The sequence below is a fragment of the Bradyrhizobium guangdongense genome (assembly GCF_004114975.1).
Taxonomy (GTDB): domain Bacteria; phylum Pseudomonadota; class Alphaproteobacteria; order Rhizobiales; family Xanthobacteraceae; genus Bradyrhizobium; species Bradyrhizobium guangdongense.
Map to the genome: position 1 here is coordinate 4,252,630 of NZ_CP030051.1, position 56,944 is coordinate 4,309,573.

Genomic DNA, 56,944 nt, shown 5'->3' on the forward strand with positions numbered 1-56,944 from the left:
GAGCGATTTGTGCACCTCCAGCAGCTCGCGGCGCGGTGACGTGCCGGGCGGCTGAAGTCCGCAGTAGAAACCGATCAGCATCGCTACGATGAAGAGCACCGCCGTTGCCCAGTGAATCCTGCGCAGCAGCGGCGCATAGGCCGTCGTGACTTCCGAGGACATCAGGCTTCGTCGGCAATCCCGTTGCGCAGCAGGCCGACCTTGTCGATCTCGACCTCGACGACATCGCCGGCCTTCATCCAGATCGGCGGCGTACGCCTGGAGCCGACGCCGCCAGGCGTGCCCGTGGCGATGACATCGCCGGGCTCGAGCCGGGTGAACTGCGAGCAATATTCGATCTGGCGCGGGATGTCGAAGATCATCTCGTCGATGGTGGTGTCCTGCACCACCTCGCCGTTGAGCCTTGTCTGCAAGCGCAAGCGTCCGAGATCGCCGACCTCGTCGGGCGTCACGAGATACGGACCGAAGCCGCCGGTCGCGGAAAAATTCTTGCCCGGCGTGAACTGGTGGGTGTGGCGCTGATAGTCGCGCACGCTGCCCTCGTTGTAGCAGGCATAGCCGGCGATATGGCCCCACGCTTCGCTGCGCGAGATATAGCGGCCAGGCTTGCCGATGATCACCGCGAGCTCGCCCTCGAAGTCGAGCTGGGTCGAGACCTTGGGGCGGATGATGTCGGTGAGATGTCCGGTCTGGCTGTTGGCGAAGCGACCGAAGACGGTGGGGTTCTCGACCTCCGAGCGGCCGGTCTCCTTGCGATGGTTCTCGTAGTTCAGGCCGATGCAGAGGATCTTGTCGGGGTTCGGGATCACCGGCAGGAAGGTGATCTTCGACAGCGGGTGATGCTTTGCCTTGCCGGCTGCGGCGGCCGCTTCGGCCAGCGCGCCGGCTGCGATCGCCGATTTGAGGTCGGGATAGCGATCCTTCAGGACGGTGCCGAGATCGGCCACGCTGTCGCCCTCCACCAGGCCCCAGGAGGCGGCGTTGTCGATTTCAAAGCTTGCGAATTTCATGTGGTGTCCTTGAGATAGGCCGATCAGGTCGACGTGGCGGGAACAATGGTAGCTGAAGATGACGGCGAGGAGGTCTTCGCAAAGCGCGCGATGGTCCGCTCCGGGAAGATGAGTGCGAAGGCGGCAACCGCGCCGACGATGAGAATGCCGGCGGTGAACGTCATGGCATGGGCATAGCCGAGCGCGCTATTGCTGCCCGCCTCGCCGACGATCCATCCGGTCAGTGCGTTCGAGAACAGCGCGGACGCTGCATTGCCTGAATAGATCACGACGATCAGCCGGCCGCGCTGGGCCGCGGGCGCCACGGCGCCAAGCGCGACCGGTCCGAAGATCGTGGTGAGGCTTGGTGCCGCGAAGGCGATCGCCACGCAGGCGAGCTGGAACGCGCCTGTCGTCACGATGCTGAGCAGCAGTGCGCAGCCCGCAATCAGCAGCGCCAATCCCGCGGCATTGCCGAGGCAGGCGCGCAGGCTCCAGCCCCGACGCTGAAGCACTTGCGTGATCCAGGAGCCGCTGAGCAGCAACGGCGACTGGAACATGTAGATCGCGGAAATGATCCAGCCGACGTCGGTCGGCTTGTAGCCGAGCCCGAGCTGGAGGAACGGCGGCAGCCACGTCGCGGAGATGCCGACGATCCAGTACGACATGGTCGACATGATGATGACGCCGATCACCGTCGGATCGCACCACAACAGTCGCGCCGGCAGTTTCGGCGAGGCCGCCGTCGCATCGTTTCCAATGTCCGCCGCGGCGTAGGGTCCCTCCCCGCCGATGACGCTCCAGGCGAACATCCAGGCAATGCCGAGCAGTCCGCAAACCAGAAAGCCGGTGCGCCAGCCGTGATTGATGATCACGTAGGTCAGCAGCGGGCCGCCGGCCAGAAGCCCGACGCTGATGCCCTGCAGAACGACTGCGCTCGGGACGCTGCGTTTATCGGCAGGAAACCAGTTGTAGCAGGCGTGCAAAGCCGTCGGCAGGCCAGGGCCCTCACCCGCGCCGAGCAGAATGCGACACACGACCAGCACCATGACGGAGCTCGAGAAGAACACCGGGAGCTGTGTCGCCGACCAGATGGCGGCGAGCAGCAGCAAGATCCACTTCGCGGGGAAGCGGCCGACGACGAACAGTCCGACCGCCATGCCCGAGAGCGAGAACAGCAGAAAGAAGCTGCTACCGATCAGGCCGAACTCCTTCGGACTGAGCGACAGCTCCTTCATCATCGGCACCGCCGAGAGGCCGAAGACCAGCTTGTCGAAGAAGTTGATGGTCTGGAACAGAAACAACATGATGAGAACCGCATAGGCGCGCGCAGGCACCGCGGGCCCCGTCGTCAAGCTCGACGATGACGGCATGATTTCCCCCTCTTGAGCGTTATCGTTGTTTTGTTCATCGCAGCCTCGCCTCGAGACCTGACAGCATCTCAGCTAGTCCGGCTTCGTCTGCCGCGACGCCGTAGACGTAGTGATCGGGGCGGACGATCGCGGCCGCGCAGGCGTGCCGCGCGAACCAATCCGTCACTACGTCGCTTTCCTCCCGCAGGATGTACGGCAGCTGATCGTGATCCGCCGTTGCGATCGCGATCAGGCGCAAGCCGATCTCCACAGCGTGTGACGCGATCGCACGCGATCGTGCCACCGCACTGTCGGCCCGCAGCACGAGCCGCCATCCGGCGCCGCACATGGTGTCGAGCAATTGCCGGCCGCCGGATGTCATGATCCATGGCTGGGGAAACAGCGTGCCGTTGGCAGTATGCGGCACGTCGGCGCGAAGGCCGCAGCTGAGCGGCGGCACGATCTCCTGGCGGGTAATGGTCCGCGGCACGCCGCCGCCTTCGGCGAGGATGCGCTCATCGCGCGCGGCAGCCGCTTCCGGATCGCGCTCGCAGATGACGTGGCCGATCGCCTTGATGCGGCTCGTCAGCTCACGGACGTGAGCGCTGCGTTCGTCCTGATAGGTATCGAGCAGCGCCTCGCCGGAGGCGCCGCGCAGAACGCGCGCGAGCTTCCAGACCAGATTGGCGACATCGCGAACGCCTTGACACATCCCCTGCCCAATGAACGGCGGCTGCTGATGGGCGGCATCTCCGGCAAGGAAGACGCGCCCTTCGCGCCATTTGCTGGCGACGAGGGCATGAAAGCGATAGCTCGCCGCCCGCCACAGCGCCGCATCATCAGGCGTGAGCCAGCGCGCCAACAGCCGCCAGACCTGCTCGGGCTGCTCCATTGCGCGTGGATCCTCGCCGGGCAGCAGCATGATCTCGAACCGCCGGTGCGAGCCCGGGCCGACGATATAGGTGGTCGGCCGTGACGGATCGCAGAACTGCGCCGCGGTGCGCGGCAGCTTGGCAAGCCCAGATGCGTTGACCCTGAGGTCGATCACGAGCCAGGGCTCGTCGAAGACCAGATCGTCGAAGCCAATCCCGAGCTGACGGCGAACCGCGCTCGATGCGCCGTCGCAGGCGATGACATAGTCCGCCGTGACGTTGCGCGTGCCCTGGTCGCCGCACAGCTCGAGCGTCACACCATCAGGCGCCTGCTCGAGCTTGCGGAGCTCGGTACCGAGCTCCACGACCACCGACCGATAGGACCGCGCATGGGCGCGCAGGATCTCCTCGACCGGCGGCTGGGTGAACACCATGGTCGGGGTGTAGCCGAGCGGATAAGGCTCACTCACCATATCGATGCGGCGGATCAATTGGCCGCGCGCGCCGAAATGCTCCGACGCCGGAAACGGCGCAATGTGCGGACTGAGCGGCTCGGCAACACCGAGATTGTCGAACAGCCGCAGGATCTCGTGATCGAGCGCGATTGCACGCGGCTTGTCGTAGACCGCTCGGTCGCGGTCGACCGCCAGGGTCTGGATCCCCTCTGCGCCGAGCAGGCTGGCGGCGACGGCGCCTGACGGGCCGAAGCCGACGACAGCAACCTGGACATCGTTCGCGGGCTTCGAAACGGACACTGACCGAGACCTCGTTTGCGTGTTGATTGATCGTCGTGCTCAGCGCGCGGCGTAGCGGACGGAGAGTTGCGCGGCCTTCACGTGGTCGGCCTTGGGCGGCGCGATGCCCCATTGATCGGTGCGACCGGGCGGCCAGACCCAATGATCCGGGCCCCGCACGACGTAGCTGTCGTCGACCTGGAGCACCTCGGCGGTGTATTCGATCACGGTCCCCACGGGGTCGATGAAGTAGGAAAACACGTTGTCGCCGGGACCATGGCGACCAACCCCCCAGGCAATCGGGTAACCGGCGTCGATCATGCGGCCCGAACCGCGCATCACCGCTTCCAGGTTCGGCATCAGGAAAGCCACGTGATTGAGTCCGCTGACCTTGGCGTCGGCGATCACGACCGCATGGTGATCGCTGTTGCAGCGAACGAACGCCATCGCCTTTGAGCGGTCCGTCAGCCGAAAGCCAAGCGCCCTCTCGTAGAAGGCGGCGGAGCGATCGACATCCGTGCTGTTGAGATTGACGTGGGCTAGCCTTCGGGCCGATCGCCTTGCGAAGGCTCCGGCAGATGACTGAGGTCGTCGTGAACGAAGCGCAGGACGCCGCCGTCCGGCGCACGAATGGCCAGCATCATGCCGCCATCGGGCGCTTGGTTCGGAGCTGGACTGCGGATCAGCCGCGCGCCTTCGGCAAGTGCGTTCGCGGCAATGGAATCGAGATCGTCCGCGCGCGCTGCGCGAAACGTCACCGCGCCAAGCTCGGGCTGCTCACTTCGGTAGAGCGCGACGACGTGGTGGTCGCTGCCGGTCGCGCGCAGATAAACAACGCCGGCTTCCCGGGTGACGGGCGCAAGACCCCAAACGTCGCGATAGAACGCCACGGAGCGATCCAGATCCGGCGTGCCGAGATCGACGCTGCGCAGCGCAGTCACCGGAAACCGGGCCATGAACGCACTCCTCCGTCAGGCCACTGTCCGGGCAGACCGCGTGGCTTTCTTGATCGCGGTCGCACTTTCATGACCGACCACCCCCTTTTATTACACAAAACGATCACCGCAACAGAAATTTATACATTTTATGGACTCGTGATCAGATGTATATGATGGCGCACCGTGAGCTGAGCGAACAATGGAGGCTGGAACGGTGGAATTGACTGCGGCGTCCACACTGCCGGCCCCCTCGACGCAGGCGAGCCACGTCTATGACCGGCTGCGCGAGGACCTGTTGTCCGGACGCCTCGCCCCGTCACGCAAGCTGCAGATGCGGTTCCTGATGGAGACCTACCAGACCGGCCAAACGCCGCTGCGCGAGGCGCTCAACCGGTTGACCGCCGACGGACTGGTCGAGGTCCGCGAGCAGCGCGGCTTTTATGTCAAGGACGTCAGCCGCGCGGAGCTTGCCGAGCTGACCAAGACACGTTGCTGGATCGAGGCGCTGGCGCTCCGCGAGTCCATGGCGGCGTCCACGCCTGAATGGGAAGAGCAGCTCGTCCTCGCGCACCACAGGCTGAGCCGTGTGCCCCGGTCGTTGAGTGCCACCGAATTCGCCGACAATCCCGAATGGGAAAAGCTGCATCGCATCTACCATCGCACCCTGATCGGCCAATGTGGCTCGCAATCCCTGATCGGGTTCTGCGGCCAGCTTGCCGACCAGCTCTATCGCTACCGGCGCCTGTCGATCAGCAAGGCCTTTCCGTCGCGTCACGTCGGCGACGAGCATGCTGCCATCATGGAGGCGGTACTGAGCGGCGATGCCGATCTGGCGGTGAAGCTGCTCACGGCCCATTATCAGCGAACGGCCGACGTCATCCTTCAGGACGAGGCCATTTTCCCCGAGTTGCGACGTGAGGTGGCGCGAGGCTGACCTTCGCCCTCACCGCGCGCCGTGGAGCGTGCAGGCTGTCGAGCACGTGACGGTGTTGCCGTGGTCGCATGCCTTGCAGGCGGCAACGCACTGGTTCATGTCGCGCGGATTGAACGACGAGTAGCTGCGCATCGGGCAAACCGGGGTCGAGCCGGTGACGTCCTGCTCCTGGTTGCAGGCTGCTGTCAAAAGCGCAAACAAGACGACCGCAAACAGGCGCATGGGATGTCAACTGCCGGACGAGTTCGGTTCGCGGGCAACATTGCAGCGCAACCTTGCCCCAGGCATTCCCATCGCAGCGAATCGCGACGGGCGACTCCCTGCTTCTCGTCAAGGATGCGACCCAATTGTTAAGAACCGATTGCGACCGGGCGACGGCTCGCCGGCGAGACAGATGCCCGGCATGCGGCTCGCTGCAGCGAAAACCGTCAGCTCGCGTCAGGCGGCAGCCTTGATCGCGATCGCCTGGCGCATATCGACCGCGAGCTGGCGATACTGCTCCCCGAGCTTCAGGTAGAATTCGCGCTTGGTGCTGTCGGTGGCGAGCTTTGCAATCAGCTCGCATTCGGCGGTGAGTGTCTCGAACCGCTCCAGCCTGTCCTCAAGTTCTGTCATCGGCGTATCCCCATCAAACGCCCTAGGGACAGCAAACCTAAGCCCGGAAATTAGGTCACGGCGAACATCGTTATGGGGTAGAAACAATTATTCGCGGACCGGACGGCTATTTGCTGTCCATCCGCCAAGCGCCGTCCCAATCGGCCGCGGGCGGGCGGGCCTCGAACTCCGCGATGCGAGCAAGCAGCGTGCGCGCAGGACCATCGCCGGGGCTGCTCTCCAGCGCGGCGTTGAAGGCCACGCGTGCGTCATCGAAGCGGCACGCCCGATAGGCGGCAAGGCCTTCGGCATAGTGCTTGCGAAGATCCTGTTGCGCCGCGGTCAGCGCGCCGGCCCTGCTCATCACCTCGAAGATCGCTTGCGGCGCGCTCTGGCCGACCACTGCCAGACGATCGATCTCGCGCAATTCGAGCTTGGCGCCGATCGCCTCCGCCGTCGCCTGCGCAATCAGGATGCGGGTGCCGTAGACCTTGTTCGCGGCCTCGAGACGCGAGGCAAGGTTCACGGCATCGCCCATCACGGTGAAGCTCATCATCAGCTCGGAGCCGATGCTGCCGGTCAGGACCTCGCCGGTGGCGATGCCGATGCGCAGGTCACATGGCGCCGGCATGGCGCGGATGCCGAGCAGGTCAGGCAACTGCTTCTGCAGCGCGGGCACCTGCTCGGCCATGTCGATGGCGGAGAGTCCTGCGAGCAGCGCCTGCTCGTTCTCCTCGATGAAGGGCGGGCCCCAATAGGCCATGATGGCGTCGCCGATATATTTGTCGATGATGCCGCGATTGCTGCGGATCGGGCCGGACATGACGGTGAAATAATGGTTCATCACCTTGACGAGGCCTCGGGGCGTCATGCCCTCGCTCATCGAGGTGAAGCCGCTCATGTCGCAGAACATGATGGTCATCACCCGGCGCTCGCCGTCGATCGCGACCTCCGGCCGGTCGATCAGACCCTGCACCACCTTGGGATCGATGTAGCGGCCGAAGGTCTCGCGGATGCGTTCGTTGTGGCGCAGCTGCTCGATCATGCGGTTGAAGGCGGCCGCAAGCTCGCCGATCTCGTCCTGGGTCGAGACGGCAATGGTCTTGTCGAAGCGCCCCGCTTCGACCTCGCGGGTGCCGGCGAGCAGCAGCCGCACCGGGCGGGTGATGCCGCTGGAGACCAGCAGCGCAAAGACGAACCCGACGATCGCCGCGAGCAAGGTGACGATGCCCGACACGATGATCGCCTGGCGCTGGTGGCCGATCACTTGCGACGTGCTGAAAAACACCTGCGCCAGCATGTCGGTGCGGATCGCATCGATCTTCTGGTTGAACTGGTCGCGCACGCCGTCGATGTGTTCCAGCGTCGCGCGGGCCTCCGCCATCTGCTTGGCGTCGACCTGCTTGAGGAGCGTTGCGCGATCCTGATCCAGGTCGCGGCGCAGGTCCGTGACGGCGGTTTCGATGCGGATCTCGATCCGCGCCAGCGCGGCATTGTCCGAAGGGGTCCTGGGATCGTCGATGATGGCGTTGATGAGCTTGCGCGCGCCCTCGGCCTCCTCCTCGATCCTCCGGTCCGTCACCTCGAACTCGTGCAGGCGGGCCGCATAGGCCTCCTCGTCCGTCGGCGACTGCATCCTGGTCATGACCATGCGCCGCAGCGCCAGCGCCCGCTCCAGCGAGCGGACATTGGCGCGGGCCAGATGGCCGTAGGCCGGGATGTAGCGGTTCGTCAGTTCGTCCAGGAGAATGCCGACCTTGCTCGACATCACCATCGACAGGATCGAGGTGACCAGCATCAGGACGATCAATCCGAGGGCGATGCCGACGATTTTGCGCCGGATCGACTGGTTGAAAAGCGGCATGAAGGTAAAGGCTGAATAGAAGGATCGGTGGAACTCAATACACCGGATTTTGGGTGAGGAACACGCGCAATCGCGTCCATGCCCTGCGAGCAGTTGCAACCACCACGCGAGGGCCAATTCGTTAACAAAGGTTAAAGCCACTGTCGCTCCGAGTTCCCCAGTTCCAATCCGTATTTTGCCGCATTGTTGAACGAGCGTGAGGAATGCGAGACGATACCGTGGCATCGTTGCCGGTGTCGTGATTCTCAAGCCGCATGTCGTCGCGGACCTTGGTTTGTAGTGGTTTCGCAGGGGGACCATGGAATGAACCAGTGCCTACGCTCGCTCGCGTGTGTCGTGGCCGTCGCCGCGTTGGCCTTCGTGCCTGCCGCCTCGGTGGCGAAGAGCAGCCACAAATCGTCCGCTTCCAAGAAGACGCACGAGACGAAAGCCGGCAAGCATCGCCATGTCGCGGCGAAATCGCGCCATGGCAAACATGCCGAGGCCAAGCACAAGTCCAAGCAACGTGACGACGAGCCTGCGGACAAGCCGGCACCGCCGCCGCTGACCGGCGACCTTGCCGCGCTGAAGGACGCCATCGACCTCGCACGCAAGGGCAAGGCCGACGACGCGACTGCGGCGCGAGATCGCATTGCCGATCCCGCCGGACAGAAGCTCGCCGACTGGTTCATGCTGCGCCATTCCGAGAGCACCGCCAATTTCAAGCGCTATGCCGCCTTCCTCGCCGCCAATCCGGATTGGCCGAGCGCCGCGCTGCTGCGCCGCCGCGCCGAGGCGCGGCTGTGGCAGGAGAAGAGCGATGCGGCGACCGTGCACGCCTTCACGATGGACCGGCCGGCCAGCGCCAAGGGCAAGTTCGCCCTCGCCCGCGTATTGCTCTCCGAGGGCGACAGCGACAGGGCCGCGCGTTTTGTTCGCGAGGCCTGGCGGTCCGACGAATTGTCCGAGCGCAGCGAGGAGGATTCCTACGAAGCGTTCCACGATCTGTTGCGGCCTGAGGATCATCGCGCCCGCATGGACAAGCGTCTTGGCGCCAAGGACTATGCCGGCGCGAAACGCGCCGCAAAGCGTCTCGGCGAGGATGCGCTCGCCATCGTCAAGGCCTGCGCCGCAGTCAACGGCAAGGCCGACAAGGCCAAGGATTATCTCGACGACGTGTCGGCAGACGCCCGCCGCGACCTCGGCTATGTCCTGTGCCGCGCGCAATGGCACATCCAGAAGGACCACATCGACGATGCGGCCGAACTGATCCTGGCGGCTGCGCCCGACACGATGGCGGCGCAGGACACCGATGCCTGGTGGCGCGAGCGCCGCCTGCTGGCCCGAAAACTGCTCGACCAGGGCAGGTTCACGACCGCATACGACGTGGTGCGCGCCGCCGCGGTGCCGGCGATGGAGGTCTATCGCGTCGATTATCACTTCATGTGCGGCTGGATCGCGCTGCGCTATCTGGGCGATCCCAGGGCGGCGATGGCACACTTCGCCGCGATCGACGAAGGCTCGACCAATCCGATCGCGCTGTCTCGCGCTCATTACTGGCGAGGCCGCGCGGCCGAGGCGATGGGAGCCATGGCCGATGCGCGCATGAGCTACAAGGCGGCCGCGCGCTATCCGACCGCCTATTACGGCCAGCTCGCCCGTGCCCGGCTCGGCCTCGAGGGAATCGAGCTGCGCGCCCCCTCACCCGTGCTGACTGCCGCCGAGACGCCTGCGGCAGACGAGCGCGTCCGCGCCGCCGACATGCTGTACGGCATCGGCGAGCGCGACGTGGTGCTCTACTTCGCCGAGGATTTCGCCAAGGAGAGCTCCGATGTCGCGGCACTCGCGGCGTTCGGCGAGCTCGCCGGCCAGCGCAACGATGCCCGCGTGATGCTCGAGGTCGGCAAGTCGGCGCTGGCCCGCGGGATGGCGCTCGACCATTATGCGTTTCCCACCATCGGCATTCCCGAACACAAGCAGGTGGCGCCGGCGATCGATACCAGCGTGATCTATTCGGTGGCGCGGACCGAAAGCGCGTTCGACCAGCGCGACAAGTCGTCCGCCAACGCCGTCGGCCTGATGCAGGTGACCCCGGAGGCCGGCCGCGACACCGCAAAGCGCTTCGGCGTGACCTACGATTGGGACAGGATGGTCTCCGACCCCGTCTACAACACGCAGATGGGCGCCGCCGAGCTCAGCGCGCTCATGTCGGAATACCGGGGCAACCAGATCATGACCTTCGCCGGCTACAATGCCGGCCGCGGCCGGGTGCGCGACTGGGTGCAGGCACATGGCGACCCCAGAGATCCCAATGTCGATCCGGTCGACTGGGTCGAGCGCATCCCGCTGTCGGAGACGCGCAACTACGTCCAGCGTGTGATGGAGAACGTGCTGGTCTATCGCGCGAGGTTCGAGGGCAGCGGCGCGGTTGCCGGCAAGAGCGACCAACGCGTGGTGACGCAGGATTCGAGCGCCAAGGCGACGCCGGTTGGCTTTGTGGGTCCGCAGTAGACGCGGACCGGATCACTCCACCTTGATGTTCGCCGCCTTGATGATCGGCCACCATTTGGCGATCTCGGCCTTCTGCCTGATGCCGAGCGCCTCCGGCGTGAGCTGATCCTTGGGTGTCATCCCCAGGCCCTGGCTTTCCAGCTGCTTCTTCACGGCGGGATCGTTCAACGCTTCCACTGCGGCCGCATTGAGCCTGGTGACAATTTCCTTCGGCGTGCCCTTCGGCACCCACATGCCCGACCACAGCGTCATGTTGAAGCCCTTCAGGCCCGCTTCATCCGCGGTCGGGATGTCGGGGGCCGAGGCCAGACGCTTGTCGTCGGTGACGGCGTAGGCACGGATGGTTCCGGCGCGAACCTGGTTGATGGAGTTGGAGGTCTGGTCGACGATGATATCGATCTGGCCGGCGATCAGATCGTTCAGCGCCGGCGCCGTGCCGCGGTACGGCACGTATTGCAGCTTGATGCCGGAGACGCTCTCGAAGTAGACGCCGGCGATGTGGCTGCCGGAACCGGCTCCCGCCGTGCCCGCCGTCGGCGGCGACGGTCGCGATTTCAGCCACGCCAGCAGCTCCTTCAGCGAGGTCGCCGGCACCGCATTCTTGCTGACCACGATCATCGGGTTGCTCGGCAGGAGCACGACCGGCTCGAGATCGGCGACGAGGTCGTAGTTCAGCTTGTAGACGGCACCGTTTGCGACATGGGTGCCGAGATGGCCGAAGGAGATGGTGTAGCCGTCGGGCGGCGAATGCACGGCGCGCCCTACCCCGATGGAGCCGCCGGCACCGGTGACATTCTCGATCACCAGGGGCTGGCCGAGCGAGACCCGCATCCGCTCGGCGAGCACGCGCGCCATCGCATCGGACGGCCCACCGGCCGCAAAGGGCACGATGATGGTGATGGGATGCGAGGGATAATCGTCGGCGCGCGCGGCGCCGGCGAGCGCGAGAAATCCGATCAGCCCGGCCCAGACGGCCTTTTTCATTGCTTCCTCCGCAGCGTTTTTTTCTTCACCTCACCCCGCTTGCGGGGAGAGGTCGAAAGCGAAGCTTTCGGGTGAGGGGGAGTCTCCGCGAGTCCAACTGTCACCGCCCCCGCGGAGAGTCCCCCTCACCCCGACCCTCTCCCCGCAAGCGGGGCGAGGGAGAAGAGCTAGAACTGCGCGTAGTCGATCGGCTTGTGGCGATCGAGCGTGCGGGTGACCGGCGGCAGCGGGTACTTCAGGCCGGTCGCGCAATTGAACAGCATCACGCGGTCACCCTTCGAGACGCGGCCGTCTGCGAGGCTTTCCTTGTAGGCGGCATAGGTCGCGGCGCCCTCGGGGCAGAGCAGCAGCCCCTCCTCGCGCGCGACCTCGTTCAGCGCCGACGAAATCTTGTCGTCGTCGACCGCGATGGCAAAGCCCTTGCTCTCGCGCACGGCGCGCAGGATCAGGAAGTCGCCGATCGCCTGCGGCACGCGAATGCCCGAAGCGATGGTGTGCGCATCCTCCCAACGCGCGGCATGCTCGGTGCCGGCCTCATAGGCGCGGACCATCGGCGCGCAGCCGGAGGCCTGTACCGCCACCATGCGCGGGCGCTTCGAACCGATGAAGCCGATCTTTTCCAGCTCGTCGAACGCCTTCCACATGCCGATCAGGCCGGTGCCGCCGCCGGTCGGATAGAAGATCACGTCGGGCACGTCCCAGCCGAGCTGCTCGGCAAGCTCGAGGCCCATCGTCTTCTTGCCTTCGATGCGGTACGGCTCCTTCAGCGTCGAGGTGTCGAACCAGCCGACCTTGGCCTTGCCCTCGCCGACGATCTTGCCGCAATCGTCGATATAGCCGTTGACGCGGTAGACGGTCGCGCCCTGCAGCTCGATCTCGCTGACATTCACCTCCGGCGTGTCGGCCGGGCAGAAGATCGTGGTCTTGATGCCGCAGGAGGTCGCGTAAGCCGCGAGCGCCGCACCGGCATTGCCGTTGGTCGGCATCGCCATATGCTTGATGCCGAGCGCTTTGCCCATCGACACCGCCATCACGAGTCCGCGCGCCTTGAACGAGCCGGTCGGCAGGCGTCCCTCATCCTTGACGATGATCTCGCCGCCGCCGAGCTTCTTGCCGAGCTTGGGAAGGCGGATCAGCGGCGTGGTGACTTCGCCCAGCGAAACGATGTCCTTGCATTTGCGTACAGGCAGCAGCTCGCGGTAGCGCCACATGTCGGCGGGGCGCTGGGCCAGCGCGTCCTTGGTCAGCGCCTTCTTCACACCCGCAAGGTCGTAGCGGACGAGCAGCGGCTTGCCGGCCTTGGAGAGGTTATGGATCTGGTCGGCGGCATAGTGGTCGCCCTCCATCGCGCATTCGAGATGGGTGACGAAGGTCGGGCGTTCGATGGTGAGGTTGTCGTTGTCGTGCATGGGATGATTTCCTTCTTGTTCTGAAAATGGATCTCTCTGCTCGTCATTGCGAGCGCAGCGAAGCAATCCAGAGTCTTTCCGCGGAGGCAGTCTGAATCGCTTCGCTGCGCTCGCAATGACGGCGCAGGGCGCCGCCCTCGCCCCTCAAATATTCAACACCCGTCCATACGCATCCAGCACGGCTTCCTTCATCATCTCCGACAGCGTCGGATGCGGGAACACCGTGTGCATCAGCTCTTCTTCCGTGGTCTCCAGGTTCATGGCAACCACATAGCCCTGAATCAACTCGGTCACCTCGGCGCCGACCATGTGGGCGCCCAAGAGCTGGCCGGTCTTCTTGTCGAAGATGACCTTGACCAGGCCCTGGTCCTCGCCGAGGGCGATCGCCTTGCCGTTGCCGACGAAGGGGAAGCGGCCGACGCGGATTTCGCGGCCACTCTCCTTGGCCTTGGCTTCGGTGAGACCGACGGATGCGACTTGCGGATGGCAATAGGTGCAGCCCGGGATCATCAGCTTGTCCATCGGATGCGGATGCAGGCCCTTGATCGCCTCGATGCAGATCACGCCCTCATGCTCGGCCTTGTGGGCCAGCATGGGAGGACCGGCGACATCGCCGATGGCGTAGATGCCGGGAACGTTGGTCTTGCCGTAGTCGTCGATGACGATGCAGCCGCGCTCGGTTTTGACGCCGAGCTTCTCGAGGCCGAGATTCTCGATATTACCGACCACGCCGACCGCGGAGATGACACGCTCGAACTCGGCCGTCTGCTTGGCCTTGCCGTCGTCGAGCGTTGCGACCACGCTGTCGCTTTTTTTCTCCAGCTTGGTCACGCCGGTATTGGTGAGGATCTTGATGCCCTGCTTCTCGAGCCGCTTGCGCGCAAGGCCCGCGATCTCCGCGTCCTCGACCGGCAGGATTTGCGGCAGCACCTCGACCACGGTGACGTCAGAGCCCATGGTCTTGAAGAACGACGCGAACTCGATGCCGATGGCGCCCGAGCCCATCACCAGCAGCGACTTGGGCATCCGCTCCGGCACCATCGCCTCGAAATAGGTCCAGATCAGCTTCTTGTCGGGCTCGAGGCCGGGCAGCACCCGCGGCCGCGCCCCGGTGGCGACGATGATGTGCTTGGCCTGATAGCTCCCCTCGCCCAACGAGCCCTTCGGGCCCTCGACGTCGGACTTCTTCACGGTGATCTTGCCGGGTGCGTCGATCGAGGCGGCGCCCCAGATCACGCTGACCTTGTTCTTCTTCATCAGGAAGCCGACGCCGTCGTTCAGTCGCTTGGAGACGCCGCGCGAACGCTGCACCACCGCCTTCGGATCGAACGAGACCTTCTCCGCCGAGAGGCCGTAATCCCCGGCGTGCTGCATGTAATGGTAGATCTCGGCCGAGCGCAGCAGCGCCTTGGTCGGGATACAGCCCCAGTTCAGGCAGATGCCGCCGAGATAGGACTTCTCGACGATCGCGGTCTTGAAGCCGAGCTGCGCGGCCCGGATCGCCGTGACGTAGCCGCCCGGACCGGAGCCGATGATGATGACGTCGAAGGATGTATCGGCCATGGCGGCTCCCATTCAACTCAAACCGTTGCACCGCGGGCGCGGCGTTTTGAAACGATCGACCTGACCAGCCATTCGACGATGCAGATCGAGATCAGAATCGCAAATCCGATGAGGGCGATCGGCTGCGCAATGCTGCGCGAGAGCTGCTCGCCGCTGACGAATGCGTCGTGCAGGATTTCCGTGCCGATCGGGCTGACGAGAACGATGATCGACAGCAGCATCGAAATCCAGGGCCAGCGCGTTCGCATTCGACGTGGTCCTATCAACGACGGCTTCAGACCATCATCATGACGGGGTTTTCGATCAGCTGCTTGAATGCGCCGATCAGTTCGGCGCCGAGCGCACCGTCGATGGCGCGGTGATCGCAAGACAGCGTCACGCTCATCATTGTCGCGATCTCGATCTTGCCGCTCCGCACCACCGGCCGCTCCTCGCTGGTGCCCACAGCAAGGATCGTCGCATGCGGCGGGTTGATCACCGCCGTGAAGTCCTTGATGCCAAACATGCCGAGATTGGAGACGGCCGTGGTGCCGCCCTGGTATTCCTCGGGCTTCAGCTTGCGGGAACGCGCGCGCGCGGCAAAATCCTTCATCTCGTTGGAGATGGTCGAGAGCGTCTTCGTCTCCGCCATGCGGATGATCGGCGTGATCAGGCCGCCCGGCATCGCCACGGCGACGCCGACGTCGGAATGATGATGCTTGACCATGCCGCTTTCGGTCCAGCTGACGTTGCAGTTCGGGATTTTCTGCAGCGCCACCGCCATCGCCTTGATGACGAAGTCGTTGACCGAGATCTTGTAGAGCGGCTTCTTCTCCCTGTCCTTCGGCGCGGCGGCGTTGATCTCCTCGCGCGCGGCGAGCAGCTTGCCGATGTCGCAGTCGATGGTGAGATAGAAGTGCGGGACGTTCTGGATCGACGCGGTCAGGCGCTGCGCGATGGTGCGGCGCATGCCGTCATGCGGAACGATGTCGTAGGAGCCCGGCTCGAACAGCGACAGGATCTGCTTGTCCGACATGGTCGGCGCGATCGAGGGCGCGCCACCGCCAGGAGCTGCTGCGGGCGCCTTGAGGCCCTTGCCCGATTTGGCCTGCTCGACGTCGCGTGCGACGACGCGGCCGTGCGGACCGGTGCCCGACACCATCGAGACATCGATGCCGGCTTCCTTGGCGAGACGCCGCGCCAGCGGCGAGGAGAACACGCGGCCGCCATGACCGTTGCTCTGCGCAGCCGGTGCAGTTGCCTGTGGTGCAGGAGCGGCGGCGGGTGCCGCCTTGGGCGCAGGGGCGGCAGCGGGTGCAGCGGCGGGAGCTTCCGCGGCTTTTTCAGCGGCCTTCGGCGGCGCGGCCGAAGCGCTCGGCTTGGCGCTGCCCGCGGCCTTAACGTCCTCGCCCTCGCCGGCGAGCACCGCGATCACGTCGTTGACCGGCACGTCCTGCGTGCCCTCGGGCACCAGGATCTTGGCGATCGTGCCCTCGTCGATGGCCTCGACCTCCATGGTGGCCTTGTCGGTCTCGATCTCGGCGATGACATCGCCTGATTTGACCTTGTCGCCTTCCTTCTTCAGCCACTTGGCGAGGTTGCCCTTCTCCATCGTCGGCGAAAGAGCTGGCATCAGGATGTTGATGGGCATGCTGACCTCACGAAGAACTTCTCAAAACGTCGCCTTCGAAAGTGAAGACGAACAGACAGGGTTTAGTTGCCGATGTCGCCTTGCCAGAGGCGCTCATTGGCAGGGATGGAACGCCAATTCTTCATCATGGTGATGGAGCGGTCGTCGGCAAGGTCGATCCAGGGAATCCCGAACTTGTCGAGAATGTCCTTGGATCCCTCGAAGGTGACGGACTCGCCGATCACCACGAGCTTGACCTTGAACAGAGCGAGCGCGCCGGCACACATCGAGCATGGCGAGAGCGTGGTGTACATGACGGTGTCATGGAACGAGATCGCGCCGGCTTGGCGTAGGCAGCTCATCTCGCCGTGCAGGATCGGATTGTTCTCCTGCACGCGGTTGTTGTGGCCGCGAGCGATGATCTTGTTGTCGCGCGTGAGCACGGCGCCGATCGGCAGGCCGCCCTGCGCGATCGAGGCCTCCGCCTCGCGGATCGCCTCCAGCATGAGATCGTAATGGTGGGTTTCGATCGCCACGGTCAGTGTCCCTTCCCGCGCGGCGTCGTGGTGCCGGTGTCGGTCGGACGCTCGATCTCCGCCTGGAACATGTCGAGGATCCGGTTCAGCGCGTCTTCCTCGGTGTATTCGCTCTCGCGCGCATAGGCGCGCGCGGCGTGGCGGGCGAGATCGACCAGCAGCAGGCCCCACATGTCGGGCTCCTCGAAGGCCCGCTGGAACGCCATCGACAGCCCGCCATCCAGCACGAACACGCGCAGGATCTCGACCGCGTCGTCGCGGGTCATGACGTCGGGCGGTAATGGCTGCTCCTTCGGGCCCGCCATGGCCTACCTGTAGCAGACGGCTTTGGCGGCCTCGACCACTTCGGCCGCCGACGGCAGCGCGAGCTTCTCCAGGTTCGCCGCATAAGGCATCGGCACGTCCTTGCCGGACACGCGCGCGACCGGCGCGTCGAGATAGTCGAAGGCATTCTCCATGATGCGCGCGGCGATCTCGGCGCCGACACCGCTCTGGGCCCAGCCCTCTTCCACCGTGACGGCACGGCCGGTCTTCTTGACCGAGTTGACGATGGTTTCGGTGTCCATCGGCCGCAGCGTGCGCAGGTCGATCACCTCGGCTTCGATGCCGTCCTTGGCAAGCTCGTCGGCCGCTTTCAACGCGTAGGTCATGCCGTTCGACCACGAGATGATGGTGACGTGAGAGCCTGTGCGCACGATGCGCGCCTTGCCGATCGGGATGACGAAATCGTCGAGCTTCGGCACCTCGCCGGTGTGACCGTAGAGCACCTCGTTCTCGAGGAAGATCACCGGATTGGGATCGCGGATCGCGGCCTTGAGCAGGCCCTTGTAATCGGCCGCCGAGAACGGCGCGACGACCTTGAGGCCGGGGACGTTCGAGTACCAGGCCGAATAATCCTGGCTGTGCTGGGCGGCGACACGCGCCGCTGCGCCGTTGGGCCCGCGGAACACGATCGAGCAACCCATCTGGCCGCCGGACATGTAGAGCGTCTTGGCCGCGGAGTTGATGATCTGGTCGATCGCCTGCATGGCGAAGTTGAAGGTCATGAACTCGACGACAGGCTTGAGCCCGGTCATGGCGGCGCCGACGCCGACGCCGGCAAAGCCGTGCTCGGTAATCGGGGTGTCGATCACGCGGCGCGCGCCGAACTCCTGCAGCAGGCCCTGGGTCACCTTGTAGGCGCCCTGATATTCGGCGACCTCTTCGCCCATCACGAACACGTCGGGGTCGCGGCGCATCTCTTCGGCCATGGCATCGCGCAGCGCTTCGCGGATGGTCTGGGTGATCATCTCGGTGCCGGCGGGCACTTCCGGATCCGGTTCGGCGACGGCCTGCGGCGCGGGTGCGGCCTTGGGCGCAGGCGCTTCGGCCTTGGCGGCGGCGGGCGGCGCAGACTCCGCAGCCTTGGCGGCCGGTGCAGGCGCCTTGGCGAGATCGGCGGCGCTCTCGCCATCGGCGAGGATCGTCGCGATCGGCGTGTTCACCGCGACGTCGGCGGTCCCTTCGGGGATCAGGATCTTGCCGAGCGTGCCCTCATCGGTCGCTTCGACCTCCATGGTGGCCTTGTCGGTCTCGATCTCGGCGATCACGTCGCCCGACTTGATCGCCTCGCCCTCTTTTTTTAACCATTTGGCGAGGTTGCCCTTTTCCATCGTGGGCGACAACGCGGGCATCAGCACTTGAATTGGCATATCGACTCCAAGAAAAAGCTTGCGCGCGTTTAGCGGTAAACGTCGGTCCAGAGCTCGGCAGCATCCGGCTCAGGATCGTGCTGGGCAAAATCGGCGGAGGCGTTGACGATGTCACGCACCTCGGCATCGATCGCCTTGAGGTCGGCCTCGCTGACCTTGGCCGCGAGCAGGCGGTTGCGCACCTGCTCGATCGGATCCTGGTCGTGGCGAACCTTCTCGACCTCCTCACGCGTGCGGTATTTTGCCGGGTCGGACATCGAGTGGCCGCGGTAACGGTAGGTCTGCATTTCAAGGATGTAGGGGCCCTTGCCGGCGCGGCACCAGGCGGCCGCCTCCTCGCCCGCAGCCTTGACGGCGCGGACGTCCATGCCATCAACCTGCTTGCCGGGGATGTTGAAGGACACGCCGCGTTTGGAGAAATCCTGCTGCGCCGACGCGCGCGAGACCGACGTGCCCATGGCGTAGCGGTTATTCTCAATGACGTAGATCACCGGCAGCTTCCAGAGCTCGGCCATGTTGAAGCTCTCATAGACCTGGCCCTGGTTGGCCGCGCCGTCGCCGAAATAGGTGACGCTGACATTGCCATTGCTGCGATAATTGTTGGCAAAGGCGAGGCCCGTGCCGAGCGAGACCTGCGCGCCGACGATGCCATGGCCGCCGTAGAAGTGCTTCTCCTTGCTGAACATGTGCATGGAGCCGCCCTTGCCCTTGGAATAGCCGCCGCGGCGTCCGGTGAGCTCGGCCATGACGCCGTTGGCGTCCATGCCGGTGGCGAGCATGTGGCCGTGATCGCGATAGCCGGTGATGACCTGATCGCCCTCTTTCAGAGCCATCTGCATGCCGACCACCACGGCCTCCTGCCCGATATAGAGATGGCAGAAGCCGCCGATCGCACCCATGCCGTAGAGCTGGCCGGCTTTTTCCTCGAATCGCCGGATGAGGAGCATGTCGCGGAGCGCCTTCAGCTCCTGCTCGCGCGTGAATTCCGGGGGCGAAGCGCCGTCGGTTTTGTCGTGTGGGCTGCTTGCGGCGGCTTTCTTGGGTGCGGCCATGAGAATTCCGGGTCAGAGAAAACTAAGCCCTCTCTAACCCAAGTCAAACGCCCTTGGAAAGCACCGCAGCGCCGCGGCACAATTTTCATTATGCCGCACTGCAACGTGACTAGAAATATTGCAAAATCTTTCGCGCCGATCGGGCAACAAACCTAATCGCAGCCGTCGCGCGAACAGATTCGTGACCTGGTCAAGAACCTCCTCTCGGTCCCGTTGTCCAATGAGAACATCCCGCCGCGCCCTGGAACGGCGTCGATGATCAGGTCGGTATGCTTCCAGACCTCGTATTGGGCGCCGCCAATATAGACCGGCATGCCACCGACATGGCCGAGCAGCACATCGGTGTGCCCGATGACGAATTCACCCGCCGGGTAGCACATCGGCGATGAGCCGTCGCAACAACCTCCTGACTGATGAAACAGCACCGGGCCGTGATCTCTGCAGATCTCGGCCAGAAGCTCGAGCGCAGCCTCGGTGGCGCTGACCTTGTCGTTCATGGCTGCCATCTCACCGGCACAGGGCAGCGCAAAGGGAGGATTGCGCTGCCCTGCCCGGACTGCCCGATCAGAAGAAGCCGAGCTTCTTCGGGCTGTAGCTGACCAGGAGGTTCTTGGTCTGCTGATAGTGATCGAGCATCATCTTGTGGGTCTCGCGGCCGATGCCCGACTGCTTGTAGCCGCCGAACGCCGCGTGCGCGGGATAGGCGTGATAGCAGTTGGTCCACACGCGGCCCGCCTGGATGGCCCGGCCGAAGCGGTAGCAGCGGTTGGCGTCACGGCTCCAGATGCCGGCGCCGAGACCGTAAAGCGTGTCGTTGGCGATCGACAGCGCCTCCTCGTCGGTCTTGAAGGTCGTGACCGACACGACGGGTCCGAAGATCTCCTCCTGGAAGATCCTCATCTTGTTGTTGCCGTGGAACACCGTCGGCTGGATGTAGAAGCCGCCGGCGAGATCGCCGGACAGGTTCGCACGCGCGCCGCCGGCCAGAACCTTGGCACCTTCTTGCTTTCCGATGTCGATATAGGAAAGAATTTTCTCCAACTGCTCGCTGGAGGCCTGTGCACCGATCATGGTCGCGGCATCGCGCGGGTCGCCCTGGACGATCGCGGCGACACGCTTGAGCGCACGCTCCATGAAGCGGTCGTAGATGGACTCGTGCACCAGCGCCCGGCTCGGACAGGTGCAGACCTCGCCCTGGTTGAGGGCGAACATGACGAAGCCTTCGATCGCCTTGTCCAGGAAATCGTCGTCCTCGGCCATCACGTCCTTGAAGAAGATGTTCGGCGACTTGCCGCCGAGTTCGAGGGTGACCGGGATCAGATTCTGGCTGGCATATTGCATGATCAGCCGGCCGGTCGTGGTCTCGCCGGTGAAGGCGATCTTGGAGATGCGGGGGCTGGAGGCGAGCGGCTTGCCGGCCTCGAGGCCAAAGCCGTTGACGATGTTGATCACGCCTGGCGGCAAGAGGTCGCCGACCAGCTCGGCCCAGACCAGGATCGAAGCCGGCGTCTGCTCGGCGGGCTTGAGCACAACGCAATTTCCGGCGGCGATCGCGGGCGCAAGCTTCCAGCAGGCCATCAACAGCGGGAAGTTCCAGGGGATGATCTGGCCCACGACGCCGAGCGGCTCATGGAAATGATAGGCGACGGTGTCCTGATCGATCTCGGAGAGATTGCCTTCCTGCCCGCGAATGGCGCCGGCGAAATAGCGGAAATGGTCGATCGCCAGCGGCAGGTCGGCGGCGCGGGTCTCACGGATGGGCTTGCCGTTGTCCCAGGTCTCGGCGATGGCGAGCTGCTCGAGATTCTCTTCCATGCGATCGGCGATCCTGTTGAGGATGATCGCGCGTTCGACGACGCTGGTGCGTCCCCAGGCGTCCTTGGCCGCATGCGCAGCGTCGAGCGCAGCTTCGACGTCCTGCGCGTCGGAGCGGGCGATCTTGCAGACGACCTGCCCGGTCACGGGCGATGCGTTGTCGAAGTACTTGCCCGCGCGCGGCGCCACCCATTTGCCGCCAATGAAGTTGTCATAGCTTGCGGCGAACGGATTCTTCGTGAGATTGAGGAATTCAACCTTGTTCATGTTCACTCCCGATGTTGCTGTTTGCGCAAATTCGTCGCGTGGTCGCGACTTGCGGCAACGATCCCGCGGGAGGTGATTTCTGTCAGCCCGGGCGGACGCGATGACGGAGCGGACCTGTCGCAGAACTGCGACAGTCGTGGGTGACAGACTCCGCTTTCCGAGCCGTCATCCGAGCCACCGGGTCCGCGCAAAGCGCGGCCCGAAGACAGGCTCCGCGAAGCAATCCAGAATCCCTCCTCGGGACAGTCTGGATTGCTTCGTCGCCAGTGCAAAATTGCTTCGCAATTTTGTCACGGGCTCCTCGCAATGACGGATGAAGGTCAGTGCTTCAGCTCGAACCGTTTCAGCTTCCGGTGCAGCGTGGCCCGGCTGACGCCGAGAGCCTTGGCGGCGGCCGACACGTTGCCGCCGGCGCGCAGCAGCGCACGCTGCAACACCGCGCGCTGACCGCCATCGAGATGGTCATGCCCGGGTTCGCCGCCAAGCAGGTCGGCTGCGGGCACCGGCTGCATCGGCCGGCCCGGCGCAATCCCGAGACTTGCCCTCGCGGACCGGGTGGCCCCGATCACGAGATCATCCCCATCGACCGCAACGAGACCGATTGACTGGCCGTCCGGACCTGGCGTGAGCACGATGCGGGCATGCGCAAAGGCGCGGCGAAACAGGTCGGCCTCGATGCGCCTGGCGGCTTCTCCGGCCGCCAGCGCGATCAGGCTGGAGAAGGCATCGGTGCGATCGGCGCGGCAGGAGGAGACGTCGAGCACGCCGGCAAAGGCCGCCTCATGGTCGTAGGTCGGAACGGCCGTGCAGCTCAGCAGCGTATTGCGGGTGAAGAAGTGCTGATCGCGATCGATCGTCAGCGGCCGCTGCTCGACGACGCAGGTGCCGATGCCGTTGGTGCCCTCGTGCTCCTCGCTCCAGAGCGCGCCGGTCCACAGGCCCCAGGACTGAAATGTCGTGTCGTCGGCCGGCGTGCCGCGGCGGTCGACGGGAACCCCCTCGCCGTCGGCAAGCAGGACGCAGCAACCGCTCGCGCCGACCGCCTGATACAGCCGGTCCATTGCACCTTGCGCGGCGGCCAGCAGCGGCGCGATGCGCTCGCGCGCCTGTCGCAGTTCGATGTCGCTCAGCCGCAGCGGCTCACTGCGGCCGGCGGGATCGAGATGGTGCAGTCGGGAGGAACGGCGCCACGAGGCCACGAGCGCGGACCGAGCCGCCTGGCCTGATGCAATAGCGGCCTCGACACGAGCCGCGTGATGCCGGGGCATTGACCCATCCATCACCGTTTCCTCCGGGAAGCAGTGTAGTCGGCGCTCGCACAACCCGATTGATCTCCGTCAACCCTCGGCGGCATCGCGCTGGGAAAAGCAATGCTCCCCGCGCCGCATAGCCGTCAAGGCGGGATCCGGCCGCGGACCTACGACCTTCGGAATAGGTGGCGGCCTGATCGGGATTGGAACGGCGCGGACGCGTTAGTTCTGCGGGATCATCCGGACGAGATCGTGCGGGTTGACGTAGTCGAGCTGAAACCGGGCCCGCTCGTCGAGCATGTCGGGGTCGATCTTTTCGGTGCGCAGCAGTGAGACGCGCTGCTCACTGCGGGCGCGCTCGCGCTTGAGCTGGGCGAGCTCGCTGGTGAGCGCGATGATCTCCTGGTCGAGCTCCTGGCGGGCGTTGAGGCCGTATTTGCCGGTATAGGCGTTGACGCCGAAATAGCCGACGATGGCGGCCGCCATCGCATAGAGGGCAAGGCCGGTCAGGATCGATTTGAGGCGGGCGCGCGAGACCATTTTGGCAAGATGGGCCAACTTGGTTAAGGGAGTGCTAACCGCCCATCCAACTCGCTGTCGTTCCGGGGCGCGCGTAGCGCGAACCCGGAATCCATCAGACCACAACCTCCGTCGGGAAATGGATTCCGGGCTCGATGCTTCGCATCGCCCCGGAATGACGGAGTGAGCGGCTCAGCCGTGATGCTTGGCGACGTGCGCCGCAAAGGCGTCAATGTACTGCTGAAGCACCGTCTTCAGCGAGTCCTTGGTCAGGTTGCCCTCGGCATCGAAGGCATCGCCGACCCCGTTCAGGTAGATTTCCGGCTGCTGGAGAAGCGGGCCGGAAATGCCGGGCAGGATATTCTGGAGATGCTTGGCCGCGCTGACGCCGCCGAGCGGCCCCGGTGAGTTGGAGATGATGCCGACCGGTTTGCCCAGAAAAGAGCTCTTGCCGTAAGGGCGGGAAGCGACGTCGATCGCGTTCTTAAGGACACCCGGAATCGAGCGGTTGTATTCGGGCGTGACGAACAGGACCCCGTTCGACGCCTGCAGCTTCTCGCGGAACGCCAGCCAGTCGGCGGGCGGCGCACCCTCGAGATCCTGGTTGAAGAAGGAGATCCCCGCCGGTGTGATGACCTCGAGCTTGAGAGAGCTGGGCGCCAGCTTGGCAAGCGCGTTGGCGATCTTCAGCGAGAAGCTGTCCTTGCGCAGGCTGCCGGCGATCACGACGATATTGTAGGCCATGGGATGTCCTTGAAACCTTGAGGGAGAAGTGCCGACGGCACTTAAGCCATCCGGGGCAATGGATGCAAGTGCATGAACCGGCGCGATTTGGAAACGCTGAGTTTCTCGAAAGCAGATGGTCGCCCAAAACAATCGGACCGCCAAGCGGCGGCCCGATCTTTCGTAAGACTACATAACCTGGATCAGATTGTCGGATTCCAGGCCGACGGGATCAGACGATATCTGGCGCCGTCCTTCTCGACATGGCCGACCGAGGGGAAGGTGAAATGGAAGCCGACCACGGTCGCCTTCTCGGCCGCCGCCATGTCGTAGAATTTGTGGCGGGTCTGCTGCGCGAGCGCGCCATCGGTGTCGAAGGCCACGTGCCAGTCCGGATTGCGCAGGAACAGCTCCGGAATGTTGGTGACGTCGGACTGGATCAGCACCTTCTTGTCGCCCGAGGCGACTGCGAACGAGGTGTGACCGGGCGTATGGCCTGGTGTCGCGATCGAGGTGATGCCTGACACGACCTCCTTGCCCCATTCGTACTTCGTCACCTTGGACTCGATGCCGGCGAAGGTCTTCTTCACGTTGGCGAAGTAGTTCTTCATCATGTCGCTGGAGGCCTTGCCCGCGTTCTCCTCGCTGGCCCAGAACTCCCAATCCTTCACCGGCACCATGATTTCGGCATTCGGGAACGCCATCGAGCCGTCCGCCAGACGGATGCCGTTGGTGTGGTCCGGATGCAGATGCGACAGCAGCACGACGTCGATGCTCTTCGGGTCGACGCCGGCGGCCTGCAGGTTTTGCAGGGTGCGGCCCACCGCGCCCTTGCTGGGTTCAAGGTTGGCGACGCCGTTGCCGGCGTCGATCAGCACGAGCTTGGAGCCGGTGTTGATCAGCTGCGGATTGAACGGCACCGTGACCATGCCCTTGGGCATGTAGGCGGCGTCAGCGGCGGCGAGCGCCTCCTCTTTCGGAACGTTGACGACGAACTTGTCCGGCATCGGGAAGCTGCGCGCACCGTCATTGATCGAGGTGCACTCGAAGCTGCCGACCTTGTAGCGATAGAAGCCCGGCGCCTGCGCGCCGGCTTGCGGCACTGCGGCATTGATTGCGCTTGGTCGCAATCCGGTGACGGCGGCGGCACCGATGGCGGCGGCGCCTGCAAGCAGGTGACGACGATTGAGATCGGTCATGGAGAGGTCCCCTTCTGAGCGCGTTGCGGTTTTTCCGCTTTCGACGGCGGCGGAATAATCGGCCGCTTTGCTCAGAAGGCAAGACCTGTTTTGGCTGACCTGCGCTAACTGATCACGACAATTTATTTGGGTTGATGAGGAATTTTTCGCCGGTGGCACGTTTGGCGTACACCGCGATGTTGGCGGGATCGAGTGCCTCCTGGAGCGACACCACCTTGGTGTAGTGGCTGGCGAAAGTGGTCTTCAATTCGCTCACGACGCGCTGACGCAGCCGCCCGATATCGGCAGGTCCGATCTTCTGCAGGAAGGGAGTGAGCAGCCAGCCGCCGACGCCCCAGGCCATGCCGAAGCCGCGTGGCAGTTCGATGGGACGGATATCGAGCGCGCCGTAGACATAGACCTGCTTGTGCACGCTGGAGCCGTAGCGGCTGTATTCCTTCGCGGTCTTGTTGATCGCGATCTCCATGCAGTTGAGGATGTCGCCGGCGAGCTTGCCGCCGCCGATGGCATCGAAGGCGATGGTGGCGCCGGTCTCGACCAGCGCATTGGTGAGATCGTCGAGGAAGCCAGGCGCGCTGGAATCGACGACGTATTTCGCGCCGATCTTCTTCAGGATCTCCGCCTGGTCCTTGCTGCGCACGATGTTGACGAGCGGGATGCCGTCCTTGATGCAGATCTTGTTGAGCATCTGGCCGAGATTGGACGCCGCGGCGGTGTGCACCAGCGCCTTGTGGCCTTCGCGCCGCATCGTCTCGGTCATGCCGAGCGCAGTGAGCGGATTGACGAACCAGGATGCGCCTTCGGCTGCCGTGGTGCCTTCGGGCAAGGGCTGGCAGTCCCGCGCCTTGAGCGTGCGGTACTGCGCGTACATGGCGCCGCCGATCATCGCGACGGTCTTGCCCATCAGCGCCTTCGCCGCCTCGGACGAGCCGGTCCTGATGACGACGCCCGCGCCCTCGTTACCGACAGGCAGGGACTGGTCGAGCCGCGCCGCCATCGCGCGCATCGCCCCCTCGGGCACCTTCGCGGTGATGACGGGCGCTTCCTTGGTGCCGGATGCCTTGGCCGTGCTCATGTCGGCCGCGCCGACCAGCAGGCCGAGGTCGGACGGGTTGATCGGCGCCGCCTCGATGCGGACGACGACCTCGTCCTCCGCGGGCTCGGGGGTCGGCACGTCGACAAGCGAGATCTCGAGCTCTCCGCTCGTCTTGATCAGCGAACGCAATTGCAGTCCGGTCTTGCCGTCGCTCATGTCGATCCTCCCCTGTGGTCGTGAGGCGCCGGCTTATGCCAGCGCCTTCAGTGCCGCCTTGCCGCCGTAGAGCGCCTGCTTGCCGAGCTGCTGCTCGATGCGCAGGAGCTGGTTGTATTTGGCGGTGCGATCGGACCGCGCAAGGGAGCCGGTCTTGATCTGACCGCAGTTCGTCGCGACCGCAAGGTCGGCGATGGTGGAATCCTCGGTCTCGCCCGAGCGATGCGACATGACGGAAGTGTAGCCGGCCTTGTGGGCCATCTCGACGGCGGCCAGCGTCTCGGTCAGCGTACCGATCTGGTTGACCTTGATCAGGATCGAGTTGGCGCGGCCGGCCTTGATGCCTTCGGCGAGACGCTTGACGTTGGTGACGAAGAGGTCGTCGCCGACCAGCTGACACTTCCTGCCGATCAGGTCGGTGAGCTCCTTCCAGCCGTCCATGTCGTCCTCCGACATGCCGTCCTCGATGGTGACGATCGGATAGCGCGAGACGAGGTCGGCGAGATACTTGGCCTGCTCGGAGATCGAACGGGTCTTGCCTTCACCTTCATAGACGTACTTGCCGTCCTTGAAGAACTCGGTCGAGGCGCAGTCGAGGCCGAGCACGATGTCGGTCCCGGCCTTGAAGCCGGCCTTGCCGATCGCATTCATGACGAATTCGAGCGCGGCATCCGCCGACGGCAGGTTCGGGGCAAAACCGCCCTCGTCGCCGACATTGGTGTTGTGGCCGGCCTTCTTCAGCTCCGATTTCAGCGTGTGGAACACTTCCGCGCCATAGCGCAGGCCCTCGGCGAAGGAGGACGCGCCGACGGGAAGGATCATGAACTCCTGGAAGTCGATCGGGTTGTCGGCATGCACGCCGCCATTGATGATGTTCATCATCGGCACCGGCAACAGCCGCGCCGAAGTGCCGCCGACATAGCGATAGAGCGGCATGTCGAGCGAGTTCGCGGCCGCCTTGGCGCAGGCCAGCGACACGCCGAGAATGGCGTTGGCGCCGAGACGGCTCTTGTTCGGCGTGCCGTCGAGGTCGATCATGATCTGGTCGATCTGGGCCTGCTGCTCGACATCGAGGCCGCTCAGCGCCTCGAAGATCTCGCCGTTGACGGCGCCGACCGCCTTGGTGACGCCCTTGCCGAGATAACGGGCCTTGTCGCCGTCGCGCAGCTCGACCGCCTCATGGGCACCGGTGGAGGCGCCCGACGGCACCGCGGCACGGCCAAGCGCACCATCTTCCAGCACGACATCGACCTCGACCGTGGGGTTGCCGCGGCTATCGAGAATTTCGCGTCCGATGATGTCGATGATGGCGGTCATGGGGGCCTCTTTTCGGAGAACATAAGGTGGGGCAGTTGGCGGTGCTTCTACCGCAATGCATCGAAGCGGAAAAGGCCGGGTGACGGCCGTGCCTTGATTGGCTAAGAGGGCCATTCGGAGGCGGCCTCATGTCGAAAAAGTCCAGCAAATCGAATAACTCACCTGCCAACCAGGCGTCCTTGCAGCTCGGCCGTGCCGTGGAATGGCCCGATGCGCCCGAGAAGGCGAAGCTCGACCGGGTGCCGAATCCGCAAGCGGGAACCTATTATCTGGTCCGTTTCACCGTGCCGGAATTCACCTCGCTCTGCCCGGTGACGGGACAACCCGATTTCGCCCATCTGATGATCGACTACGCGCCCGGAGAATGGCTTCTGGAGTCGAAATCGCTCAAGCTCTACATCGCGAGCTTCCGCAACCACGGCGCCTTCCATGAGGACTGCACCGTGATGATCGGCAAGCGCATTGCAGGCGAGATCAAGCCGAAATGGTTGCGCATCGGCGGCTACTGGTATCCACGCGGCGGCATCCCGATCGACGTGTTCTGGCAGACCGGCCGCGTGCCGAAGGGTCTGTGGGTGCCCGAGCAAGGCGTCGCGCCGTATCGCGGCCGGGGCTGAGGGACCGCAGTAAGGCAATGTTTCGGTTGCGCGGTTAAACCTGCGCGTCGGACGGTGCACGCGACTTGAGGAATTGCGCGCAAACAAGGCCCAGCACCGTCATGATCGCCGCGCTCGCGAGCATCGTCGGCACCTTGCCGCCATGCTGGAGGCCAAGGCCATAGGCCAGTGGTCCCACCGTTTGCCCCATGAAGAAGAAGAACGAGTGCAGCGACATCGCCGTCGCCCGCGCCCCGATCGACAGCTCGCTGGCAAACACCTGCAAGCAGCCATGGATCATGTAGAAGCCCCAGCCCATCGCCAGCAGGCTGAGGAATTGCAGCTTCCAGCCCGGACCGAAGGCCAACAGCGCGAGCTGCAGCGCCACGATGCCGCCGCCGGCGATCATCATCCCCTTGACGCCGAGCCGCGGCAGCATGCGCGACACGGTGAAGGTGTAGAGCAAGCCGCCGACCGCAAAGCCCGCGATCACGATGCCCGCGATCGACAGCGATTTCTCGCCGAGATCGAACAGAAACGCGGCAATGAATGGAAACAGGCCGAACACGCAGCAGCCCTCGACGAACACGGCCGAGTAGCAATAGCGCGTGTTGGGATTGGCGAAGATGGTGCGGTAGCCCTGCCGCAAGGTCTTCAGGTCCGTCTTCGGCGGCGGCGTCAGCGCGGCGCCGCGAAAGCCCGCAGCGACCGCGACGGCCGCAATCAGGCCGAGCGCGCCAAGGATCACGAGCACGCCGCGCCAGCCGATGAAATCGCCGATGATGCCGCTCGCGGACGCGCCGAGCAGATTGCCGGTCATCGAGCCCGCCATGGTCCGCCCGATCGCGACCTGTCGCTTGGCCGGTGCAACGAGGTCGGCGGTGAGACCGAGCGCGACCGGAAACACGCCGCCGGAGGCAATGCCGGCCAGGATGCGGGTCGCGAACAGCGCCGAGAACGTGCTCGCGAGCGCGCCGAGAATGCAGGCGACGCCGAGCAGCGCGAGGCACAGCGTCATCAAGCGGGCCTTGCCGAACAGATCGGCGGCGGCACCGATCGCCGGCTGCACGAGCGCATAGATCAGGGCAAAGCCGGCCGCTATGCTCGCAGCCGTGGCGATGCTGATCGAAAAATCCTCGGCGACATGCGGCAGCACGGGATCGAGCGCCCGCGTCGACAACGCCGCCGAGAATCCGGCGAGCGCGATGATGTTGATCGCCGGCGGAAACTTCTGCTCTTGGGACGGCCTGGTCACAGGCTGGTGCATCAGCGCGTGATGCTTTTGGTCACTGTGTCGAACGCCATCAGCGTGCGGATCAGCTCTTCGAATTCGCGCAGCGGCACCATGTTGGGCCCGTCGGACGGCGCGCGATCCGGATCGGGGTGCGTCTCGATGAACACGCCGGCAACGCCGACGGCGACGGCCGCGCGGGCCAGCACCGGGACGAATTCGCGCTCGCCACCGGAGGAAGCGCCCTGCCCGCCCGGCTGTTGCACCGAATGGGTGGCATCGAAGATCACGGGCGCGCGTGTCGTGCGCGCCATGATCGGCAGCGCGCGCATGTCGGAAACCAGCGTGTTGTAGCCGAACGAGACGCCGCGCTCGGTGACGAGCACGTTCGGATTGCCCGCGCTGGTGATCTTGGCGGCGACATTCGCCATGTCCCAGGGGGCGAGAAACTGGCCCTTCTTGACGTTGACGACCTTGCCGGTTGCGGCCGCGGCCAGCAGCAGATCGGTCTGCCGGCACAGGAAGGCCGGGATCTGCAGGACGTCGACGACTTGCGCCACCTCGGCGCATTGCGCGGCATCGTGTACGTCGGTCAGAACAGGCAGGCCCAGCGAGGATCGGATCTCGGCGAAGATCGGCAGCGACTGCGCGAGCCCGAGACCGCGCGCCGCCGACGCGCTGGTGCGGTTGGCCTTGTCGAACGAGGTCTTGTAGACGAGGCCGATCTTCAGCCGCGCGGCGATCTCCTTCAGCGCGGAGGCCACCTCCAGCGCGTGCTGACGGCTTTCGAGCTGGCATGGCCCGGCAATGATCGAGATCGGAAGATCATTGCCGAACTTGACCGAACCGACGGTGACGATTGGGGCTGCGGATGATGAAGAGCTCAAAGGCCAATTCCCTCGTTTCGCCGCGACCATAGCGGTGATGAGGGGCCGATCAACCCTATTCGGCCTTGACGGCCAGAATATCAGGGTTGCGCGAGATGTCCCCGCCGCAACCCATACCGGAATGCTGCTACTTGACCGACGAGAAAGCCGTCGGAGCCAGAATCTGGCTGACGATGTTGGCGACGATCTGGCCGTCGGCCTCGCTCTCGGTGCGTGCTTTCGCCCAGTCCGGGTCGGTCACGAACTTGCCCCACTTCGCCTCGCGATCGGCAAGCGACTCCCAAGCCAGAAAATAGGTCAGCTCCTGGTTCGATTCACCGATCACAGTGGTGAAGAACCCGGCCTGCTTGATGCCGTGCTTCTCCCAGATCTTCAGCGTGGCGGTCTCGAAGCGCTTCAGCAGCGCCGGCAGACGGCCAGGCACGCAACGATACTGGCGCATTTCGTAGATCATTCTTGTTTCCTCCCTGAACAGGTTCGGCCGTTATAACTACTCCGCCATGATGCTGTCTTGAGCCCTGCCGGCCGCCCCCGGTGGCGTTTCGCGCATGGCTGGAGGGCCCCGGGCAACGCGCCGCATCCAGGTTCCCGCAATGCTGCCACAATGATCGGGCCGCTAGAAAGGTTCAGTTGCGGCTCAGGTGCTGGATCATGCGGATTTTGCTCGTCGAGGATGAGGCGGAGATGGCCGGTGCACTGGCCTCGGCGCTCAAGCGCTACGACATGGTGGTGGATCACGCCCCCACGCTTGTCGACGCGGAAGAAGCAATCTCCGCCGACGTCCATTCCGCCGTCCTGCTCGACCGTCAGCTTCCCGACGGCGACGGCCTCACGCTGATCCCGAAGTTGCGGGCCCGCGCCGACGGCGTGCCGATCATCGTCCTGACCGCGCGCGGCGAGCTCGCCGACCGCATTGCCGGACTCGATGGCGGCGCCGACGACTATCTGGCCAAGCCGTTCGCGGTCGAGGAGCTGCTGGCACGGCTGCGTGCGGTACTGCGGCGGCCCGCGGGCCTGTCCCCAGACATCGTCCGCGCCGGCCGCATTGCCTTCGACCTCAGTCACCGCGAGGCCAGCATCGATGGCCAGCCGTTCGAGCTGCCGCGTCGCGAACTGCTGGTGCTCGAAGCCCTGATCCGGCGCATGGGCCGTACGGTGCTGCGTTCGGCGCTGGAAGAGGCCGTCTACAATTTCGATGACGAGATCCAGTCCAACGCACTGGACACGCACGTCTCGCGGCTGCGTCGCAAGCTCGCTGATGCCGATGCAGGCGTCGAGATCCACGGTATTCGCGGCGTCGGCTATCTCCTGAAGAAGCTGACATGAGCACGCACGACGATCCCTATTGCCTGCGCTCGCGATTGAGCTGGCGTCTGCTCGCGCTGCAGGCCGCGGTGCTGGTCGCGCTGGTCGTCGTGGTCGTCGGTGCACTCTGCGCCTCAGGCTTCGTGCTGGCGGAGCGCGACGAGGACCGCGTGATCGATGTCGTGCAGCACGCGCTTGCGCGCGACGCAAGAGGCGACCTGACCTTGCGGTCGACGCCCGACCTGAAGCAATTGCGTACCGAGACGCCGGACCTGTGGTTCCTGGTCCGGGATCGCCAAGGGCAGTCGCTCAAAGAGGGCGCCGTACCGGCCGAATTCGCTGCGATCGGCGGCGGCCTCGACCAGATCAGCCAGGCGCGGCTCGGCTGGCAAATGTTCGAGGACGACCCGCGCAAGCCGCCGGCGCGGCTGAAGCGCGTCGATACCGATGCCGGCAATGTGCAGATGATCACGGCGACGCAGGGACGGCTCACCGGCGGCAAGGCGCTGCTCATGACCTCGCTGGCGTTTCTCGGCATCGCCCTGCCCGGCCTGCTCGTGATGGCAACGGCGACCTTCATCGCGACGCCGATGATCGTGCAGCGTGCCTTCCGGGGGGTGGATGCGACCGCGGACCAGGCGCGCCGCATCGACATCCATCAGCGCGGCGCGCGGCTGTCGGTAGAGCAAGTTCCGCTGGAAGTCGTGCCGCTGGTCACCGCCGTCAACGACGCGCTGGCGCGGCTCGACCAGGGCTATCTCAGGCACAAGCGTTTCGTCGCGGATGCCGCGCACGAATTGCGCACGCCGATCGCGATCCTGAACACGCGGCTGGAATCACTCGCTCCGGGACCGGACAAGACCCGGCTGCTGGAGGATGCCGCACGACTGGCGACGCTCGCCGAGCAATTACTCGACATCCAGCGGCTCGACCGCTGCGGCTCTCCCTTTGCACGCGTCGACCTCGTCGCGATCGCTCAGAGCGCGGCCGCCGATCTCGCGCCGCTGGCGATTGCCGCCGGTTACGAGCTGGCGCTCGATGCGCCGGCAACGCCGGTCGAGACGAGCGGCGATGCAGCGGCGCTGGAACGCGCGCTGACCAATCTCGTGCAGAACGCGATCCAGCATGGCCCTCGCCGCGGCACGATCGGAATTCGCGTGAGCAAGGCCGCCTGCATCGAGGTCACCGACGAAGGTGCCGGCATTCCCGCCGATCAACGCGAGCAGATCTTCGAGCCGTTCTATCGGCTGTCGCCACTCGATCGCGGCGCCGGCCTCGGTCTCAACATGGTGCGCGAGATCGTGGTCCTGCATGGCGGCCAGGTTGCGGTCACCGACAGCGCCGACGGCGGCACCTGCTTCAGAATGACGCTGCCGGCAATTCGGCAGAATTGATTCAATCCGTTTTCGCCGCTCATTGCGCAATGCCGCCGCAATGCACTCCGGCGACAGTGCATCCGTATCACCTCTGATCCCCCAGAGGTGCAATCGAGATGCCGGAGTGCGCATGCCCAACGATTTCCTATCCTTCTTCGTGTCCTGGATGTCTTCGCCGCGCCGGGTCGGCGCCATCGCCCCATCGGGTGCGGCGCTCGCCGATCTCATCACCCGCGAGATCAGCGAGAAGACTGGCCCGATCCTCGAGCTCGGCCCCGGGACCGGCGCGTTCACCTACAAGCTGCTGAAACGCGGCGTGAGGCCCCAGGACCTCACGCTGATCGAGTACGGATCGGATTTCATGAAGCTCCTGCAGATGCGCTTTCCCGGCGCGCGCGTGCTGTGGATGGACGCGGCGCGGCTGGCAACGGAGCGGCTCTATATCGGCGCGCCCGTCGGCGCGGTCGTGAGCGGCTTGCCACTGCTCAACATGTCGACGCGCAAGGTCGTATCCATCCTCAGCGGCGCATTCGGCTACGTTCGCCCCGGCGGCGCCTTCTACCAGTTCACCTATGGCATGAGCTGCCCGATCCCGCGGCCGGTGCTCGACCGTCTGGGACTACGCGCCACGCTGGTCGATCGCGCCTTCCTGAACGTGCCGCCGGCCGCCGTCTACAAGTTGACGCGGCGGCCGCAGATGACGCTGATTGCCGGATCACTGGCGCCGAAAGCGTCAATGCCTGTTGCAGCGGACGCGGATTGTTAGACCAGCCGGCTCTGCTTCGCCGCCGCCTCGATGAACGAAGCGAACAACGGGTGCGGTTCGAACGGCCGCGACTTCAGCTCGGGATGGAACTGGACGCCGATGAACCAGGGGTGATCTTCGTATTCGACGATCTCAGGCAGCACGCCGTCGGGCGAGAGGCCGGAGAACTTCAGGCCGTGCTGCTCGAGGCGATCCTTATAGGCGGTGTTGACCTCGTAGCGATGGCGGTGGCGCTCGGAAATCTCGGTCGCGCCGCCATAGACTTCCGAGACGCGGCTGCCGCGCGTCAGCGCCGCAGGATAAGCACCAAGCCGCATCGTGCCGCCAAGATCGCCGGCCTGCGAGCGCTTTTCGAGCTCGTTGCCGCGCAGCCATTCCGTCATCAGGCCGACGAGAGGCTCCTTGGTCGGGCCGAACTCGGTCGAGTTGGCCTCCTCGATTCCGACGAGGTTTCGCGCGGCCTCGATGACGGCCATCTGCATCCCGAAGCAAATGCCGAAATACGGCACGTCGCGCTCGCGCGCGAACTGCGCCGCCTTGATCTTGCCTTCCGCCCCGCGCTGGCCGAAGCCGCCGGGCACCAGGATGCCGTTGACATGCTCGAGGAACGGCGCCGGATCTTCCTTCTCGAAGATCTCGCTTTCGATCCAGTCGAGATTGACCTTCACCTTGTTGGCGATGCCGCCATGCGAAAGCGCCTCGATCAGCGACTTGTACGCATCCTTCATGCCGGTGTACTTGCCAACGATGGCGATGGTGACGTTGCCTTCGGGGTTGCGGACGCGCTCGTTGATCTGCTGCCAGCTCTGCAGCGCCGGCGGAATGCGCGAGCCGATGCCGAAGGCGGCAAGCACCTCGTCGTCGAGGCCGGCGTTGTGATAGGCTTCGGGCACCGCGTAGATGTTGTCGACGTCGCGCGCCTCGATCACGGCGCTTTCGCGCACGTTGCAGAACAGCCCCAGCTTGCGCCGCTCCTCCTTCGGAATTTCGCGATCGGTACGGCAGAGCAGGATGTCGGGCTGGATGCCGATCGAGCGCAGCTCCTTGACCGAATGCTGCGTCGGCTTGGTCTTGAGCTCGCCGGCGCTCGGAATGTAGGGCAACAGCGTGAGATGGATGTAGACCGCGTGATCGCGCGGCAGCTCGTTTTTGAGCTGGCGGATCGCCTCGAAGAACGGCAGGCCTTCGATGTCGCCGACGGTGCCGCCGATCTCGACCAGCACGAAGTCGTAATCGTCGTTGCCGGAGAGGACGAATTCCTTGATCGCGTTGGTGACGTGCGGCACCACCTGGATGGTCGCGCCGAGATAATCGCCGCGGCGTTCCTTGGTGATGATGTCCTGGTAGATTCGCCCGGTGGTGATGTTGTCCTGCTTCGTCGCAGGGCGCCCGGTGAAGCGCTCGTAGTGACCGAGATCGAGATCGGTCTCCGCGCCGTCATCGGTCACGAACACTTCGCCGTGCTGATACGGCGACATCGTTCCGGGATCGAGGTTGAGATAGGGGTCGAGCTTGCGGAGGCGGACCTTGTAGCCCCGGGCCTGCAGCAGGGCACCGAGTGCCGCTGAAGCCAGACCCTTGCCGAGCGAAGAAACCACGCCGCCGGTGATGAATATGTACCGCGCCATGGGACTTAACCTCTAATCCCCAAAACCCGATTCGCCAAAGCGATTCGTATTCCGCCCCGAAGAATCTGCGGGCCTGTGGGTGAGCCAAAACAAAGAGTGGTGACAGTGCCTTGATGGGGATTGTTGATGCAGGACGGTAGCCGCCGCCCTGCATGGCCCCCCTGCTTTATTGCGAGCGAGGCACCTGCGGGCCGCTCGGCGCTGCCGGCGCCTGCTGCTGCTGTTCGTCCGCCTTCTTCAGCGTGTCCAGGATACCGCCCGAGGTCGGCGGCGCAATCGGCGCGCCGCCGGCCGGCTGGGTCTGCGACGCCGGCTGGATGATGGAGGACGGCGCGCGGTTGTAGCCGGCGTACCAGGACAGGAACAGGCTGGTCAGGAAGAAACCGGCAGCGAGAACCGCGGTGGTCCGCGACAGAAGATTCGCAGTGCCGCGGCTCGACATGAAGCCGGCGCCTCCGCCCATGCCGAGGCCGCCACCTTCCGATTTCTGGAGCAGGACGGCACCGATCATGACGGCAACGATCATGAGGTGGATGACGATGACAACGGTCTGCATAGTATCCTTCCGTCACAAGCGGGCGGCGCCTGACGGCGGCCGATCGCGCTTCGCGGGTTTTCCTGAAGTTGCGCGGTGTTACACGATCGGAAGGGGCATTGCCACCCCCGATCGCCCGCGGTCCGCGCTTTACGCTTAGCCGGGGGCTGCCCCCTGGTTAGGACAGCCCTTAGTTAGGACAGCCTTGAGCAATGGCAAGGAAATCGGCCGCCTTCAGGCTGGCGCCGCCGACCAGCGCGCCGTTGACGTTCTTCACCGCCATCAGCTCGGCCGCATTCGACGGCTTGACTGAGCCGCCGTAGAGGATCCGCATCCTGGCTCCCTCCGCCTTGAACCTGGAGGTCAGGAGTTCCCGGATAAAGCCATGAATCTGCTCGACATCCTTGGCCGTGGGGGTGAGCCCCGTGCCGATCGCCCAGACCGGCTCATAGGCCACGACCAGATTGGCGGCCGTCGAGCCGTCCGGAAGAGAGCCGCTGAGCTGGCCGCGGACGATGTCCAGGGTCTGGCCGGCATCGCGCTGGGCTTGGGTCTCGCCGATGCAGACGATCGCGATCGCCCCCGCCCGCCAGGCGGCCTCCGCCTTCTGCCGGATCAGGGCATCGCCCTCGCCGTGGTCGGCGCGGCGCTCGGAATGGCCGACGATGATGGCGGTCGCGCCCGCGTCAACCAGCATTTCGGCCGCGATGTCACCGGTATGGGCGCCGGAGGCCTTGGGATGGCAATCCTGGGCCCCCACCGCGACCTTCTTGCCGCGCGCCTTATCGGCAAAAGCCGCGATCAGGGTCGCCGGCGGGCAGACCAGCAGATCGGCCTTGCCTGATACCCCTGCCGCACCATTGAGCATGGCGTCGAATTCGGCGGCCGCGGCCTTCAGGCCGTTCATTTTCCAGTTGCCGGCGATCAGCGGTCGGAGGGCATCGGTCATGTCAGTTTCCAGCAAATTGAGGTTTGTGCATGCGCTAGCAGAGGTACAGCAGCAGTTCCAGAGACCCGGAGCCCATTAACGCAGCCTGGAGCAGCGGCCTGAGGCGAGGTTGCGGGGGGAAAGCCGCCACTTTATGATGGCATATCAATTTGGTGACGCGCTTTTGCGGAATCTGCATTAAGACGCGCTCCCGTTCCCTCCTGCCAAACAAGTTGGACCAAATGCTTCGAGGAATGCGCAAGGCCTCATCAAACTGGGTCGGCAAGACCATCATGGCCGTCGTGATGGGCGTGCTGATCATCAGCTTCGGCATTTGGGGCATCGCCGACATTTTCCGGGGCTTCGGGCAGTCCACACTGGCCAAGGTCGGCCACAGCGAGATTTCGCTGAACGAGTTCCGCCAGATCTACACCGACCGGCTCCAGCAGATCGGCCGCCAGTTCGGCCGCCCGCTCACCCCCGACCAGGCACGTGCGTTCGGCCTTGATCGCCAGGTGCTGCAGCAGACGATTGCGGAAGCTGCGCTGGACGAAAACGCGCGCCAGCTTGGGCTCGGTGAGTCCGACGACCAGATCCGCCAGCTCATCATGAACGACCCGAATTTTAGGGGTGTCGACGGCAAGTTCGATGCGAACCGTTTCCAGGGCCTGATCCGCAATTTCGGCTACACCGAGCAGCGTTACGTGGCCGAGCAGCGCAAGGTGGCGCTGCGCCGGCAGATCACCGGCACGATCGGTGCCGGCCTCGAGCCGCCGAAGGTCATGCTCGAGGTGGCGACGCGTTTCCAGAACGAGCAGCGCTCGATCGAGTTCGTCAGACTGGATGCCGCACAGGCAGGCCAGATCGAGGCCCCCTCGCCTGAGGCGCTCGCCGCCTATTTCGAGGACCACAAGGTCCAGTTCCGCGCGCCCGAATACCGCAAGATCGTGTTCGCAATGATCTCGCCGGAGGACATCGCGAAGTGGACCGACGTCTCCGACGAGGAGGCGAAAAAGCTGTTCGACCAGCGCAAGGACCAGCTCGGTACGCCGGAAAAGCGCCAGATCGAGCAGATCGTGTTCCCGAACGTAGCCGAGGCGCAGGCGGCGCGGGAGCGCCTGGTCGGCGGGCTCTCCTTCGAGGACCTCGGCAAGGAACGGGGACTGAGCCCCTCGGACGTCAATCTTGGGCTCGTGACCAAATCTTCGCTCGAATCCGCGGTCGGCAATGCCGCCTTCGCGCTTCCCGTTGGCGAAATCAGCCAACCGATCCAGGGCCCGATTGGCGTCTCGATCGTCAAGGTCGACAAGATCGAGCCGGGGACCGAAGCGAACTACGCGACGCTGGCCCCTGCCATCAAGCGCGAGATCGCCGCCGGGCGCGCGCGCACCAAGGTCGGCGAGCTCCGCGACAAGATGGAGGACGAGCGCGGCGCCGGCACGAGCGTCGCCGATGCCGCCCAGAAGCTCGGGATCACCGCCGTGACGATCGACGCCGTCGACCGCTCCGGGCGCGCACCGAACGGGCAGCCCGTCGACAACATTCCGCAGGGCCTCGACGTGGTCTCGCAGGCCTTCAACAGCGACGTCGGCGTCGACAACGACCCGATCTCTTACAAGGGCGGCTATGTGTGGTACGACGTGCTCGCCATCACGCCGTCGCGCGACCGCACTCTCGACGAGGTCCGTGACCAGGTCGAGGCGCGCTGGCGCCAGGACCAGATCGCCGCCAAGCTCAAGACCAAGGCGACCGAGATGGTGCAGAAGCTGGAAGCCGGCGGCAAGCTCGCCGACGAAGCCGCTGCGATCAACGCGAAGGTCGAGACCGCGAGCAGCTTCAAGCGCGACGATACCCCGGCCGGCGTGCCCGCGAACATCGTGGCTGCCGCCTTCCGCACCGCCAAGGACGGCGTCGGACAGGCGCCCGTGACCGGCGGCACCGAGGTGATCGTCTACCGCGTCACCGACATCGTCGATCCCACGGTCGATACCGCCTCCGACGCGGTCAAGAAGCTGAAGGAGGGCATCGACCGGTCGCTGATAGACGAGCAGGTCGCCTCCTACGTCAACAAGCTTGAAACCGAGATCGGGACCACCATTAATCAGGCCGCCTTCGCGCAAGTGACCGGCGCGAACCAGTAGGTTGAAAGCACGCGATGGACGACCTGAAATCGATCATTGGAAAAGTCGCGACCGGCGCCAGCCTGTCGCGTGAGGAAGCCGCTTCCGCCTTCGACGCGGTGATGTCCGGCGAGGCCACGCCCTCGCAGATGGGCGGCCTGTTGATGGCGCTGCGCGTGCGCGGCGAGACGGTGGAAGAGATCACCGGCGCGGTGACGGCGATGCGCTCGAAGATGCTCACCGTCGATGCGCCCGCCGATGCCGTCGACATCGTCGGCACCGGCGGCGACGGCTCCGGCTCGGTCAACGTCTCGACCTGCGCCTCGTTCATCGTCTCGGGCGCCGGCCTGCCGGTCGCCAAGCACGGCAACCGCGCGCTGTCATCGCGCTCGGGCGCCGCCGACGTGCTGGCCTCGCTCGGGGTGAAGATCGACCTCAGGCCTGAGCAGGTCGGGCGTTGCGTGCGCGAATGCGGCATCGGCTTCATGTTCGCGCCGGCTCATCATCCCGCGATGAAGAACGTCGGCCCGACCCGGGTCGAGCTCGCCACCCGCACGATCTTCAACCTGCTCGGCCCCCTGTCCAATCCGGCCGGCGTCAAGCGGCAGATGGTCGGCGTGTTCTCGCGGCAATGGGTGCAGCCGCTGGCGCAGGTGCTGAAGAATCTAGGCTCCGAATCCGCCTGGGTGGTGCACGGCTCCGATGGTCTCGACGAGATCACCCTCACCGGCCCGACCTTCGTCTCGGCACTCCACAATGGCGACATCAGGAGCTTCGAGGTGACGCCCGAGGACGCCGGCCTGTCGCGCTGCGAGCCAGGCGCCCTCAAGGGCGGCGATGCAGACGCCAATGCGATCGCCCTGCAAAACGTGCTCGACGGCAAGCCGAGCCCCTATCGCGACGTCGCGCTGCTCAACGCCGCCGCCGCGTTCATTGTCGCCGGCCGCGCCAGGGACCTCAAGGAGGGCGTCGCGATCGGCGCGAAATCGCTGGACAGCGGGGCGGCGAACGCGCGGTTGAAGCATCTGATCGCTGTCTCGAACAGCTGAGCCTGTCATGTCGGATATCCTGAGCAAGATCGAAGCCTACAAGCGCGAGGAGATCGCGGCGGCCAAGCGCGCCCAGCCGCTCCCCGCCGTCGAAGCGACAGCCAAGGCGCAAGGCGCGCCCCGGGGCTTCGTGCGCGCGATCAGGGCCAAGCACGCCAATGGCGACTACGCCCTGATTGCCGAGGTGAAGAAGGCTTCGCCCTCCAAGGGGCTGATCCGCGCCGATTTCGATCCGCCGCTGCTGGCCAAGGCCTACGAAGCCGGCGGAGCGGCCTGCCTGTCGGTGCTGACGGACACGCCCTCGTTCCAGGGCCATCTCGACTTCATGGTGGCGGCGCGCGCGGCGACCTCGCTCCCCGTTCTGCGCAAGGATTTTCTGTTCGACACCTATCAGGTCGTCGAGGCGCGCGCCCATGGCGCCGACTGCATTCTCATCATCATGGCCGCGCTCGATGATGCGACCGCCAAGGACCTCGAAGACGCCGCGATCGCCTATGGCATGGACGTGCTGATCGAGATCCATGATCGCGCCGAGCTCGACCGGGCGCTGAAGCTGCGCTCGCCGATGATCGGGGTCAACAACCGCAATCTGCGTACGTTCGAGACCACGCTTGCGACCAGCGAGATGCTGGCGCCGCTGATCCCGCGGGAACGGCTGATGGTCGGCGAGAGCGGCATCTTCACGCCTGGCGACCTCGCCCGGCTCGAGCGCGTTGGCATGTCGACCTTCCTGGTCGGCGAGAGCCTGATGCGGCAAGCCGACGTGACTGCCGCGACGCGCACGCTGCTCGCGCGCGAGACCAAGCCCCGCGCCACAGGCACGCGCTGACATGGCGCGTAAACCCGCGAAGTCCAAGCCTTCGAAGAGGGCGAGCCCTGCCCTCACCCATATCGGCGCCTCCGGCGAGGCGCGGATGGTCGATGTCTCGGCCAAGGCCGCGACCGAGCGGCTCGCCATCGCCGAAGGGCGCGTGGTCATGGAACAGGCGACGCTCGATCTGATCATCTCAGGCAATGCCAAGAAGGGCGACGTGCTCGGCACCGCGCGCATCGCCGGCATCATGGCGGCGAAACGTACCTCGGAGCTGATCCCGCTCTGCCATCCCCTGGCGCTGTCGAAGGTCACTGTCGACATCGCGCCAGATCCGAAGCTGCCGGGTTGCGTCGTCCGCGCCAGCGTCAAGGTGACCGGCCCCACCGGGGTCGAGATGGAGGCACTGACGGCCGTCTCGGTCGCCTGCCTCACCATCTACGACATGATCAAGGCGGTGGAACGCGGCGTGCGCATCGAGGGCATCCACCTCGTCGAGAAGCTCGGCGGCAAGTCCGGCCACTACCGCGCCTGATCTCCCACTTCGACGTGCCGGTCGATTCCCTCACCGCGACCGCTTGCGGGGTCCGTGCGCCATGGGCGTCCAGCGCATTTGCGTGCCGGGGTTCAGGGCGCGTTAACCGTACTTCCTAACGTCACCTCCACATCATCCCCGTAAACCGACGGATGTTACAGGGCTCGCTTGATGACCCTGACGTGTGCGCGGCAACGATTGACATGATGACGGGATACGGCAGTCGCCTGCTTGACCACGCCTTCGTGCGTAGCGGACCGATCCGCTGGCTCGTGGTGGGCGGCACACTCCTGATCGCGGCGATTGCCGTCGGCGCGGTGCTGATGGCGCAGAATTTCCGTGAACGCGCGCTGCGCAACTCCGGCCGCGAGCTGGAGAACACCGTGCTGCTGCTCGCCCATCATTTCGATCAGCAACTCCAGGACTTCGCCGTCATCCAGAGGGATTTCGTCGACCACGTGCGGGCCATCGGCGTCGCCGATGCAGACGACTATCGCAAACGCCTCGCCGGCCAGGACACCCACCGGATGCTGCGCTCGAAAATCGAAGCGCTGCCTGATATCGGCGGCGTCAACGTCATCGACGACGAAGGCAACGTGATCAATTCGTCCATGACATGGCCGTCACCGAAAGTGAACGTTGCCGATCGTGCCTATTTTCGTACGTTCAAATACGATCCTCAGGCGCCCGACGTCCTGATCGAGCCGCTTCACAGCCGAATCTCCGGCCAATGGACGATTCTCATCGTGCGCAAGATCGTCGGACCGAACGGCGAATTCCTCGGCGTCGTCGGACGCGGCATCGAGCCTGCCGGGTTCGAGAAGTTCTTCGCCTCCGTCGTGCTCGGCGAAGGCGCGACGATCTCGATGCTGCACCGGGACGGAACGCTGCTCGCCCGTTATCCCCATTCCAGCGAATTGATGGGGCGAAACTTCAAGACCGGCTCGTTCGAGCAGCAGAGGGTTTTCGGCCTCGATCACTTTGCCGGCCGATTTGTCAGTCCCGTCGACGGCGAAGACCGGCTGATCTCCGCGCGTGCCCTGCCCCATTTCCCGATCCTGATGATGGCCACGACGACGCGGGCGGCGGCCCTGACGGACTGGCGCGAGCAGATCGGAATCCTGATCTCCATCGCCGGCGCTTCCGCGCTCGCCATCGCCGGCGTGCTGATCGCGATCGTGCGCAAACTGCTGGAGCAGCACCGCATGTCACGGGAGCGGCTGACGCTGGAGAAGCAGCGCCTCGACCGCGCCGTCAACAACATGACCCAGGGCCTCCTGCTGTTCGACGCCTCGCAGCAGCTCGTGGTGTGCAACCAGCGCTATATCGAAATGTACGGTCTGGCGCCGGAGGTCGTGAAACCGGGCTGCAGCTTCCGCGACATCATCGCGCACCGCAAGCAAACCGGCTCGTTCACGGGCAACGTGGACCAGTATGTCGCCCTCGTGCTGCGCGACATCCATGTCCGCAACTCCATGGTTGTCGATACCGCCGACGGCCGCTCGATCCAGATCGTCAACGAGCCGCTCGCCGATGGCGGCTGGGTCGCGACCCATGAGGATATCACCGAACGCCGCCGCATAGAGGAACGCATCACCCACCTCGCGCACTACGACGCGCTGACCGATTTGCCGAACCGCACCACGTTCCACGAACATCTGCGCGCGGAGCTCGCCGCCATAGCGGACGGCGAAGAGCTCGCGGTGCACTACATCGATATCGACGAATTCAAGGGCGTCAACGACGCACTCGGCCATCTCGTCGGTGACGAGCTGTTGAAATCGGTAGCCGAGAGCCTCCGCCGCTGCGCAGGCCCGACCGACTTCGTGGCACGGCTCGGGGGCGACGAATTCGCGATCGTGCAGAGCGCGGTGTCCTCGCAGGACGAGGTCAGCGAGCTCGTTGCACGGGTGTTCGCCTCGATCCGCGCGCCGTTCGACTGCATGGGCCATCACCTCACCACCGATGCCAGCATCGGAATCGCGCTGGCCCCGGGACACGGCACCGCGCTGGACCAGCTCCTGAAGAATGCGGACATGGCGATGTACGCCGCCAAATCCGCCGGCCGCCGCACCTATCGCTTCTTCGAGCCGGAGATGGACGCCAAGGTGCGCCAGCGGCGCCAGCTGGAAATCGATCTTCGCCAGGCCATCGCTGTCGGCGGGCTCGAAGTCTTTTACCAGCCCTGCCTGAGCCTCAAGGACGATCGCATCACCGGTTGCGAGGCGCTGGTGCGCTGGCGTCATCCCGAACGCGGCATGGTCTCGCCGGCCGAGTTCATCCCGATCGCGGAGGACACCGGGCTGATCAACGAGATCGGCGAATGGGTGCTGGCGACCGCCTGCCGCGACGCGGCCGGCTGGCCCGACGACATCCGTCTCGCTGTCAACGTCTCCCCGGTGCAGTTCAAGAGCGGCACCCTCGCGCTGAAGATCATGGCGGCGCTGGCCGCCTCCAACCTGCCGGCGAGCCGGCTCGAGCTCGAGATCACCGAGGCCGTGCTGATCCGCGACGACGACACCGCGCTTGCGATCCTGCACCAGCTTCGCGCCATCGGTGTCCGCATCGCGCTCGACGATTTCGGCACCGGCTACTCCTCCCTGAGCTATCTGCATCGCTTCCCGTTCGACAAGATCAAGATCGATCGCTGCTTCGTCAGCGACATCGCCGGCCCCGACGGCTCCGCCAGCATCGTGCAGGCCGTGGTGAATCTCGCCAGCGCTCGCCGCATGGCGACCACGGCCGAAGGCGTCGAGACCGAGGAGCAGCAGCGGCTGTTGCGCGCGCTCGGCTGCACCGAAATGCAGGGCTATCTGTTCAGCGCCGCAAAGCCGGCCGACAAGGTGCTGGAGCTGTTCGCGCTCCACCGCAGCCGCCTCGCGCAGCGTGGCGGCAGTGAAGGTAGGCGCCGCGAGGCGGGCTAGACTTCACAAGAGAGCACGCCCGGCGCAGCTCGGCTGAAACGAATTCGCCCGGGAGTGGACATCCACTCCCGGGCGATCTCTTAAGCGCGCAAGGGCGACTAAGCCTAGTTCGGCACCGTCGTCTTCGGAGCCGGCTTCGCGGCCGCCGCATTGACGGTGACGCCGTGCAGGAAGTCGAAGGCCGCATGCAGCGCCTTGTCGTCCTTCTCCTCCGGCGGAACGTAGGACTGGGAGCCCGTCTGCTCCTTGCCGTCGGCGGCCTGCAGATGGCCGCGCATCTGCGACTCCGCCATGGTGTCCATCCGGCCCTTCAGCTCGGGCGGCACGTCCTGGAGAATCTCGATGTCGGGCGCAATGCCCTGGGCCTGGATCGAGCGGCCCGACGGCGTGTAGTAGCGCGCGGTGGTCAGCGCCAGCGCGCCGTTGCCGGCGCCGAGCGGGATGATGGTCTGCACCGAGCCCTTGCCGAACGAGCGCGTGCCGATCAGGGTCGCACGCTTGTGGTCATGCAGCGCGCCGGACACGATCTCGGAGGCCGAGGCCGAGCCGCCGTTGATCAGGACCACCAGCGGCTTGCCCTTGATGAGATCGCCGCCATGGGCGGTGAAGCGCTGGGTCTCCTCGGGATTGCGGCCGCGGGTCGAAACGACCTCGCCGCGCTGCAAGAACGCGCTCGACACCGACACGGCCTGGTCGAGCAGGCCGCCCGGATTGTTGCGCAGGTCCACGACGTAGCCGACGAGCTTGTCCTGCGGGACATCCTTGGAGATCGAGGCGATCGCCTTCTTCAGGCCATCGGTGGTCTGCTCGTTGAAGGAGGTGATGCGGATGTAGCCGATGTCGCCGTTCTCGACGTGGAAGCGCACCGGGCGCACATGGATGATCTCGCGCTTGATCGCGACATCGAGCGGGGCGTCGGCGCCCTTGCGCAAGATGGTGAGCTTGGTCTGGGTATCGACCGGTCCCTTCATCTTGTTGACGGCCTGCTCGAGCGTCATGCCCTGCACCGCGTCGCCGTCGATCTTGCTGATGAGATCGCCGGACATGATGCCGGCCTTGGACGCCGGCGTGTCGTCGATCGGCGAGACGACCTTGACCAGGCCCTCCTCCATCGTGACCTCGATGCCGAGCCCGCCGAATTCGCCGGAGGTGGTCTCCTGCATCTCGGTCCAGGCCTTGGCGTTCATGTAGCGTGAATGCGGGTCGAGCGAAGTCACCATGCCCGTGATCGCGCCTTCGATCAGCTTGGCATTGTCGGGCTTCTCGACATAGCTCGCCTTCACCCGCTCGAACACTTCCCCGAACAGGTTGAGCTGGGAATAGGCATCATCCGTACCCGCCGCCGCCCGTGCCGCCCACAGCCCGCCCTGCGGACCGGATACGAGGAGGGTCAGGCAAGCTCCGGTGAGCGCGCCCAGGGGGAACAGCAGGGTTTTCCGCATGGAATGGGTGGCCTTTTCGCTTAGCGGTTCTTTTTGAGGCTTGGCAGCCGCCATGCAAATGGCGATCCAAGCCGGTTCTCACAATATCATTCTGGTTTCTTCAAGGCCGGCCTGCCACGCCGGCGGGTACGCGGTAAAAATCCCTTCGCCCTGAACCTAAACATTTGGCAACGTTCGGAAGACCGGCCCCGGGAGAGCGGGAATCGGCCGCCGAGCCACGCCTCGCAGCTATGCGATTTTAGGATGGTTTTGGAGGTCCGAACCGGATAGGCGATGGCATAAGGCTTCAAATTCTCGGGAGGAAACAATGAACGAAGCGCTCCGGCCGGAACGGAACGTCGAACTCGGCGCCAGCAACGAGCCGTTCCAGAACCTGCACGAGTTCATCCGAAAGGCCCGCGCCAATCTCAACCAGAATGCCTGGGACTACATCGTGGGCGCGGCCGAAACCGAAACCACGATGCGCCGCAACCGAATGGCACTGGACGAGATCGCCTTCCGCCCCCGCGTGCTGCGTGACGTGCGGAAGGTCGACGGCTCGGTCGAGCAGTTCGGCCGCAGGATGCGCCTGCCCGTGGTGCTCGCGCCCGTCGGCGCGCTGGAGATCTTCGACCCGCACGGCGCGGCGAGCGTTGCACGCGCCGCCGGCAGCTTCGGGGCATCGCACATGCTCAGCTCCGTCTCCGAGCCCGGCCTGGAAAAGACCGCCGAAGCCGCTCCCGATGCGCTGCGCATGTATCAGCTCTATGTCCGCGGCGATGACGCGTTCGTTGCCGACGTCGTCAGCCGCGCCGAGAAGGCCAATTATGCGGCCTTCTGCCTGACCGTCGACACCGCCCATTACAGCCGACGCGAGCGCGACATTGCCAAGCGCTATGTACGCGAGAGCCGCCTGCGCGCCACCGGCGGCGATTTCCAGAAGGGACTGGAATGGCGGACCGTGAAGATGATCAAGGACAAGTTCAGGATTCCGCTGATCCTCAAGGGTATCGCCACCGCCGAGGACGCGCAGATCGCGGTCGATCACGGCGTCGAGTGGATCTACGTCTCCAACCACGGCGGACGCCAGCTCGACCATGGCCGCGGCGCCATGCATGTGCTGCCCGAGATCGTCGACGCCGTGAAGGGCCGCGCCCGGATCATGATCGACGGCGGCATCTGCCGCGGCACCGATATCGTCAAGGCGATCGCCGCCGGCGCCGCCCTCGTCGGCATCGGCCGGCTGCAATGCTGGGCGCTGGCCGCCGCCGGCGAAACTGGTGTGGCGCGCATGCTGGAACTACTGGAGGACGAGGTGCTGCGCTGCCTCGGTCTGCTGGGCGCCACCTCGTTCGCCGAGGTCAACAAATCCTGCCTGCACCCGGCCACGGCAACCAACGCGCCGAGCGTGTTCAGCGCGTTCCCGCTGTTCGACCACGAGCCTTACCGGTACTGACGCAATGACTTCGCTTTCTCCCGGCGGCGCGGATGCGCTTCTGTTCGACCTCGGGCGCGTGGTGCTCGACATCGATTTCTCCAAGGCGATCGCCTGCTGGGCGCAACACGCGGGGTGCAAGCCCGAAGCCATCGTCGCGCGCTATGTGCGCGACAGCGAGGCCTACCGGCTGCACGAGGTCGGCAAGCTCAGCGACGAGGACTATTTCGCCTCGTTGCGCGCCTCGCTCGGCATCGGCATTTCGGATGCGCAATTCCTCGAGGGATGGAATGCGATCTTCGCCGGCGAGATGCCCGAGATCGCGGAGCTGCTGCCGCGCGCGGCGAAACGGATGCCGCTTTATGCGTTCTCGAACACCAATCGGCCCCATGTGGACCATTTCTCGAAGGAATATGCCGACTTGCTTGGCCATTTCCGCGAGATGTATCTGTCCTCCAGCATCGGCCTGCGCAAGCCGGACGCCGAAGCCTTCGACCATGTCGTCGCCGCAATGGGCATACCGGCAAACCGGATCGTGTTCTTCGATGACCTTGCCGAGAACATCGAAGGCGCGCGGGCCCGCGGATTGCAGGCCGTGCACGTGACGTCGCCCCTCGACGTCGGGCATGCGCTGAAGGCGCTGGGGATCTGATCTGGCGGCTCCGATCTTTCAGGGCGGCGGCTGCAGGAACTATTTCGCCCAAAGATGTGGAACCAACTCACTTTGTGCATTTTTATACAGAGTTCCGGGAACGAATGCCTGCTTCCGGGACTCATGAGTCCGTTGGGAATTCTACATCGGACGGACGTATCGACGTGTTGGGCAAAACCTATCTCACCAGGCAGGCCTCCCTGCTGATGAAATTCGCCAGAACCACCTCGGATTCTGAGCTTTCCGCCAAGCTGATCAGCAAGGCTGCCGATCTGAAGGCCCAGGCCGATCCGATGCCCGACAGGGATCAAGGGCTCCAAGCACCGGACGTGACGTCGAACGTGGATCCGACGACGTCGTGATCCGCACGGGCCTGACCGCCAAAGTCTTGCGGCTCCGCGGCAACAACGCCTGATTGCCGCTTTTCTCTGCTTGTTCCCGCTCTGAAACTGCGCTCCTATGCTGCATTGCAACTCGTGGAGGTTGGAATGCGCGCCGGCGTGCTTTCGAAGGACGCCGTATTGGACCTCGTGGGGGCGATCTACGACGCTGCGGTCGAACAGGGGCGCTGGTCGAGCGTGATGGAGCGCATCGATGACGCCGTAGGCGGTCGCGTGCTGTTTGGCATCTACGCCCCGGCAACGGTCTTTCGAGCCTGCTGTCGCCGCGCATCGATCCCGCCCGCGTGCACGATCTGCTTGGCTGGGCGCCGCGCAATCCTTTGTTGCCGCTCAGCGTCGGCAGGACGCCGGGCGCGCAGTCATCTGTCGAAGATTTTTGACAAGACCGGCGTCAGCCGGCAGGCCGAGCTGGTGCGGCTGTTGATGCAGAAGTAGCTCACGTCAGCGCCCGCTTACCATTTTGCCTCGCGGCGCGCTCTCGGCTAGAACGCTTGCCGCAACGTGATCATTGCCTCGCCCAAGCAGGAGCTTTCACCCGTGGCCCTCATGCCGGTTTCCGACGCGCTCGCCGCGGTGCTTGCCGGCGTGGAGCCGCTGCCGGAAGAAATGATTGCCCTCGATGAGGCCTTCCATCGCGTGCTTGCGCGCGATGTCGCGGCGCGGCGCACGCAACCGCCGCAAGCGATGTCAGCGATGGATGGCTATGCCGTCCGCGCGGCAGACGCGGCAAGGGTGGACGCGCAGCTCACCGTCATTGGAGAGGTCGCGGCCGGACGGCCCTTCGCAGGAGCTGTCGGCGCTGGTGAAGCGGTACGAATCTTCACCGGCGGAGTCGTTCCCGATGGCGCGGACGCCGTCGTGATCCAGGAGGACACGGTCACAGACGGCAAGCGCGTCACGATCAAAGAGGCCGCGATTAGCGGCCGGCACATCCGCCCCGCAGGCATCGACTTTCACGAAGGCGACGTGCTGCTCCGTCAGGGGACCCGATTGACCGATCGCGGGCTCGCGCTCGCAGCGGGCATGAACCACCCGCAGCTTCCCGTTCGTCGTCGTCCGAAGGTCGCGATCCTCGCCACCGGCGACGAGCTGGTGATGCCGGGCACCACCCCCGGTCATGGCCAGATCGTCTATTCCAACGGCTATGCCCTGCACGCGCTCGCCCGTAGCGAGGGCGCCGACACCATCGACTTTGGCGTCGCCGCCGACACGCTCGAAGCCACCACCGCGGGCATCCGCCGCGCGCGCCAGTCCGGCGCCGACATCCTGATCACGACCGGCGGCGCCTCGGTCGGCGACCACGATCTGGTGCAGCAGGCGCTTCGGGACGAAGGCACCTCGATGGCGTTCTGGAAGATCGCGATGCGGCCGGGAAAGCCGATGATGCACGGGCGTCTCGGGGCCATGCGCGTGATCGGCCTGCCCGGCAATCCCGTGTCATCCTACGTGTGCGGTTTCCTGTTCATGGTGCCGCTGATTCGCGCGCTCTCAGGCCATTCGGTGGTTCATCACTGCCGCGAGCGCGCGGTGCTCGGGCGCGATGTCCGCGCCAACGACCAGCGCGAGGATTACCTCCGCGCGCGTCTCGAAGTGCGTGACGATGGCACGCTCATCGCCGTTCCCGTCAATCACCAGGACTCCTCGCTGCTTGCGAATCTCGCTGCGGCACAGGCACTTCTCGTGCGCCCGCCGTTCGCCCCCAAGGCCGAAGCGGGAGCGCCTTGCGAGGTGCTGCGACTGCCTGTTTGAACACAGCGTTCGCAACCGTTCCGCGAACTTTGTCGCGTTCACGGTAAATTAAGCAGTTGCGGAACATGTATCGAACATATAGTGTCCGTTCATGATTTGTTTCGAGCATGTAACGGCTTATCGCTGACTTCAGCGTCTCGGAATCGAACGACATCGTCAGGGGGATTTTGGTCGAGATGTTAACGCGCAAACAATACGAGCTCCTGCGGTTCATCAGCGAGCGGCTGAAGGAAAGCGGCGTGCCGCCCTCCTTCGACGAGATGAAGGACGCGCTCGATCTGCGTTCGAAGTCGGGCATCCACCGCCTGATCACCGCGCTCGAGGAGCGTGGCTTCATCCGCCGCCTGCCGAACCGCGCCCGCGCGATCGAAGTGATCAAGCTGCCCGAGCTCCAGGCCGCCGCCGGTAACCGCCGCGGCTTCACCCCGAGCGTGATCGAGGGCAATCTCGGCAAGGTGCGCACGACATCGAGCCCGCCCGCCGACGAGGGCGAACGCCCCGTCGCAGTGCCGGTGATGGGCCGCATCGCGGCTGGTACGCCGATCGAGGCGCTGCAGACCCGCAGCCACACCATCAGCGTCCCGCCGGACATGCTCGGCGCAGGCGAGCACTACGCACTCGAAGTGCGCGGCGATTCGATGGTCGATGCCGGCATTCTCGACGGCGACATGGCGCTGATCCAACGCAACGAGAGTTGCGACACCGGCGATATCGTGGTCGCGCTGATCGACGACGAGGAAGCCACCCTGAAACGTTTCCGCCGCCGCGGCGCCTCCATTGCGCTCGAGCCGGCGAATGCCGCCTATGAAGTCCGCATCCTGCCGCCCAACCGGGTGAAGATCCAGGGCAAGCTGATCGGGCTGTACCGGAAGTACTAAGCGCTCTCGCGCGAGCAAACGATGGAGCGGACGATTGTCCGCTCCGGCTGGATAGTCTTTCTGGTTTTGCACAGATTATCCGGCCATCTCTCCAGCGCTAAATCCCCGGCAGGCTGCAACGAAGCGAAGCCTTCATTGCTTCAAAGGCCTCGAGACCGAGGAGACCACCATGCGCAAGATCATCCTGAGCACCGTCACGACGGCCCTGATCGCCGCGTCAGCGCCGAACGCCTTCGCCGCGCAACCGCAGCATCACGTCCGCAAGGCGCAGCAAGCGACAAGCCAGCAATCCCGCAATGCCCTCAACTCCGTCCAGCAGTCGGCCTGGCCATATTCGGGCTGGTCGGCACCGGCCGGACATTGATGCTCCGGATATTGATGCAGAAGGTCTGCCGAATGCGCCGGAGCAGGCTTTGTTCCTAGGCGTTCGGGAAAGATATTGTGATTATGGCCAGCGGACCCAAGCCGCAGATTTGCCTACAACCAAGCAGAGCCTCGCAGACTTACACTCTGATAGAGGCCTGTGCCTCCAGGACAGAGGCGCGGGTTGCTATCCTGATAGAGGAGCACCCGATGTGTGACTATAGCCTGCATGCCGTCGCGACGCGTCCCGCAGAAGTCGGCGAGACGATCGTCACGACAACGTTCCGCGGCACCTCGACACGCGGCTTCGCCTCCGAAGCCGACATGTCCGTCGCGGTCTGCCTGCTGCCGGGAACGGAGCTCGCCTTCGCCGATAACGTCCGCTACGACAACAGGTGGATCTGGACGCGCACCGTCAACTCGCGCGTCGGCAAGTTCGGCAAGATCGATCCGCACGTTCCCGATCGTCATCACGATGCGATCGAATTCCCCGATGGCAAATATGTCTTGGTGACCCAGCTCGTCGAAGGCCAGCGCGCCACCGTGCTGCAACTGCCCGTGACCCAGCCGCTCGGCGAGCGCGAGCACAAGCCGCAGATCATCGCCGACAGTCGTCCGACACCGCCGCGTCTGCCGATCGGCTGAAAGACCGGTTTTAGTCCTCGGCCTGGAAGTCGGCCTCCGACGGAGTTGCGTCCCGAGCGCGTGGCGCCGCCGACCGTGGCATGAGGGTCAGTTCGAAATCTCCTTCGCCGGCTGCCGCCGGCGACCAGGGGCGGTTTGCGCCCCTCGCCCTTACCGACTGGACCGCAAACCCGTCGCCGCGCTGCGTCAGCGCCAGCGCGCCTTGTCGCGCAAGACGCGGCCGATCGACCACCATCGCGGCGCAATCCGGCGGCGCCGGCCTTGATGTCACCACCAGCGCGGCCCGACTGCAATCATCGGCCGGCGCATCGCTGCGCAGCGCCAGCGCGATCATGCGACCATCGGCGAGTGGCGCCACGCAACCGGACTCGTCGCACGACACCCCGTCACCGAGCGCGGCACTGCCGGCATCGCGCGGGTCAGCGTCGGCCGCGAGCCACTCCTTGAGCAGGAAAGCGTCCTTGTTCGTCCTGATCAGATGCAACTCCCCGTCCCTGCCCCGCACCGCGACGTTCTGGCCGTTACCGGCAATGAGAATGTCGGGCTGCCGAACCGACAGGGCCCAGATCGTTGCCGCCACGAGCACGAGCGCACCCGACCAGCGCAGCGGCGTGCGCAGCAGGCCCATCAGGACGAGGCCGAGGCTCGCTGCAATCAGCGGCGCAGTACCGAAGGCGGCAACATGGCCGACCGCGCCTGGCAATGCCGCCACCCAGCGCGTGACCACAATCATCCAGTCGATGCCAATCCCCATCAGCCACCAGAACACACCGTCCAGTCCGAACGGTGCGGCGAGCAATCCCAGGAGCCCGGCCGGCATCACCAGCGCGGAGACCACTGGCATCGCAGCGAGATTGGCGAGCACGCCGTAGGGCGTGACGCGATGGAAGTGGAACGCGGCGTAAGGTGTGGTCGCGAGCCCCGCGATCATCGAGGCCATGAACAGCATCGCGATCTCGCGGCCGCCCCACAGCGCGATCCGCGCGGTCGTCGAATGATCGGGAGATGCGAACAGGTTCGGCATGCCGATCTGCACCAGCGCCACGAGCCCGAGCGTCGCGGCGAACGACATCTGGAAGCTCGGATGCACCAGCGCTTCCGGTGCGGCCGCGAGCACGATCAGCGCAGCCACGGCCAGCGTGCGGAACGTGATGGCGCGGCGATCCACCATCACCGCGATCAGCACCACCGCGGTCATGAAGAACGATCTCTGGGTTGCGACCTCCGCGCCCGAGAGCAGCAGATAGAATGCGGATGCGGCCAGCGCGGCTGCGGCCGACCATTTCTTGATGGGAAAACCGGCCGCAAGGCCCGGGATCAGCGCCAGCAGCGCACGAACGGTGAAGAACACGACACCGGCGACGACGGCCATGTGGTAACCGGAAATCGAGAGGACGTGGCCCAGCCCGGAGATGAACATCGCGTCGTTGACGGGCGTGGTGATCGCATCGCGGCGACCGGTCAGGAGCGCGGTCGCGATCGCCCTGTTGTCGCCATCGAGCGTGGCGCGGATGCGTGCGTCGATCGAATCGCGCAGGCCCTGCATGAAAGCGGAATAACGCAAGCCCCAGCCGCCGGCATCGGGAGGAGCGGACACCGTGATTGCGCCCATCGCAAAGCCGGACGCGCCGATGCCCTGGAAGAACATGTCGCGCGAAAAGTCGTAGCTGCCGGGCCGCAGCGGCGCGAGCGGCGGCATCAGCCGCGCCTTCAACTGCACGAAGCTGCCGACATCGGGCGCCGTCCCCTTGCGCACGGAGAGGCGGACGCGATCGAGCGTCACGTCGCTGCGCTGGGCCTTTATCGCGGTGACGCGCAGCACGAAGCGGTCGGTGCGTTCGCGGATGTCGCGGGTCTCGACGAAGCCCGACAGCGACACCGAATAGAGCGGCTTTGCGAGCACGGTGTGGGCGATGCGTGCTGTCTTCCAGGTCGCCATGGCAAAGCCGGCCGCGACGGCTGCGATCAGAATCGTGGGTGCAAACAGCCGGCTCCGCCGCAACAGGATCGCACCAAGCGTCAGCGCCAGAGCCGTGGTCGCGGCGACCCACAGCACCGGTTCGTGATCGGCGGCAAAGTAGAGCGCGATACCGCAGCCGAAAGCGATGGGCACCCACGGGAACAGCCGCCCGGCGCCGGCTTCCGCCTTAGCCCATTCCCGCAGCGTCCCGAAGATTGCGGGCCAGGCGCCAAAGCCCGCCGGCACGAAGCCGCCGGCCGATGCGATCCGGCCTGCCGGCCAGGTCCCGGCCAGACCCTGAGAGCGTACGGACCGGCCCTGCTCCGCCATTCCCCGGCAACCCTGCGATATGAGATGGGCCCAGAGACTACCGGAACGTGCAGGCCGCCGAATAGCGGTACGGATCAGGAACGAAGGCGCTGGGTTTCTACTTTTCCTCTTCCATCGTCACGGCCACCTCGGCGTTGGCCGACAACCGAACCTTGTTGCCCTCGATCCCGGCGACGAGGCCCTTGTCGATGAAATGGTGATGCCCCTTGTGGCTGCCCTCGCCGCTATCCTTCCTGGTCAGCTTGATGCGGTTGCCCTCGACGCGATCGACGGTGCCGACGTGAACGCCGTCGGCGCCGATGACGTCCATATGCTCTGCGATGTTTTGCATGGGTGGTGTCCTTGTTGGGATCCACGCCCAACGCAGCGGAGGCAGGTTCGTTCGCTCACGGGAATGACGATACCGTGTGCCGCCCCCGCGTCAGATCAGCGGTTCCTTCGCCGAGGCGTGGTGATTGACGATCTTCCAGTCGCCATCCTCGCGCATGATGACCCAGCTCATCTTGACGACGAGATCGGAACGCTCGCTGGCGAAGCCGAACGTGATGGTTGCGCCCATGTTGATGAGGTCCGGCCCGGCATGCGCCGCCTCCACCTCGGAGAACGCCGCGCTCGGCTTGCGCCAGCGCGGCAGGCCGTTGAAATAGTCTGCGACGCCGTCCCTTCCCCGATAGAGTCTTGGATTGGAGCCGAAGAAGAATGCGTTCTTCGCATAAAGCGACGACAGTGCCGCCGCATCGAGCGTCGCGAAGCCGGCGCACCATTTCGCGATGATCGCGGAAACGATGGCGTCAGCCTCACTGCTCATGCTCGCCTCTCAACCCTTGGCGACTTCCTTGGCGAACGTATCGCGCAAGCCGATGGTGCGCGAGAACACCGGTCTGGCGGGCGTCGAGTCCTTGTCGCGCACGAAGTAGCCCTGGCGCTCGAACTGCATCGGCTCGGTCGAATTGCTCTCGGCCACCGAGGCCTCGATCCGCGCGTCGGAGAGGATCTCCAGCGAGTTCGGATTGAGGTCGGCCGTGAAATTCGAGGCGTCCGGGCTCGGATTGGCGAACAGCTGGTTGTAGACGCGGATCTCGGCGGGCACGGAGGTTGCTGCCGGCAGCCAATGCATGGTCGCCTTGACCTTGCGGCCGTCAGGCGCGTTGCCGCCCTTGGTCGCGGGATCGTAGGTGCACCGTAGCTCCACCACCTCGCCCTTGTCGTTCTTGATCACGCCGGTGCATTTGACGAAATAGGCGTAGCGCAGCCGCACCTCGTTGCCCGGCGACAGGCGGAAGAACTTCTTGGGCGGGTTCTCCATGAAGTCGTCCTGCTCGATATAGAGCTCGCGGCCGAAATTGATCTTGCGCGTGCCGGCGCTGGGATCGTCGGGATGATTGATCGCTTCGAGCTCCTCGCTCTGCCCTTCCGGATAGTTCTCGATCACGACCTTGAGCGGCTTCAAGACCGCCATGCGGCGCTGCGCCGTGCGGTTCAGCTCCTCGCGGATGCAGAACTCCAGCATGCCGACATCGACCACGCTGTTCGCTTTGGCAACGCCGATGCGCTTGACGAATTCGCGCAAGGCCGCCGGCGGCACGCCGCGGCGGCGCATGCCCGCGATGGTCGGCATGCGCGGATCGTCCCAGCCCGCGACATGGCCGTCGCGAACGAGCTGGGTCAGCACGCGCTTGGACAGCAGCGTGTAAGTCAAATTGAGCCGCGCCATCTCGTACTGATGCGGCGTGGACGGCACCGGCAGCTTCTCGATGAACCAGTCGTAGAGCGGCCGGTGATCCTCGAACTCCAGCGTGCAAATCGAATGGGTGATGCCCTCGATCGCGTCCGACTGGCCGTGGGCGTAATCGTAGCTGGGATAGATGCTCCACTTGGTGCCGGTGCGCGGATGGTGCGCATGCAGGATGCGATAGAGCACCGGATCACGCAGATTGATGTTGCCCGCGGACATGTCGATCTTGGCCCGCAGCACGCGCGCGCCGTTCGGGAATTCGCCGGCCTTCATGCGCCGGAACAGGTCGAGATTCTCATCCACGCTGCGGTCGCGGAACGGCGAGTTCTTGCCGGGCTCGGTCAGCGTGCCGCGCGAGGCGCGGATCTCCTCCTGAGACTGGTCGTCGACATAAGCCAGCCCGTCGCGGATCAGCTTCTCGGCCCATTCATAAAGGCGATCGAAATAATCCGAGGCGTAGAACAGGTTCTTGCCCCAATCGTAACCGAGCCAGTGCACGTCGGCCTGGATGGAATCGATATATTCCTGCTCTTCCTTGACCGGGTTGGTGTCGTCGAAGCGCAGATGGCAGCGGCCGGGAAATTCCTGGGCGATGCCGAAATTGAGCGCGATCGACTTGGCATGGCCGATATGCAGGTAGCCGTTCGGCTCCGGCGGGAACCGGGTCACGATCTCCTTGTATTTGCCCTGATCGAGATCGGCCTGGATGATGTCACGAATGAAATCGCGCC

General features: G+C 65.0%; 55 protein-coding genes and 1 pseudogene (2 of these 56 running past the window's edge). 19 read left to right on the forward strand and 37 right to left on the reverse strand.

Going from position 1 to position 56,944, the window contains the following annotated elements:
* The 6 genes and pseudogenes from X265_RS20360 to X265_RS41465 form a co-directional block, all read right to left on the reverse strand.
* Positions 1–162, reverse strand: the 5' portion of a protein-coding gene (locus X265_RS20360) for a cytochrome b (RefSeq protein WP_128966427.1). The gene continues 399 nt to the left of window position 1, outside the view; only the first 162 of its 561 coding nucleotides appear in the window; the start codon lies at positions 160–162; its stop codon lies off the left edge, out of view.
* On the reverse strand, positions 162–1,010 hold the full coding sequence (locus X265_RS20365) for a fumarylacetoacetate hydrolase family protein (protein ID WP_128966428.1): 849 nt from the start codon (positions 1,008–1,010) through the stop codon (positions 162–164). Before X265_RS20365 ends, X265_RS20360 begins: the two co-directional genes overlap by 1 nt.
* 23 nt (positions 1,011–1,033) lie before the next feature.
* The gene (locus tag X265_RS20370) at positions 1,034–2,362 is read right to left on the reverse strand and encodes an MFS transporter (protein ID WP_128966429.1); all 1,329 of its coding nucleotides are present in this window, start codon (positions 2,360–2,362) and stop codon (positions 1,034–1,036) included.
* A gap of 34 nt (positions 2,363–2,396) precedes the next feature.
* Positions 2,397–3,968 (reverse strand): bifunctional 3-(3-hydroxy-phenyl)propionate/3-hydroxycinnamic acid hydroxylase, encoded by a 1,572-nt coding sequence (locus tag X265_RS20375; protein WP_128966430.1) that lies wholly within the window; start codon positions 3,966–3,968, stop codon positions 2,397–2,399.
* A 39-nt stretch (positions 3,969–4,007) separates the two neighbouring features.
* A pseudogene (locus tag X265_RS41460) lies at positions 4,008–4,442 on the reverse strand (VOC family protein); the annotation flags it as partial.
* A 44-nt stretch (positions 4,443–4,486) separates the two neighbouring features.
* Complete coding sequence (locus X265_RS41465; RefSeq protein ID WP_244659358.1) at positions 4,487–4,903, reverse strand: VOC family protein; 417 nt, start codon at positions 4,901–4,903, stop codon at positions 4,487–4,489.
* 196 nt (positions 4,904–5,099) lie between these two features.
* Here X265_RS41465 and X265_RS20385 point away from each other — a divergent pair, with 196 nt between their 5' ends.
* Positions 5,100–5,819: a GntR family transcriptional regulator gene (locus tag X265_RS20385; protein WP_244659357.1), complete on the forward strand. Its 720-nt coding sequence runs from the start codon at positions 5,100–5,102 to the stop codon at positions 5,817–5,819.
* Positions 5,820–5,828: 9 nt separating this feature from the next.
* Here X265_RS20385 and X265_RS20390 read toward each other — a convergent pair whose 3' ends face one another.
* The 3 genes from X265_RS20390 to X265_RS20395 form a co-directional block, all read right to left on the reverse strand.
* On the reverse strand, positions 5,829–6,041 hold the full coding sequence (locus X265_RS20390; RefSeq protein WP_128966432.1) for a hypothetical protein: 213 nt from the start codon (positions 6,039–6,041) through the stop codon (positions 5,829–5,831).
* A 216-nt stretch (positions 6,042–6,257) separates the two neighbouring features.
* Positions 6,258–6,434 carry a hypothetical protein gene (locus tag X265_RS40645; RefSeq protein ID WP_164938706.1) on the reverse strand — a complete coding sequence of 59 codons (177 nt, stop codon included), beginning with the start codon at positions 6,432–6,434 and terminating at the stop codon, positions 6,258–6,260.
* 106 nt (positions 6,435–6,540) lie between these two features.
* Positions 6,541–8,277 carry an adenylate/guanylate cyclase domain-containing protein gene (locus X265_RS20395; RefSeq protein WP_128966433.1) on the reverse strand — a complete coding sequence of 579 codons (1,737 nt, stop codon included), beginning with the start codon at positions 8,275–8,277 and terminating at the stop codon, positions 6,541–6,543.
* Positions 8,278–8,580: 303 nt separating this feature from the next.
* Here X265_RS20395 and X265_RS20400 point away from each other — a divergent pair, with 303 nt between their 5' ends.
* Positions 8,581–10,767 (forward strand): lytic transglycosylase domain-containing protein, encoded by a 2,187-nt coding sequence (locus X265_RS20400; RefSeq protein ID WP_128966434.1) that lies wholly within the window; start codon positions 8,581–8,583, stop codon positions 10,765–10,767.
* Between the two features lie 12 nt (positions 10,768–10,779).
* Here the strand turns inward: X265_RS20400 and X265_RS20405 are convergent, their stop codons facing one another.
* The 17 genes from X265_RS20405 to eno all read right to left on the reverse strand — a co-directional run bounded on the left by X265_RS20405 (position 10,780) and on the right by eno (position 27,953).
* Positions 10,780–11,751, reverse strand: coding sequence for a tripartite tricarboxylate transporter substrate binding protein BugD (locus X265_RS20405; RefSeq protein WP_128966435.1), 972 nt, complete (start codon positions 11,749–11,751; stop codon positions 10,780–10,782).
* Between the two features lie 167 nt (positions 11,752–11,918).
* Positions 11,919–13,160, reverse strand: coding sequence for a threonine synthase (locus tag X265_RS20410; RefSeq protein WP_128966436.1), 1,242 nt, complete (start codon positions 13,158–13,160; stop codon positions 11,919–11,921).
* Between the two features lie 144 nt (positions 13,161–13,304).
* Positions 13,305–14,723, reverse strand: a complete 1,419-nt coding sequence (gene lpdA / locus X265_RS20415) for a dihydrolipoyl dehydrogenase (RefSeq protein ID WP_128966437.1) — start codon at positions 14,721–14,723, stop codon at positions 13,305–13,307.
* Between the two features lie 17 nt (positions 14,724–14,740).
* On the reverse strand, positions 14,741–14,971 hold the full coding sequence (locus tag X265_RS20420; RefSeq protein WP_128966438.1) for a hypothetical protein: 231 nt from the start codon (positions 14,969–14,971) through the stop codon (positions 14,741–14,743).
* 26 nt (positions 14,972–14,997) lie between these two features.
* Positions 14,998–16,353: a pyruvate dehydrogenase complex dihydrolipoamide acetyltransferase gene (locus X265_RS20425; protein ID WP_128966439.1), complete on the reverse strand. Its 1,356-nt coding sequence runs from the start codon at positions 16,351–16,353 to the stop codon at positions 14,998–15,000.
* Between the two features lie 62 nt (positions 16,354–16,415).
* On the reverse strand, positions 16,416–16,868 hold the full coding sequence (locus X265_RS20430) for a nucleoside deaminase (protein ID WP_128966440.1): 453 nt from the start codon (positions 16,866–16,868) through the stop codon (positions 16,416–16,418).
* Between the two features lie 2 nt (positions 16,869–16,870).
* Complete coding sequence (locus tag X265_RS20435; RefSeq protein WP_008547332.1) at positions 16,871–17,173, reverse strand: DUF5076 domain-containing protein; 303 nt, start codon at positions 17,171–17,173, stop codon at positions 16,871–16,873.
* A 3-nt stretch (positions 17,174–17,176) separates the two neighbouring features.
* A complete protein-coding gene (locus X265_RS20440) occupies positions 17,177–18,559 on the reverse strand; it encodes a pyruvate dehydrogenase complex E1 component subunit beta (protein ID WP_128966441.1) in 1,383 nt (460 codons plus the stop codon).
* A 29-nt stretch (positions 18,560–18,588) separates the two neighbouring features.
* Positions 18,589–19,611 carry a pyruvate dehydrogenase (acetyl-transferring) E1 component subunit alpha gene (gene pdhA, locus X265_RS20445; RefSeq protein WP_128966442.1) on the reverse strand — a complete coding sequence of 341 codons (1,023 nt, stop codon included), beginning with the start codon at positions 19,609–19,611 and terminating at the stop codon, positions 18,589–18,591.
* Positions 19,612–19,763: 152 nt separating this feature from the next.
* Positions 19,764–20,108 (reverse strand): DUF779 domain-containing protein, encoded by a 345-nt coding sequence (locus X265_RS20450; protein WP_128966443.1) that lies wholly within the window; start codon positions 20,106–20,108, stop codon positions 19,764–19,766.
* Positions 20,109–20,175: 67 nt separating this feature from the next.
* A complete protein-coding gene (gene adh / locus X265_RS20455; RefSeq protein WP_128966444.1) occupies positions 20,176–21,693 on the reverse strand; it encodes an aldehyde dehydrogenase in 1,518 nt (505 codons plus the stop codon).
* Positions 21,694–22,013: 320 nt separating this feature from the next.
* Positions 22,014–22,973: a GAF domain-containing protein gene (locus X265_RS20460; RefSeq protein ID WP_164938707.1), complete on the reverse strand. Its 960-nt coding sequence runs from the start codon at positions 22,971–22,973 to the stop codon at positions 22,014–22,016.
* 192 nt (positions 22,974–23,165) lie between these two features.
* A complete protein-coding gene (locus X265_RS20465) occupies positions 23,166–23,483 on the reverse strand; it encodes an FtsB family cell division protein (protein ID WP_027529774.1) in 318 nt (105 codons plus the stop codon).
* Positions 23,484–23,654: 171 nt separating this feature from the next.
* Positions 23,655–24,206, reverse strand: coding sequence for an NADPH-dependent FMN reductase (locus tag X265_RS20470; protein ID WP_128966446.1), 552 nt, complete (start codon positions 24,204–24,206; stop codon positions 23,655–23,657).
* A gap of 182 nt (positions 24,207–24,388) precedes the next feature.
* Positions 24,389–25,384, reverse strand: coding sequence for an MBL fold metallo-hydrolase (locus tag X265_RS20475; protein ID WP_128966447.1), 996 nt, complete (start codon positions 25,382–25,384; stop codon positions 24,389–24,391).
* A gap of 112 nt (positions 25,385–25,496) precedes the next feature.
* Positions 25,497–26,636: a zinc-binding dehydrogenase gene (locus tag X265_RS20480; protein WP_128966448.1), complete on the reverse strand. Its 1,140-nt coding sequence runs from the start codon at positions 26,634–26,636 to the stop codon at positions 25,497–25,499.
* Between the two features lie 33 nt (positions 26,637–26,669).
* Positions 26,670–27,953, reverse strand: a complete 1,284-nt coding sequence (eno, locus tag X265_RS20485) for a phosphopyruvate hydratase (protein ID WP_128966449.1) — start codon at positions 27,951–27,953, stop codon at positions 26,670–26,672.
* Between the two features lie 128 nt (positions 27,954–28,081).
* Here eno and queF point away from each other — a divergent pair, with 128 nt between their 5' ends.
* Complete coding sequence (queF, locus tag X265_RS20490; protein WP_128966450.1) at positions 28,082–28,570, forward strand: preQ(1) synthase; 489 nt, start codon at positions 28,082–28,084, stop codon at positions 28,568–28,570.
* A 34-nt stretch (positions 28,571–28,604) separates the two neighbouring features.
* On the opposite strand, the gene X265_RS20495 is transcribed toward queF, so the two are convergent.
* From X265_RS20495 to X265_RS20505, 3 genes are all read right to left on the reverse strand, one after another.
* Entirely contained in the window at positions 28,605–29,816 is a 1,212-nt protein-coding gene (locus X265_RS20495) for an MFS transporter (protein WP_128966451.1), read from the reverse strand.
* Positions 29,816–30,667 (reverse strand): 3-deoxy-8-phosphooctulonate synthase, encoded by an 852-nt coding sequence (kdsA, locus tag X265_RS20500; RefSeq protein WP_128966452.1) that lies wholly within the window; start codon positions 30,665–30,667, stop codon positions 29,816–29,818. Before kdsA ends, X265_RS20495 begins: the two co-directional genes overlap by 1 nt.
* Before the next feature lie 127 nt (positions 30,668–30,794).
* The gene (locus X265_RS20505) at positions 30,795–31,121 is read right to left on the reverse strand and encodes an NIPSNAP family protein (protein ID WP_128966453.1); all 327 of its coding nucleotides are present in this window, start codon (positions 31,119–31,121) and stop codon (positions 30,795–30,797) included.
* Between the two features lie 197 nt (positions 31,122–31,318).
* Between X265_RS20505 and X265_RS20510 the strand changes: the two genes are divergently transcribed.
* The 3 genes from X265_RS20510 (at position 31,319) to X265_RS20520 (ending at position 34,114) form a co-directional block, all read left to right on the forward strand.
* Positions 31,319–31,993, forward strand: a complete 675-nt coding sequence (locus X265_RS20510; RefSeq protein ID WP_128966454.1) for a response regulator — start codon at positions 31,319–31,321, stop codon at positions 31,991–31,993.
* On the forward strand, positions 31,990–33,366 hold the full coding sequence (locus X265_RS20515) for a sensor histidine kinase (protein WP_128966455.1): 1,377 nt from the start codon (positions 31,990–31,992) through the stop codon (positions 33,364–33,366). The genes X265_RS20510 and X265_RS20515 overlap by 4 nt, the downstream gene beginning before the upstream one ends.
* 112 nt (positions 33,367–33,478) lie before the next feature.
* Entirely contained in the window at positions 33,479–34,114 is a 636-nt protein-coding gene (locus tag X265_RS20520; protein WP_164938708.1) for a class I SAM-dependent methyltransferase, read from the forward strand.
* On the opposite strand, the gene pyrG is transcribed toward X265_RS20520, so the two are convergent.
* From pyrG to tpiA, 3 genes are all read right to left on the reverse strand, one after another.
* Positions 34,111–35,742, reverse strand: coding sequence for a CTP synthase (gene pyrG / locus X265_RS20525; RefSeq protein ID WP_128966457.1), 1,632 nt, complete (start codon positions 35,740–35,742; stop codon positions 34,111–34,113). The genes X265_RS20520 and pyrG overlap by 4 nt on opposite strands.
* Before the next feature lie 166 nt (positions 35,743–35,908).
* Positions 35,909–36,298: a preprotein translocase subunit SecG gene (secG, locus tag X265_RS20530; protein ID WP_128966458.1), complete on the reverse strand. Its 390-nt coding sequence runs from the start codon at positions 36,296–36,298 to the stop codon at positions 35,909–35,911.
* Between the two features lie 169 nt (positions 36,299–36,467).
* Positions 36,468–37,226 (reverse strand): triose-phosphate isomerase, encoded by a 759-nt coding sequence (tpiA, locus tag X265_RS20535; RefSeq protein ID WP_128966459.1) that lies wholly within the window; start codon positions 37,224–37,226, stop codon positions 36,468–36,470.
* Positions 37,227–37,447: 221 nt separating this feature from the next.
* Between tpiA and X265_RS20540 the strand changes: the two genes are divergently transcribed.
* The 5 genes from X265_RS20540 (at position 37,448) to X265_RS20560 (ending at position 44,644) form a co-directional block, all read left to right on the forward strand.
* Positions 37,448–39,346, forward strand: coding sequence for a SurA N-terminal domain-containing protein (locus tag X265_RS20540; protein ID WP_128966460.1), 1,899 nt, complete (start codon positions 37,448–37,450; stop codon positions 39,344–39,346).
* A 14-nt stretch (positions 39,347–39,360) separates the two neighbouring features.
* Positions 39,361–40,374, forward strand: coding sequence for an anthranilate phosphoribosyltransferase (gene trpD, locus X265_RS20545; RefSeq protein WP_128966461.1), 1,014 nt, complete (start codon positions 39,361–39,363; stop codon positions 40,372–40,374).
* A 7-nt stretch (positions 40,375–40,381) separates the two neighbouring features.
* Positions 40,382–41,203 (forward strand): indole-3-glycerol phosphate synthase TrpC, encoded by an 822-nt coding sequence (gene trpC / locus X265_RS20550; RefSeq protein WP_128966462.1) that lies wholly within the window; start codon positions 40,382–40,384, stop codon positions 41,201–41,203.
* A 1-nt stretch (position 41,204) separates the two neighbouring features.
* On the forward strand, positions 41,205–41,720 hold the full coding sequence (moaC, locus tag X265_RS20555) for a cyclic pyranopterin monophosphate synthase MoaC (protein ID WP_128966463.1): 516 nt from the start codon (positions 41,205–41,207) through the stop codon (positions 41,718–41,720).
* 203 nt (positions 41,721–41,923) lie between these two features.
* On the forward strand, positions 41,924–44,644 hold the full coding sequence (locus tag X265_RS20560; protein ID WP_164938709.1) for a bifunctional diguanylate cyclase/phosphodiesterase: 2,721 nt from the start codon (positions 41,924–41,926) through the stop codon (positions 44,642–44,644).
* A 104-nt stretch (positions 44,645–44,748) separates the two neighbouring features.
* On the opposite strand, the gene X265_RS20565 is transcribed toward X265_RS20560, so the two are convergent.
* The gene (locus X265_RS20565; protein WP_128966465.1) at positions 44,749–46,086 is read right to left on the reverse strand and encodes a S41 family peptidase; all 1,338 of its coding nucleotides are present in this window, start codon (positions 46,084–46,086) and stop codon (positions 44,749–44,751) included.
* 307 nt (positions 46,087–46,393) lie between these two features.
* On the opposite strand from X265_RS20565, the gene X265_RS20570 reads away from it, so the two are divergent.
* From X265_RS20570 to X265_RS20605, 8 genes are all read left to right on the forward strand, one after another.
* Positions 46,394–47,521 (forward strand): alpha-hydroxy acid oxidase, encoded by a 1,128-nt coding sequence (locus X265_RS20570; RefSeq protein WP_128966466.1) that lies wholly within the window; start codon positions 46,394–46,396, stop codon positions 47,519–47,521.
* A gap of 4 nt (positions 47,522–47,525) precedes the next feature.
* Positions 47,526–48,152, forward strand: a complete 627-nt coding sequence (locus X265_RS20575) for an HAD family hydrolase (RefSeq protein WP_128966467.1) — start codon at positions 47,526–47,528, stop codon at positions 48,150–48,152.
* A gap of 164 nt (positions 48,153–48,316) precedes the next feature.
* Entirely contained in the window at positions 48,317–48,514 is a 198-nt protein-coding gene (locus X265_RS20580) for a hypothetical protein (protein WP_128966468.1), read from the forward strand.
* 126 nt (positions 48,515–48,640) lie between these two features.
* Positions 48,641–48,988, forward strand: coding sequence for a hypothetical protein (locus X265_RS20585; RefSeq protein WP_128966469.1), 348 nt, complete (start codon positions 48,641–48,643; stop codon positions 48,986–48,988).
* 102 nt (positions 48,989–49,090) lie between these two features.
* Positions 49,091–50,302: a molybdopterin molybdotransferase MoeA gene (locus X265_RS20590; RefSeq protein WP_128966470.1), complete on the forward strand. Its 1,212-nt coding sequence runs from the start codon at positions 49,091–49,093 to the stop codon at positions 50,300–50,302.
* Positions 50,303–50,478: 176 nt separating this feature from the next.
* Entirely contained in the window at positions 50,479–51,180 is a 702-nt protein-coding gene (lexA, locus tag X265_RS20595; RefSeq protein WP_128966471.1) for a transcriptional repressor LexA, read from the forward strand.
* A 169-nt stretch (positions 51,181–51,349) separates the two neighbouring features.
* On the forward strand, positions 51,350–51,544 hold the full coding sequence (locus X265_RS20600) for a hypothetical protein (RefSeq protein ID WP_128966472.1): 195 nt from the start codon (positions 51,350–51,352) through the stop codon (positions 51,542–51,544).
* 209 nt (positions 51,545–51,753) lie between these two features.
* Entirely contained in the window at positions 51,754–52,188 is a 435-nt protein-coding gene (locus tag X265_RS20605) for a hypothetical protein (RefSeq protein WP_128966473.1), read from the forward strand.
* Positions 52,189–52,198: 10 nt separating this feature from the next.
* On the opposite strand, the gene X265_RS20610 is transcribed toward X265_RS20605, so the two are convergent.
* The 4 genes from X265_RS20610 to X265_RS20625 form a co-directional block, all read right to left on the reverse strand.
* Complete coding sequence (locus X265_RS20610) at positions 52,199–54,478, reverse strand: ComEC/Rec2 family competence protein (protein WP_128966474.1); 2,280 nt, start codon at positions 54,476–54,478, stop codon at positions 52,199–52,201.
* Positions 54,479–54,575: 97 nt separating this feature from the next.
* Entirely contained in the window at positions 54,576–54,809 is a 234-nt protein-coding gene (locus X265_RS20615) for a DUF2171 domain-containing protein (RefSeq protein ID WP_128966475.1), read from the reverse strand.
* 90 nt (positions 54,810–54,899) lie between these two features.
* On the reverse strand, positions 54,900–55,286 hold the full coding sequence (locus X265_RS20620; RefSeq protein ID WP_128966476.1) for a nuclear transport factor 2 family protein: 387 nt from the start codon (positions 55,284–55,286) through the stop codon (positions 54,900–54,902).
* Positions 55,287–55,295: 9 nt separating this feature from the next.
* A protein-coding gene (locus X265_RS20625) for a glutamine--tRNA ligase/YqeY domain fusion protein (protein ID WP_128966477.1) crosses the window boundary here: on the reverse strand, positions 55,296–56,944 show its 3' portion. Its footprint extends 31 nt past the window's final position; 1,649 of the gene's 1,680 nt are visible here — the last part of the coding sequence; its start codon lies beyond the right edge, outside the window; the stop codon is at positions 55,296–55,298.

Coding starts and splice junctions, on each gene's coding strand:
- X265_RS41465 (WP_244659358.1), bottom strand. CDS start 4,903: ATGGCCCGGTTTCCGGTGACTGCGCTGCGCAGCGTCGATCTCGGCACG.
- X265_RS20495 (WP_128966451.1), bottom strand. CDS start 29,816: ATGCACCAGCCTGTGACCAGGCCGTCCCAAGAGCAGAAGTTTCCGCCG.
- X265_RS20505 (WP_128966453.1), bottom strand. CDS start 31,121: ATGATCTACGAAATGCGCCAGTATCGTTGCGTGCCTGGCCGTCTGCCG.
- X265_RS20510 (WP_128966454.1), top strand. CDS start 31,319: ATGCGGATTTTGCTCGTCGAGGATGAGGCGGAGATGGCCGGTGCACTG.
- tpiA (WP_128966459.1), bottom strand. CDS start 37,226: ATGACCGATGCCCTCCGACCGCTGATCGCCGGCAACTGGAAAATGAAC.
- X265_RS20575 (WP_128966467.1), top strand. CDS start 47,526: ATGACTTCGCTTTCTCCCGGCGGCGCGGATGCGCTTCTGTTCGACCTC.
- X265_RS20540 (WP_128966460.1), top strand. CDS start 37,448: ATGCTTCGAGGAATGCGCAAGGCCTCATCAAACTGGGTCGGCAAGACC.
- pyrG (WP_128966457.1), bottom strand. CDS start 35,742: ATGGCGCGGTACATATTCATCACCGGCGGCGTGGTTTCTTCGCTCGGC.
- X265_RS20560 (WP_164938709.1), top strand. CDS start 41,924: ATGATGACGGGATACGGCAGTCGCCTGCTTGACCACGCCTTCGTGCGT.
- X265_RS20400 (WP_128966434.1), top strand. CDS start 8,581: ATGAACCAGTGCCTACGCTCGCTCGCGTGTGTCGTGGCCGTCGCCGCG.
- X265_RS20395 (WP_128966433.1), bottom strand. CDS start 8,277: ATGCCGCTTTTCAACCAGTCGATCCGGCGCAAAATCGTCGGCATCGCC.
- X265_RS20405 (WP_128966435.1), bottom strand. CDS start 11,751: ATGAAAAAGGCCGTCTGGGCCGGGCTGATCGGATTTCTCGCGCTCGCC.
- moaC (WP_128966463.1), top strand. CDS start 41,205: ATGGCGCGTAAACCCGCGAAGTCCAAGCCTTCGAAGAGGGCGAGCCCT.
- X265_RS20390 (WP_128966432.1), bottom strand. CDS start 6,041: ATGCGCCTGTTTGCGGTCGTCTTGTTTGCGCTTTTGACAGCAGCCTGC.
- X265_RS20420 (WP_128966438.1), bottom strand. CDS start 14,971: ATGCGAACGCGCTGGCCCTGGATTTCGATGCTGCTGTCGATCATCGTT.
- X265_RS20605 (WP_128966473.1), top strand. CDS start 51,754: ATGTGTGACTATAGCCTGCATGCCGTCGCGACGCGTCCCGCAGAAGTC.
- X265_RS20410 (WP_128966436.1), bottom strand. CDS start 13,160: ATGCACGACAACGACAACCTCACCATCGAACGCCCGACCTTCGTCACC.
- X265_RS20475 (WP_128966447.1), bottom strand. CDS start 25,384: ATGACCGATCTCAATCGTCGTCACCTGCTTGCAGGCGCCGCCGCCATC.
- X265_RS20440 (WP_128966441.1), bottom strand. CDS start 18,559: ATGCCAATTCAAGTGCTGATGCCCGCGTTGTCGCCCACGATGGAAAAG.
- X265_RS20565 (WP_128966465.1), bottom strand. CDS start 46,086: ATGCGGAAAACCCTGCTGTTCCCCCTGGGCGCGCTCACCGGAGCTTGC.
- secG (WP_128966458.1), bottom strand. CDS start 36,298: ATGCAGACCGTTGTCATCGTCATCCACCTCATGATCGTTGCCGTCATG.
- X265_RS20610 (WP_128966474.1), bottom strand. CDS start 54,478: ATGGCGGAGCAGGGCCGGTCCGTACGCTCTCAGGGTCTGGCCGGGACC.
- trpD (WP_128966461.1), top strand. CDS start 39,361: ATGGACGACCTGAAATCGATCATTGGAAAAGTCGCGACCGGCGCCAGC.
- X265_RS20585 (WP_128966469.1), top strand. CDS start 48,641: ATGCGCGCCGGCGTGCTTTCGAAGGACGCCGTATTGGACCTCGTGGGG.
- eno (WP_128966449.1), bottom strand. CDS start 27,953: ATGACCGCCATCATCGACATCATCGGACGCGAAATTCTCGATAGCCGC.
- lpdA (WP_128966437.1), bottom strand. CDS start 14,723: ATGGCCGATACATCCTTCGACGTCATCATCATCGGCTCCGGTCCGGGC.
- X265_RS20460 (WP_164938707.1), bottom strand. CDS start 22,973: ATGGATGGGTCAATGCCCCGGCATCACGCGGCTCGTGTCGAGGCCGCT.
- X265_RS40645 (WP_164938706.1), bottom strand. CDS start 6,434: ATGACAGAACTTGAGGACAGGCTGGAGCGGTTCGAGACACTCACCGCC.
- X265_RS20600 (WP_128966472.1), top strand. CDS start 51,350: ATGCGCAAGATCATCCTGAGCACCGTCACGACGGCCCTGATCGCCGCG.
- lexA (WP_128966471.1), top strand. CDS start 50,479: ATGTTAACGCGCAAACAATACGAGCTCCTGCGGTTCATCAGCGAGCGG.
- X265_RS20570 (WP_128966466.1), top strand. CDS start 46,394: ATGAACGAAGCGCTCCGGCCGGAACGGAACGTCGAACTCGGCGCCAGC.
- X265_RS20365 (WP_128966428.1), bottom strand. CDS start 1,010: ATGAAATTCGCAAGCTTTGAAATCGACAACGCCGCCTCCTGGGGCCTG.
- X265_RS20435 (WP_008547332.1), bottom strand. CDS start 17,173: ATGGCGGGCCCGAAGGAGCAGCCATTACCGCCCGACGTCATGACCCGC.
- trpC (WP_128966462.1), top strand. CDS start 40,382: ATGTCGGATATCCTGAGCAAGATCGAAGCCTACAAGCGCGAGGAGATC.
- X265_RS20520 (WP_164938708.1), top strand. CDS start 33,479: ATGCCCAACGATTTCCTATCCTTCTTCGTGTCCTGGATGTCTTCGCCG.
- X265_RS20620 (WP_128966476.1), bottom strand. CDS start 55,286: ATGAGCAGTGAGGCTGACGCCATCGTTTCCGCGATCATCGCGAAATGG.
- X265_RS20370 (WP_128966429.1), bottom strand. CDS start 2,362: ATGCCGTCATCGTCGAGCTTGACGACGGGGCCCGCGGTGCCTGCGCGC.
- queF (WP_128966450.1), top strand. CDS start 28,082: ATGTCGAAAAAGTCCAGCAAATCGAATAACTCACCTGCCAACCAGGCG.
- X265_RS20515 (WP_128966455.1), top strand. CDS start 31,990: ATGAGCACGCACGACGATCCCTATTGCCTGCGCTCGCGATTGAGCTGG.
- X265_RS20425 (WP_128966439.1), bottom strand. CDS start 16,353: ATGCCCATCAACATCCTGATGCCAGCTCTTTCGCCGACGATGGAGAAG.
- X265_RS20615 (WP_128966475.1), bottom strand. CDS start 54,809: ATGCAAAACATCGCAGAGCATATGGACGTCATCGGCGCCGACGGCGTT.
- adh (WP_128966444.1), bottom strand. CDS start 21,693: ATGAACAAGGTTGAATTCCTCAATCTCACGAAGAATCCGTTCGCCGCA.
- X265_RS20470 (WP_128966446.1), bottom strand. CDS start 24,206: ATGGCCTACAATATCGTCGTGATCGCCGGCAGCCTGCGCAAGGACAGC.
- pdhA (WP_128966442.1), bottom strand. CDS start 19,611: ATGGCCGCACCCAAGAAAGCCGCCGCAAGCAGCCCACACGACAAAACC.
- X265_RS20450 (WP_128966443.1), bottom strand. CDS start 20,108: ATGAACGACAAGGTCAGCGCCACCGAGGCTGCGCTCGAGCTTCTGGCC.
- X265_RS20480 (WP_128966448.1), bottom strand. CDS start 26,636: ATGAGCGACGGCAAGACCGGACTGCAATTGCGTTCGCTGATCAAGACG.
- X265_RS20465 (WP_027529774.1), bottom strand. CDS start 23,483: ATGGTCTCGCGCGCCCGCCTCAAATCGATCCTGACCGGCCTTGCCCTC.